This is a genomic window from Oryzicola mucosus (assembly GCF_014534685.1).
GTDB classification, from domain to species: Bacteria; Pseudomonadota; Alphaproteobacteria; order Rhizobiales; family Rhizobiaceae; genus Oryzicola; species Oryzicola mucosus.
Window position 1 is genome coordinate 281,151 of sequence record NZ_JACVVX010000004.1, and the last position, 55,418, is coordinate 336,568.

The 55,418-nt window shown below is 63.1% G+C and carries 57 protein-coding genes and 1 tRNA gene (2 of these 58 cut by a window edge); 20 read left to right on the forward strand and 38 right to left on the reverse strand.

The window, feature by feature from the left end:
- The 8 genes from ICI42_RS14685 to ICI42_RS14720 all read right to left on the reverse strand — a co-directional run.
- On the reverse strand, window positions 1-123 hold the 5' end (the start) of the coding sequence (locus tag ICI42_RS14685; protein WP_188165331.1) for a phage head closure protein. Its footprint begins 213 nt before the window's first position; the window shows 123 of its 336 coding nt (coding positions 1-123); the start codon lies at window positions 121-123; the stop codon falls past the left edge of the window.
- On the reverse strand, window positions 123-692 hold the full coding sequence (locus ICI42_RS14690; RefSeq protein WP_188165332.1) for a head-tail connector protein: 570 nt from the start codon (window positions 690-692) through the stop codon (window positions 123-125). Before ICI42_RS14690 ends, ICI42_RS14685 begins: the two co-directional genes overlap by 1 nt.
- Window positions 693-888: 196 nt before the next feature.
- Window positions 889-2,145, reverse strand: coding sequence for a phage major capsid protein (locus tag ICI42_RS14695; RefSeq protein WP_188165333.1), 1,257 nt, complete (start codon window positions 2,143-2,145; stop codon window positions 889-891).
- A complete protein-coding gene (locus tag ICI42_RS14700) occupies window positions 2,129-2,809 on the reverse strand; it encodes an HK97 family phage prohead protease (protein ID WP_188165552.1) in 681 nt (226 codons plus the stop codon). The genes ICI42_RS14695 and ICI42_RS14700 overlap by 17 nt, the downstream gene beginning before the upstream one ends.
- A 4-nt stretch (window positions 2,810-2,813) precedes the next feature.
- The gene (locus tag ICI42_RS14705) at window positions 2,814-3,158 is read right to left on the reverse strand and encodes a DUF6107 family protein (RefSeq protein WP_188165334.1); all 345 of its coding nucleotides are present in this window, start codon (window positions 3,156-3,158) and stop codon (window positions 2,814-2,816) included.
- Complete coding sequence (locus ICI42_RS14710; protein WP_188165335.1) at window positions 3,155-4,363, reverse strand: phage portal protein; 1,209 nt, start codon at window positions 4,361-4,363, stop codon at window positions 3,155-3,157. The genes ICI42_RS14705 and ICI42_RS14710 overlap by 4 nt, the downstream gene beginning before the upstream one ends.
- A gap of 180 nt (window positions 4,364-4,543) precedes the next feature.
- Window positions 4,544-5,818, reverse strand: a complete 1,275-nt coding sequence (locus tag ICI42_RS14715; protein ID WP_188165336.1) for a DNA-packaging protein — start codon at window positions 5,816-5,818, stop codon at window positions 4,544-4,546.
- Complete coding sequence (locus ICI42_RS14720) at window positions 5,760-6,230, reverse strand: hypothetical protein (RefSeq protein WP_188165337.1); 471 nt, start codon at window positions 6,228-6,230, stop codon at window positions 5,760-5,762. Before ICI42_RS14720 ends, ICI42_RS14715 begins: the two co-directional genes overlap by 59 nt.
- A gap of 586 nt (window positions 6,231-6,816) precedes the next feature.
- Between ICI42_RS14720 and ICI42_RS14725 the strand changes: the two genes are divergently transcribed.
- The 4 genes from ICI42_RS14725 to ICI42_RS14740 all read left to right on the forward strand — a co-directional run bounded on the left by ICI42_RS14725 (window position 6,817) and on the right by ICI42_RS14740 (window position 10,758).
- Entirely contained in the window at window positions 6,817-8,964 is a 2,148-nt protein-coding gene (locus tag ICI42_RS14725; RefSeq protein WP_188165338.1) for a transglycosylase domain-containing protein, read from the forward strand.
- Between the two features lie 232 nt (window positions 8,965-9,196).
- Window positions 9,197-9,781: a DUF1214 domain-containing protein gene (locus ICI42_RS14730; RefSeq protein WP_188165339.1), complete on the forward strand. Its 585-nt coding sequence runs from the start codon at window positions 9,197-9,199 to the stop codon at window positions 9,779-9,781.
- Entirely contained in the window at window positions 9,774-10,316 is a 543-nt protein-coding gene (locus tag ICI42_RS14735; protein WP_188165340.1) for a DUF1254 domain-containing protein, read from the forward strand. Before ICI42_RS14730 ends, ICI42_RS14735 begins: the two co-directional genes overlap by 8 nt.
- 106 nt (window positions 10,317-10,422) lie before the next feature.
- Window positions 10,423-10,758: a hypothetical protein gene (locus ICI42_RS14740; protein ID WP_188165341.1), complete on the forward strand. Its 336-nt coding sequence runs from the start codon at window positions 10,423-10,425 to the stop codon at window positions 10,756-10,758.
- Between the two features lie 10 nt (window positions 10,759-10,768).
- On the opposite strand, the gene ICI42_RS14745 is transcribed toward ICI42_RS14740, so the two are convergent.
- Window positions 10,769-10,954: a hypothetical protein gene (locus ICI42_RS14745; RefSeq protein WP_188165342.1), complete on the reverse strand. Its 186-nt coding sequence runs from the start codon at window positions 10,952-10,954 to the stop codon at window positions 10,769-10,771.
- 160 nt (window positions 10,955-11,114) lie between these two features.
- On the opposite strand from ICI42_RS14745, the gene ICI42_RS14750 reads away from it, so the two are divergent.
- Complete coding sequence (locus ICI42_RS14750) at window positions 11,115-12,038, forward strand: DUF2336 domain-containing protein (protein WP_188165343.1); 924 nt, start codon at window positions 11,115-11,117, stop codon at window positions 12,036-12,038.
- Here the strand turns inward: ICI42_RS14750 and ICI42_RS14755 are convergent.
- The 3 genes from ICI42_RS14755 to ICI42_RS14765 form a co-directional block, all read right to left on the reverse strand.
- Window positions 12,025-12,372, reverse strand: coding sequence for a DUF1491 family protein (locus tag ICI42_RS14755; protein ID WP_188165344.1), 348 nt, complete (start codon window positions 12,370-12,372; stop codon window positions 12,025-12,027). The genes ICI42_RS14750 and ICI42_RS14755 overlap by 14 nt on opposite strands.
- A gap of 151 nt (window positions 12,373-12,523) precedes the next feature.
- Entirely contained in the window at window positions 12,524-13,351 is an 828-nt protein-coding gene (locus tag ICI42_RS14760; protein ID WP_188165345.1) for a peptidoglycan-binding domain-containing protein, read from the reverse strand.
- The gene (locus ICI42_RS14765) at window positions 13,326-15,122 is read right to left on the reverse strand and encodes a PAS domain-containing sensor histidine kinase (protein WP_230980366.1); all 1,797 of its coding nucleotides are present in this window, start codon (window positions 15,120-15,122) and stop codon (window positions 13,326-13,328) included. The genes ICI42_RS14760 and ICI42_RS14765 overlap by 26 nt, the downstream gene beginning before the upstream one ends.
- A gap of 445 nt (window positions 15,123-15,567) precedes the next feature.
- Here ICI42_RS14765 and ICI42_RS14770 point away from each other — a divergent pair, with 445 nt between their 5' ends.
- Together ICI42_RS14770 and ICI42_RS14775 are read left to right on the forward strand one after the other, a co-directional pair.
- Window positions 15,568-15,960, forward strand: a complete 393-nt coding sequence (locus ICI42_RS14770) for a DUF5330 domain-containing protein (RefSeq protein ID WP_188165554.1) — start codon at window positions 15,568-15,570, stop codon at window positions 15,958-15,960.
- 48 nt (window positions 15,961-16,008) lie between these two features.
- Window positions 16,009-16,434: a SufE family protein gene (locus tag ICI42_RS14775; RefSeq protein WP_188165346.1), complete on the forward strand. Its 426-nt coding sequence runs from the start codon at window positions 16,009-16,011 to the stop codon at window positions 16,432-16,434.
- 2 nt (window positions 16,435-16,436) lie between these two features.
- Here ICI42_RS14775 and ICI42_RS14780 read toward each other — a convergent pair whose 3' ends face one another.
- Together ICI42_RS14780 and ICI42_RS14785 are read right to left on the reverse strand one after the other, a co-directional pair.
- Entirely contained in the window at window positions 16,437-17,195 is a 759-nt protein-coding gene (locus ICI42_RS14780; RefSeq protein WP_230980367.1) for a DUF6456 domain-containing protein, read from the reverse strand.
- A gap of 8 nt (window positions 17,196-17,203) precedes the next feature.
- Entirely contained in the window at window positions 17,204-17,647 is a 444-nt protein-coding gene (locus ICI42_RS14785; RefSeq protein ID WP_330999181.1) for a helix-turn-helix domain-containing protein, read from the reverse strand.
- A gap of 209 nt (window positions 17,648-17,856) precedes the next feature.
- Here ICI42_RS14785 and ICI42_RS14790 point away from each other — a divergent pair, with 209 nt between their 5' ends.
- Entirely contained in the window at window positions 17,857-18,213 is a 357-nt protein-coding gene (locus tag ICI42_RS14790) for a cytoplasmic protein (protein WP_230980368.1), read from the forward strand.
- Between the two features lie 16 nt (window positions 18,214-18,229).
- Here ICI42_RS14790 and ICI42_RS14795 read toward each other — a convergent pair whose 3' ends face one another.
- From ICI42_RS14795 to ICI42_RS14830, 8 genes are all read right to left on the reverse strand, one after another.
- Window positions 18,230-18,664, reverse strand: a complete 435-nt coding sequence (locus ICI42_RS14795; protein WP_188165347.1) for a MucR family transcriptional regulator — start codon at window positions 18,662-18,664, stop codon at window positions 18,230-18,232.
- Window positions 18,665-18,905: 241 nt separating this feature from the next.
- The gene (mnhG, locus tag ICI42_RS14800) at window positions 18,906-19,259 is read right to left on the reverse strand and encodes a monovalent cation/H(+) antiporter subunit G (protein WP_188165348.1); all 354 of its coding nucleotides are present in this window, start codon (window positions 19,257-19,259) and stop codon (window positions 18,906-18,908) included.
- Entirely contained in the window at window positions 19,256-19,579 is a 324-nt protein-coding gene (locus ICI42_RS14805; RefSeq protein WP_188165349.1) for a cation:proton antiporter, read from the reverse strand. Before ICI42_RS14805 ends, mnhG begins: the two co-directional genes overlap by 4 nt.
- Window positions 19,576-20,046 carry a Na+/H+ antiporter subunit E gene (locus tag ICI42_RS14810; protein WP_188165350.1) on the reverse strand — a complete coding sequence of 157 codons (471 nt, stop codon included), beginning with the start codon at window positions 20,044-20,046 and terminating at the stop codon, window positions 19,576-19,578. Before ICI42_RS14810 ends, ICI42_RS14805 begins: the two co-directional genes overlap by 4 nt.
- Window positions 20,043-21,596 carry a Na+/H+ antiporter subunit D gene (locus ICI42_RS14815; protein ID WP_188165351.1) on the reverse strand — a complete coding sequence of 518 codons (1,554 nt, stop codon included), beginning with the start codon at window positions 21,594-21,596 and terminating at the stop codon, window positions 20,043-20,045. Before ICI42_RS14815 ends, ICI42_RS14810 begins: the two co-directional genes overlap by 4 nt.
- A gap of 2 nt (window positions 21,597-21,598) precedes the next feature.
- The gene (locus ICI42_RS14820; RefSeq protein ID WP_188165352.1) at window positions 21,599-21,976 is read right to left on the reverse strand and encodes a Na+/H+ antiporter subunit C; all 378 of its coding nucleotides are present in this window, start codon (window positions 21,974-21,976) and stop codon (window positions 21,599-21,601) included.
- 1 nt (window position 21,977) lies between these two features.
- Window positions 21,978-22,397, reverse strand: a complete 420-nt coding sequence (locus ICI42_RS14825) for a Na(+)/H(+) antiporter subunit B (protein ID WP_188165353.1) — start codon at window positions 22,395-22,397, stop codon at window positions 21,978-21,980.
- Window positions 22,394-24,739, reverse strand: coding sequence for a putative monovalent cation/H+ antiporter subunit A (locus ICI42_RS14830; RefSeq protein ID WP_188165354.1), 2,346 nt, complete (start codon window positions 24,737-24,739; stop codon window positions 22,394-22,396). Before ICI42_RS14830 ends, ICI42_RS14825 begins: the two co-directional genes overlap by 4 nt.
- Before the next feature lie 163 nt (window positions 24,740-24,902).
- On the opposite strand from ICI42_RS14830, the gene msrB reads away from it, so the two are divergent.
- Window positions 24,903-25,307 (forward strand): peptide-methionine (R)-S-oxide reductase MsrB, encoded by a 405-nt coding sequence (gene msrB / locus ICI42_RS14835; RefSeq protein WP_188165355.1) that lies wholly within the window; start codon window positions 24,903-24,905, stop codon window positions 25,305-25,307.
- Between the two features lie 41 nt (window positions 25,308-25,348).
- On the opposite strand, the gene ICI42_RS14840 is transcribed toward msrB, so the two are convergent.
- Window positions 25,349-25,717, reverse strand: coding sequence for an SH3 domain-containing protein (locus tag ICI42_RS14840; protein ID WP_188165356.1), 369 nt, complete (start codon window positions 25,715-25,717; stop codon window positions 25,349-25,351).
- A 109-nt stretch (window positions 25,718-25,826) separates the two neighbouring features.
- Between ICI42_RS14840 and ICI42_RS14845 the strand changes: the two genes are divergently transcribed.
- Entirely contained in the window at window positions 25,827-27,929 is a 2,103-nt protein-coding gene (locus ICI42_RS14845) for a S9 family peptidase (RefSeq protein WP_188165357.1), read from the forward strand.
- Window positions 27,930-28,037: 108 nt separating this feature from the next.
- Window positions 28,038-28,760, forward strand: a complete 723-nt coding sequence (locus ICI42_RS14850) for a polysaccharide deacetylase family protein (protein ID WP_188165358.1) — start codon at window positions 28,038-28,040, stop codon at window positions 28,758-28,760.
- A gap of 21 nt (window positions 28,761-28,781) precedes the next feature.
- On the opposite strand, the gene ICI42_RS14855 is transcribed toward ICI42_RS14850, so the two are convergent.
- The 4 genes from ICI42_RS14855 to ICI42_RS14870 form a co-directional block, all read right to left on the reverse strand.
- Window positions 28,782-29,711 carry a cytochrome c gene (locus ICI42_RS14855; protein ID WP_188165359.1) on the reverse strand — a complete coding sequence of 310 codons (930 nt, stop codon included), beginning with the start codon at window positions 29,709-29,711 and terminating at the stop codon, window positions 28,782-28,784.
- A gap of 9 nt (window positions 29,712-29,720) precedes the next feature.
- Window positions 29,721-30,152 carry a c-type cytochrome gene (locus ICI42_RS14860; protein ID WP_188165360.1) on the reverse strand — a complete coding sequence of 144 codons (432 nt, stop codon included), beginning with the start codon at window positions 30,150-30,152 and terminating at the stop codon, window positions 29,721-29,723.
- 181 nt (window positions 30,153-30,333) lie between these two features.
- The gene (locus ICI42_RS14865; protein ID WP_188165361.1) at window positions 30,334-30,930 is read right to left on the reverse strand and encodes a superoxide dismutase; all 597 of its coding nucleotides are present in this window, start codon (window positions 30,928-30,930) and stop codon (window positions 30,334-30,336) included.
- A 109-nt stretch (window positions 30,931-31,039) separates the two neighbouring features.
- The gene (locus ICI42_RS14870; RefSeq protein ID WP_188165362.1) at window positions 31,040-31,918 is read right to left on the reverse strand and encodes a branched-chain amino acid aminotransferase; all 879 of its coding nucleotides are present in this window, start codon (window positions 31,916-31,918) and stop codon (window positions 31,040-31,042) included.
- Between the two features lie 109 nt (window positions 31,919-32,027).
- Here ICI42_RS14870 and ICI42_RS14875 point away from each other — a divergent pair, with 109 nt between their 5' ends.
- Together ICI42_RS14875 and ICI42_RS14880 are read left to right on the forward strand one after the other, a co-directional pair.
- A complete protein-coding gene (locus ICI42_RS14875) occupies window positions 32,028-32,687 on the forward strand; it encodes a haloacid dehalogenase type II (RefSeq protein ID WP_188165363.1) in 660 nt (219 codons plus the stop codon).
- A 187-nt stretch (window positions 32,688-32,874) separates the two neighbouring features.
- Window positions 32,875-33,612 carry a L,D-transpeptidase gene (locus tag ICI42_RS14880; RefSeq protein WP_188165364.1) on the forward strand — a complete coding sequence of 246 codons (738 nt, stop codon included), beginning with the start codon at window positions 32,875-32,877 and terminating at the stop codon, window positions 33,610-33,612.
- 64 nt (window positions 33,613-33,676) lie between these two features.
- Here the strand turns inward: ICI42_RS14880 and ICI42_RS14885 are convergent, their stop codons facing one another.
- Entirely contained in the window at window positions 33,677-35,239 is a 1,563-nt protein-coding gene (locus ICI42_RS14885) for a helicase HerA-like C-terminal domain-containing protein (RefSeq protein ID WP_188165365.1), read from the reverse strand.
- 150 nt (window positions 35,240-35,389) lie between these two features.
- Between ICI42_RS14885 and ICI42_RS14890 the strand changes: the two genes are divergently transcribed.
- Together ICI42_RS14890 and ICI42_RS14895 are read left to right on the forward strand one after the other, a co-directional pair.
- On the forward strand, window positions 35,390-35,611 hold the full coding sequence (locus tag ICI42_RS14890) for an AbrB/MazE/SpoVT family DNA-binding domain-containing protein (RefSeq protein ID WP_188165366.1): 222 nt from the start codon (window positions 35,390-35,392) through the stop codon (window positions 35,609-35,611).
- Entirely contained in the window at window positions 35,608-35,997 is a 390-nt protein-coding gene (locus ICI42_RS14895) for a type II toxin-antitoxin system death-on-curing family toxin (protein ID WP_188165367.1), read from the forward strand. The genes ICI42_RS14890 and ICI42_RS14895 overlap by 4 nt, the downstream gene beginning before the upstream one ends.
- On the opposite strand, the gene ICI42_RS14900 is transcribed toward ICI42_RS14895, so the two are convergent.
- Together ICI42_RS14900 and ICI42_RS14905 are read right to left on the reverse strand one after the other, a co-directional pair.
- Window positions 35,994-36,467, reverse strand: a complete 474-nt coding sequence (locus ICI42_RS14900; RefSeq protein WP_188165368.1) for a GreA/GreB family elongation factor — start codon at window positions 36,465-36,467, stop codon at window positions 35,994-35,996. The genes ICI42_RS14895 and ICI42_RS14900 overlap by 4 nt on opposite strands.
- A gap of 36 nt (window positions 36,468-36,503) precedes the next feature.
- Entirely contained in the window at window positions 36,504-37,508 is a 1,005-nt protein-coding gene (locus ICI42_RS14905) for an asparaginase (RefSeq protein WP_188165369.1), read from the reverse strand.
- A 130-nt stretch (window positions 37,509-37,638) separates the two neighbouring features.
- On the opposite strand from ICI42_RS14905, the gene betI reads away from it, so the two are divergent.
- The 3 genes from betI to betB are packed head-to-tail and all read left to right on the forward strand — an operon-like array spanning window position 37,639 to window position 41,387.
- Window positions 37,639-38,232 carry a choline-binding transcriptional repressor BetI gene (betI, locus tag ICI42_RS14910; protein ID WP_188165370.1) on the forward strand — a complete coding sequence of 198 codons (594 nt, stop codon included), beginning with the start codon at window positions 37,639-37,641 and terminating at the stop codon, window positions 38,230-38,232.
- Window positions 38,232-39,881, forward strand: coding sequence for a choline dehydrogenase (gene betA / locus ICI42_RS14915; protein ID WP_188165557.1), 1,650 nt, complete (start codon window positions 38,232-38,234; stop codon window positions 39,879-39,881). Before betI ends, betA begins: the two co-directional genes overlap by 1 nt.
- Window positions 39,882-39,923: 42 nt before the next feature.
- Window positions 39,924-41,387, forward strand: coding sequence for a betaine-aldehyde dehydrogenase (gene betB / locus ICI42_RS14920; RefSeq protein ID WP_188165371.1), 1,464 nt, complete (start codon window positions 39,924-39,926; stop codon window positions 41,385-41,387).
- On the opposite strand, the gene ICI42_RS14925 is transcribed toward betB, so the two are convergent.
- Entirely contained in the window at window positions 41,381-43,618 is a 2,238-nt protein-coding gene (locus ICI42_RS14925; RefSeq protein ID WP_188165372.1) for an AGE family epimerase/isomerase, read from the reverse strand. The genes betB and ICI42_RS14925 overlap by 7 nt on opposite strands.
- A gap of 11 nt (window positions 43,619-43,629) precedes the next feature.
- Window positions 43,630-45,150: a phosphomannomutase/phosphoglucomutase gene (locus ICI42_RS14930; RefSeq protein ID WP_188165373.1), complete on the reverse strand. Its 1,521-nt coding sequence runs from the start codon at window positions 45,148-45,150 to the stop codon at window positions 43,630-43,632.
- Window positions 45,151-45,344: 194 nt separating this feature from the next.
- Here ICI42_RS14930 and ICI42_RS14935 point away from each other — a divergent pair.
- Window positions 45,345-45,421: transfer RNA gene (locus ICI42_RS14935), tRNA-Pro, on the forward strand.
- 57 nt (window positions 45,422-45,478) lie between these two features.
- Window positions 45,479-46,492 (forward strand): glycosyltransferase family 8 protein, encoded by a 1,014-nt coding sequence (locus ICI42_RS14940; RefSeq protein ID WP_188165374.1) that lies wholly within the window; start codon window positions 45,479-45,481, stop codon window positions 46,490-46,492.
- A gap of 5 nt (window positions 46,493-46,497) precedes the next feature.
- Here the strand turns inward: ICI42_RS14940 and ICI42_RS14945 are convergent, their stop codons facing one another.
- The 6 genes from ICI42_RS14945 to glgX form a co-directional block, all read right to left on the reverse strand.
- On the reverse strand, window positions 46,498-48,120 hold the full coding sequence (locus ICI42_RS14945; RefSeq protein ID WP_188165375.1) for an ABC transporter ATP-binding protein: 1,623 nt from the start codon (window positions 48,118-48,120) through the stop codon (window positions 46,498-46,500).
- Window position 48,121: 1 nt separating this feature from the next.
- On the reverse strand, window positions 48,122-49,216 hold the full coding sequence (locus tag ICI42_RS14950; protein ID WP_407945172.1) for an ABC transporter permease: 1,095 nt from the start codon (window positions 49,214-49,216) through the stop codon (window positions 48,122-48,124).
- Window positions 49,217-49,268: 52 nt separating this feature from the next.
- Window positions 49,269-50,186 (reverse strand): ABC transporter permease subunit, encoded by a 918-nt coding sequence (locus tag ICI42_RS14955; RefSeq protein WP_188165377.1) that lies wholly within the window; start codon window positions 50,184-50,186, stop codon window positions 49,269-49,271.
- Between the two features lie 291 nt (window positions 50,187-50,477).
- Complete coding sequence (locus ICI42_RS14960; RefSeq protein WP_407945173.1) at window positions 50,478-52,061, reverse strand: peptide ABC transporter substrate-binding protein; 1,584 nt, start codon at window positions 52,059-52,061, stop codon at window positions 50,478-50,480.
- Window positions 52,062-52,263: 202 nt separating this feature from the next.
- The gene (gene bglA / locus ICI42_RS14965) at window positions 52,264-53,889 is read right to left on the reverse strand and encodes a beta-galactosidase BglA (RefSeq protein ID WP_188165379.1); all 1,626 of its coding nucleotides are present in this window, start codon (window positions 53,887-53,889) and stop codon (window positions 52,264-52,266) included.
- Window positions 53,890-54,096: 207 nt separating this feature from the next.
- Window positions 54,097-55,418: the 3' portion of a glycogen debranching protein GlgX gene (gene glgX, locus ICI42_RS14970; protein ID WP_188165380.1), read on the reverse strand. It continues 670 nt past the right edge of the window; only the last 1,322 of its 1,992 coding nucleotides appear in the window; its start codon lies beyond the right edge, outside the window; it ends in the stop codon at window positions 54,097-54,099.

Sequence of the window (55,418 nt, forward strand, 5' to 3'; positions counted from 1 at the left end):
GTAGGTCACCGCGGTCTCCTCCCAGCTCTCGGTCCGCCCGCCCATGCCGTCGGCAGCGCTGTGCGCCGCCTCGATCGTCAGCCATGCCTTAAAATTGCCGGGCTCGATGAACATCGCCTGCATTACAGCCTCCGCGTGCGATAGTGGGAAATCAGCCGGTCGTAGCCGCCGGGATAGGACACCGGCTGGTCGCCGGGACCATAGGCGCCGCGAAATTCGTACCAATGGCCGGCCAGCAGCTTGATCGCCAGCCGCAACGGATCGGGCACATCGGTGCCCGCCTCGCCGAAACCGGCGGTGAAATCGACCTCGATGCCGTTCATCGCCTTCAGCCGCTCCGGCTTGGGGTCGAAGTAGAGCCGCGCCGGGCGCGACACGAGGTCGGCCTGGTAGCTCCCGGCGTCGACCAACGAGGCCTCGCCCTCCGAGCCGTAGACGGTGATCGACAAGATCTCCCGCACCGGATGCAGCGGTATCGAAAGGCAACCCTCGCGGGACACCCCATCCGCCACCAGCCGCCAGCCCTGGTCGATCAGCGCCAGGCCGGTCGCGCGCTCGACATCCTGCCGCGCGGCGCGGATCAGCCCTTCCAGCAGCGCGTCCTCGCTGGAATGCTGCACCCGCAGATGCGCCTTCATCTCGGCCAGCGTCACCGGCTCCGCCGAGGGTTCGACGGTTCTCACAAGCGTCATGGTTGTTTGCTCCCGGCTTGAAAAGAAAGGCCCCGGACTGTTCATCCGGGGCCGTTACGGATCGCGGAACTGCTTCAGAACTCGCTTCCGTGAGTCAGATGGCGCGGTTTTCGAGAACCGGAGCGGAGCGTACGTTCAGGTACGTGAGCACCGGAAGCGCAGAAAGCCGCATCAGATGGCCTCCGGAGTAGAGTTCTCAAGCCGTTCCGAATTTCAGCAGCTTGATCGCGTCAAAGTCCTGCACCCCGCCGCCGACGCGCTTGGTGGTGTAGAACAGCACATAGGGCTTGGCCGAATACGGGTCGCGCAAGACGCGCACGCCCGTGCGGTCGACCACCAGATAGCCGCGCGAGAAGTCGCCGAAGGCGATGGGCGTGGCGTCGGTCGCCGCGTTCGGCATGTCCTCCGCCTCGACCAGCGGGAAGCCCATCAGCATCGCCTTCTGGCCCACCGTGGCCGGCGGCTGCCAGAGATAGTTGCCGTCGGCATCCTTGAGCTTGCGGATCGCCCCTTGCGTTTTTCGGTTCATCACCCAGTTGGCATTCTGGCGATAACCCGCCTTCAGCGCATAGACGGTGTCGATCAGCACGTCCGAAGGGTTGGACGCCGGCAGCTGCCCGGCAACGCCCGTTGCGATATAGCCGATCTGCCCCCACACCCAGCTTGCCTCCGCCACCTTGGTGTAGTCGAGGAAGCCGCGCGGCTTGTTGACGCCGTTGCCGCTGACGAAGGCCGCGCCCTCCTGCTCGGCAAAGGCGGCTTCCACCTCGGCCGATATCCACTGGTCGAGGTCGACGATGCTGTCTTCCAGAAGCGAGGCGGTCGCCGCCGGCATGGCGTAGAGCTCCATGGTCGGGAACTGCAGCTCGGCCAGCGTCGGCGTGGCGGTCTGCGGCCGGGCCGCCGTTTCGGCCACCCAGCCGACGGCCGGTCCGCCCAGCGCGAACGGCTTCTTCAGCACCGCGGCGGACACCTTGCGCACCGAGGCGATGGAGCGGATCGGCGACAGGGTCGAAAGCCGCTTGCCGATCTCGGCCTCGGTCTCGTCCGGCACCAGATAGCCGCCATCCTGGCCGGAGCCATAGGACATCGCCTTGCTGTCGAGTGCGCGCAGCGCCCGGTCGTCGCCGCTGCGCATATAGGCGTCGAAGGCCTGCTTGCGCTCGGGCGTCGAGCGGCGCTCGCCATCGCCAAGCCCCGGCCGCAGCCGGTTCAGCGACATGCCGTCGATAGCCCGTTTCTGCTCGTCGAGCGCCTGCGAAATGCGCTCCACCTTCTGCACCGTCACGGTGTCGGCGCCCAGCCGCCCCTCCATCTGCTGAAGCTTCTGGTCGTTGGCCTCCTTGAAGGCCTCGAAGGTGGTCATGAACTCGCCGAAGGCGTCCTTCAGGTCGAGATAGTCGCCCGCGCCGGATTTGGTTTCCGGGGCGCGGCTGTCAGCGATGTCTGTCATGGATCGTATCCTTGTCCTTCATGGTTCGTGTCGCCCGGCGGATGCGTTCCGCCAGATCGTGTTCGGTCCCGCGCGCCGCGTCCCGCTTGCGCACCAGTTGTGCGAAACCCTCCGCCACCACGGCGCGGGCATCGCTTCTCGTCAGCCCCGCATCCCGCGTGAGCCAGCGTTCGAATTCGCGGACGCTCGGCAGCGTCCCCTTGACGGCTGCGACGCGGGCGTCGGGCAGCATCGGAAAGGTCACCACCGAAATTTCCCAGAGATCGGCCTCCAGGATGCGGCGCACGCCGCTGCCTGCATCCTTGCGCGCCTTGACGGTGCGAAAACCGATGGACAGTCCGTCCAGCGCGCCGCCGCGCATCAGGCTCAGCACCTCGCGCGCCCGCGTCACGCCGGCGGCCAGCCTGCCGCGCACGAACAGGCCGCGCTCATCCTCGCGCAGCTCGGTCCATGTGCCGATCGGCTCGCCGGGATCGTGCTGGAACAGCATGCGGATGCCGCCCGCCCCTCGCGTCCGCAACGATTTGGCGAAGGCGCCGCGCTCGACGATGTCGTTGCCGAGATCGACCTTGTCGAACAGGCTGGCATAGCCGTGGAAGCTGCCGTCCTGCTCCACCGCATCGAGCGCCACGTCGAGAAACTTGGATTCGCCGGGCATCGTCATGGCCTCACGCGCCTTCGGGATGAACGTCATGTCGCTTGTCTCCGTGGGTTCTGCGTTCCAGCCGCTTGAGGATGAAGCCAATGGCCCACCAGCCAAACAGGCTGGCGATGGCGGAGCCGATCAGCACGCGTTCGGCCGGACCGACGCTGCCGGCGATGCCGAGTTCGGTCACCACCTTCACGCCCACCGTCGAGCCGAACACCACGCCGCAGATCACGCCGACGGCGAAGCGGATCGCCGCGTCGCGCCGTCCCTGCGGCAGCACATAGGCCAGCGAAACAGCCGATCCGGCCACCGCGCCTCCCGCCTTGGCCAGCCACAGCCAATGCTCGTCCGTCCAGTCCGTCATGATCTGTCTCCTCGTCCGCCGAGCGGCTGGTATCCCACCGCCTCGCGTTTCTCGTCCTCGGTCAGGAAATCCGCGGCCCCCAGCCGCTTCCACAGCGCCTCGCGCTCCACCGCCAGACCCTCGATCCGGTCGGCGTCGAACCACAGCCGCAGCCCCGGCTGGAACACCGGCCCAAGCCAGGCGGAAAACTCCTTCGCCGTCCGCGCCACCAGAGGCAGCACGGTCAGGCGGTAGAAGGCGCGGTTGGCCTCCTGGTAGTTCGAATAGGTGCTGTCGCCGGGGATGCCGAGCAGCATGGGCGGCACGCCCAGAGCGAGCGCGATGTCGCGGCTCGCCGAATGCTTCGCCTCGATGAAATCCATGTCCTTGGGCGACAGGCTCATCGCCTTCCAGTCCAGCCCGCCTTCCAAAAGAAGCGGTCGTCCCGCACCATGCGCGCCGGTATAGCCTTGCTCCAGTTCCGTCTTCAGCCGGTCGTACTGGTCCTCGCTGAGATTGCCGCCTTCCTTCGGCGCATAGACCAGCGCGCCCGAGGGCCTGGCCGAATTGTCGAGCAGCGCCTTGTTCCAGCGCCCTGCGGCGTTGTGCGTGTCGAGCGCCACGAGTGCCGCCTCCACCGGCGCAAAGCCGTAATGGTCGTCGAGCGGATGGAACAGGCTCAGATGCGCCGCCCCACCCGGCGCCAGCGGCACGCGCCGCTTGTCGCCCCCTTGGCCGGTCCCCTGCCGATACTCCAGCGCGGTCGGCCAGCCATTGTCGTCGGCCACCACCGAGACCCGGTCGGGCCGCAGCAGATGCAATTCGCGCGCGGCTCCCGCATCGATCGTCTCCGGATAGGCGTTTCCGGACAAGAGCAGATGCCCGTACAGCGTCTCCATGAAGCCGGCGCCCGCCTGCCGCGCATTCGGCCGGTCGAGCAGGTCGAGCAGCGGATGCTCGGTCAGTTCGGTGGTGCCTTCATAAAGCAGCCAGGGAATCGCAGCGGCGGTCTCGGCCACCAGCCGCACCGCCCGATGCACGATCGGGTTGCGCATGAAGCCCTCGCGCGACAGCGCGGCATAGTCGCGGCGCGTCCAGTTGGCTTCGCCCTGCGCATGCAGCGCGATGAAGCCGGTCTGTCCCGCGTGTTTGTGTTCGGCGTGTTTGCGTTCGACGCGCGCGGCGGCGATCCCCGCTTTGCGAGGCCAAGGCCATGTCCAAGCCATGTCGGCTCCTCTGTTGAAATTTTGTTCGCGGGCGGCTCAGAGCCTGCGCGAAAACCCGTCGAAGCGTGGCGAAAATGGTGCTTTCGGGGTCGCTCCTGCGACGCGCGCAGCGTACTTTTTGGGTACGTGAGCACCGGAAGCGCAAAAAGTGCCAGTTGCAGACCGCTTTCACGGGTTTTCTCAGGAAAAGTCGCGGATGCGCGGTTGCGCCTGCCACTCCGGCATCAGTTCGCCCACCGCCCAGACCAGCGCGTCCAGCCTGTCGGGCGAGCGACCGTTGGACAGACCGCTCGGCCCGAAGTCGCACATCTCGTCCTCGAGTTCGGGAAAGTGCCTGGGATGCAGCACCTTGCCCTGCTGGTACAGTGCGGCGATCGGCTCGGCGCGCAACCATTTCGCCCGCTTTGCCCGCACCGTGTTGACCGGCACGTCGGCATCCACGGTGCGGATCACCGCCGTCACCATGTCGCCGCCCTGGTTGATCTCGGCGACCAGGCAATCCGCCTTCAGCCGATGAAACAGCGACACCGCCTTCATCGCCCATTGCTGCGGCCCCGCCGCACGCACCGTGGCGTCTTCCAGAACGACCGCGCGTCCGTCCGCCGCCAGCCCCGCCGCCACGATGCCGCAAGCATCCGAAGCCGCCGTCGAACTTGCCGGCGGATCGATGGCCACGACGATGCGTCTGATCTCCGGCATCTCCTTGCAGATCGACTGTTCCAGAAGCCCGCGCGACCACAGCGCGTCGCGGCGATCCTCGATCAACTCACCGTCCAGTTCCTGCCGTTCCAGGACGCTGCCGGAATAACGTCGCCGCAGCGTCTCGGTAAACCCGTCCGCCAGGTTGCGGACATTGTGCTCGGTGCGCAGCCGCGTCACCCCCACTGAGGCATCGGCGATCAGCCGCTTCATCAGCGGCACCGGCCTCGGCGTCGTCGTCAGCAACTGGCGTGGTTGCTGCCCCAGCCGCAGGCCGAACTGCAGCATGTCGAAGCAGTCCTCGGCATTCTTCCATTTGGCTATCTCGTCGCCCCACGCCGCCTCGAATTGCGGGCCGCGCAGGCTTTCGGGGTCTTCGGAGGAAAACATGTGCGCCACGGCCCCGCTCGACCAGAGGATGCGGCGGCGCGTCACCTCGAAACGCGGCCGCTCATACCGAGACGTGGTCAGAATGCCCGACGGCCCCTCGATCATCACGTCGCGCACATCGGCCAGCGTCTCGCCAACCAAAGCGATGCGAAGATGCTTGTGCTGCGCGAAGGGCGGGAATGCGCGGACCAGACCGTTGATCCACTCCGCGCCCAGCCGGGTCTTGCCCGATCCGCGCCCGCCCATCACCAGCCATGTCTGCGGCGTCTCGAACGGATATTGCCCGGGATTGGAATGTGCATACCATTCATCCGCGATCAGCGGCGTCTTGAACCCCAGCTCCCTCGCGGACCAGCCTTTCTGCATATTCGCGAGCGAGTTCGACAATGCGTCGGTCCACCTTATCGAGCAGTTCTCCAATGTCGGCGTCCCTTTTTGCATGGATGTCTTTCAGCGCGTCGTCGCTGCGCAGCACGTCGCCGACCTTCTCGATGGCGCGGACGAGGCTCATCAGCGCGTCGATGCGGGTCTTGTTGAAGCCGGTCTTTGGATGCGCCTGGATCGCTTCCAGCTCTTGCACGCAGCGTTGGGCCAGCATCCGCACCTTTGCCAGAGCGTCTTCGACGACTGTCGGCGGCTGCCAGCCCTCGCGCTTGGCGCGCTGGGCGATGCCGCGTTCGGTCATGCCGCTGATGGCGACCAGCATCCCGACATCGGCCGGCGAGCCTTCATAAAGCGCGCGCAAGGCGCGCCACTTCGCAGTGGTGCTGACAAGCAAGACCCGGTCTCCTTGGGAATATAAGGTTCGAACCACCCCCTCACCGGCCCTTCGGGCCACCTCTCCCCTGCCCGGGCGAGAGGAACCGCTGTCTTCGAAGGACGCATCCTTCGCAGAACTTGGGTTCCTCGCCCCCATGAAATGGGGGAGAGGTGGCGAGCGCAGCAAGCCGGTGAGGGGTCTATGGACAGAGGCTTCCGGATAAACCGGGGAAGACCAGTACGATGCGGCCGTTCAGCCGCCAGTCACACTTTTCTGACGATAACTGAACACTACCAAACCACCGTTACGGTGTCAAGAATAAATTCCTATGTCAATCTCTCGGTCGCGCTTTTTTAAGCCTTCGCCCCTAAGCTCCGTCAAAACCAGGCCAGGCAGGCGGCGCAGATTGGCTCGACTGATGTAAGCGGGCATCGGGTGCATAGAAAACCGACAGCTGTGCTGCGCCCTGCCGTGAATAACGGCACAGGCACGCTTGTTGTGGGGTCTGAATTCGTGGAAGTGTGGCGCTCTGCCACGGACCCTGCCGCCTTCAATTTGCCGGCATCGGGTCTGCAGGCTGGGGTGTGGTTGCGGAAGTGGGCGTATGAACGAACCTGTCAAATCGGTGAGGAAGAGAGGCCGTGTCGCTGCCTTTCTGCTGGCCGTTGACGCCTGGCTCGATTCCTCGCTCTACGAGCTTCGTTTCAAGCTCTCGCAGTTCTGGGAAAGTGCCACGATCCTGTCGCGCCGCTTTCGCGTCAAGGGTTGGCGGCGCGGTCTGGTCGAGCTGGCCAGCGAAGGCTTCACCATGGGCGCTGCCGGCTCCGTCGTCATGCTGGCGCTTGCCATCCCCTCCTTCCACGCCACCGAAGGCGACTGGCGCGCTCAGGACGATTTCGCCGTCACCTTCCTCGACCGCTCCGGCAACGAGATCGGCCAGCGCGGCATCATCCAGCGCGATTCAGTCCCCATCGACGATATGCCCGACCATGTCATCAAGGCCGTGCTCGCCACCGAGGACCGCCGCTTTTTCGAGCATTACGGCATCGACCTGATTGGCCTGTCGCGCGCCATGAGCGAGAACATGCGGGCCAATTCCGTCGTCCAGGGCGGCTCCAGTCTCACCCAGCAGCTCGCCAAGAACCTGTTCCTGTCCAACGAACGCACCATCGACCGCAAGATCAAGGAAGCCTTCCTAGCGATATGGCTGGAAGCCAACCTGTCCAAGAAGGAAATCCTGCAGCTCTATCTCGACCGCGCCTATATGGGCGGCGGCACCTTCGGCATCGCGGCGGCTGCCGATTTCTATTTCGGCAAGCCGGTCAAGGACCTCAATCTCCCCGAAGCCGCCATGCTCGCCGGCCTGTTCAAGGCGCCCGCCAAATATGCGCCGCACATCAACCTGCCCGCAGCCCGCGCCCGCGCCAATGTCGTCCTGTCCAACCTCGTCCAGTCCGGCTTCATGACCGAGGGCCAGGTCCTGTCGGCCCGGCTGCATCCGGCCACGCCGGTGGATCGCGGCGACCGCAAGAGCCCCGACTATTTCCTCGACTGGGCCTTCGAGCAGGTCAAGAAGATCGCGGTCGACATGCCGAACCACTCACTGGTCGCCCGCACCACCATCGACATGAACCTCCAGCGCGCCGCCGAAGAATCGATGGAGTTTCATCTGCGCCAGTACGGCAAGGAATACCGCGTCGGCGAAGGCGCCCTGGTGGTCCTGGAAAACAACGGTGCGGTGCGCGCCATTGTCGGCGGCCGCGATTACGGCGCCAGCCAGTTCAACCGCGCCACCAAGGCGCTGCGCCAGGCCGGTTCCTCCTTCAAGCCTTATGTCTATGCCACAGCCATGGAAAAGGGGTTCACGCCGCAATCGGTCATCTCCGACGCGCCGATCACCTGGAATGGATGGTCTCCCAAAAACTACACCCGTGGTTATTCCGGCCGCATGACGCTCTCCACCGCGCTGATCAAGTCGATCAACACCGTGCCGGTGCGGCTGGCCAAGGACCATCTCTCGATTCCGCCGATCAAGGCCATGGCCGAGGCGATGGGGGTCGAGTCCGAGGTCAGTTCGCACAAGACCATGGTGCTCGGCACCTCCGGCATGACGGTGATGGACCAGGCCACCGGCTACGAAGTGCTCGCCAATGGCGGCTTTGCCGGCACCCGCCACGGCATCACCCAGCTTCTCAGCCATTCCGGCGATATCGTCTACGATTGGGGCCGCGATGCGCCCGAACCCCGCCGCGTTTTGTCCGAACAGGCGATCCGCTCGATGAACTCGATCATGGTGCAGATTCCCGAAACCGGCACCGCCCGCCGCGCCGCCCTCCCCAACATCCGCTCCGCCGGCAAGACCGGCACCACGCAGGCCTATCGCGATGCCTGGTATGTCGGCTTCACCGGCAACTACACGGCCGCCGTCTGGCTTGGCAATGACGATTTCACCACCACCCGCAACATGACCGGCGGCTCCCTGCCCGCGATGGTCTGGCAGCGGCTGATGGCCTATGCCCACCAAAATGTCGACCTCAAGCCCATTCCCGGCATCGACAACCCCTTCGTCAAGGAAACCGTCGTCGCAAAGGGCGAGGACAACAAAATGGGCGAAGGCGAAACTGTCGCGCCTGAGCGTCCCTCCATGCTGTCGGGCGCCACCACCCGCGCCCTGCAGGATCTGTCCAACCGCTTCGCCAAGGCGCCCCGCCTGCAGCCTGCTCCGCAATCCGAAACCTTGTCGGCGCTGTGAACGGTTCGGAAATGCATATCCAGCCCGCAGCTTCCGGTTCCGCGCGTTTGCGCTTGGGCAAAGCTGACCTTTACCCCCTCACCGCCTCGCTGCGCTCGGCACCTCTCCCCCGGGCAGGGGGGGCCGAAGGACGGGCGAGACCCGTGGCTCGCCCCGGACTGGTGGCCCGAAGGGCCGGCGAGGGGGTGCTTAAACCGATGGCCTTTCACAGCCCCTCACCCAAGACCATCCCATGCTGAGGAACGCTATCCTCACCCTGCTTGCGCTGGTCATCGCCGTTGGCGGCGGTGCCTATCTGGCGTGGTACACGCTGGAGCAGCAGGAAGGCGTCGGCGCGGTCGCCATGGGCCAGTGGGTCACCTTCCCCGATCTCGGCACCGCGGAGGCCGATCCCTACACCAAAGCCAGGGCGGCGCGGCGTGGCGCTTTGGCTCTGGGCCGCACCGAAGGCACCGTCTTCATCGCCCAGCATGACGACAGCGGCGCGCCCCTGCGCCGCCAATGCACCTATACGATTGTCGGCGCCACCCCGGCGGCGCGTTTCTGGACCCTGTTTGCCGCCGACGGGGCATTCAACCCGCTGCGGTCCGAAAACGACCGTCTCTCCGCGCTGCATTCGCTCGAACTGCTCAGGCAGCCCGACAACACGGTGGCGATCAGCCTCGGCGCCCAGGCCATGCCCGGCAACTGGCTGCCGATTTCCGGCCAGGGTCCGCTCAATCTCGTGCTGACGCTCTATGACAGCCCTGGCGCCGGCACCATCGAGGAGAACAGCCTGCCCATGCCCATCATCCGCAAGGCGGGCTGCAATGCGTAAGCTGCTGTTTGCTCTGCTCGTCGGTCTGGTCGGCGCCGGCATCGTCCACATCGTCGTTATCCTGCTGGTGCCGGGTTTCTCCGAACGCGACGCCTGGACGCGGCTGTCGGACGAAGGCGACATCCACCGCATGGTTCGTCTGGATGGCGAGCTTGCCGACGATCTGAGCTTCGATGGCGCCGACCCGCTGTTCGAGGCGGCGGCCTGCCGCTTCGATCTCACCGAAGGCGTGGTTCAGGTTAAATCGTCGGGCCGTCCGCCCTTCTGGTCGGCTTCGATCTACGACCGCGGCGGACAGAACATCTACAGCCTCAACGACCGCAGTTCGCCTGATCGCGTCACCGACTTCGTCCTCCTGACGCCGGCGCAGATGTTGGAAATCCGCAAGGCCTTGCCGGAAGACTTCGAAAAATCGGTCTTCATCGAAATTCCCGCCGAGGAAGGCATCGTCGTCATCCGCGCCTTCCGGCCCGACCCGAGCTGGTCGACCATCGTCTCGGACTTCCTCGAAAACCTGACCTGCCAGCCGGGCTGAAGCTCGGCGGAATGCCTTAATCCTCTCTACACCACGCCGACAATCACGGGATTGTGTAAGCGCTGCGATGAATCGATAGTGCCATCGATCAGCCAGTGGAGAGACCATGATCCCGTTCATCGCAGTCGTACACGCCGTAATTTCCATCGTCGGCGGCGCCCTGGGCGCAAAATTCACCAATGCATCCATGGGGTCCGGCATCGTGGCCGTTGCGATCGGCTACCTCGCACTCTGGCTGTCGCAATATTTCGGCGCCAACCTGATGCTCTCGTCGCTGGTCTATCTGGTCGTGATGATCGCCGTCGGATTCGCACTCAAGCTTACGCCCAGGCAGATCGCCGGCGTGGTCATCGGCGCCTTCGTTGCATCCTTCATCGGCGGCTTCGTCCTCGGCTTCGTCACCGGCTTCGAGAACGCTTTCTACCACCGCACTGCGGCTTGAGGCACGACCGTCAGGAGTTGAGCGGCGGCGTGGAGACAGTCTTCCCGCCGCCGGCTTCCTGGCTCTTGTCTGCCGGCAAAGCCTTGATCTCATACCGCACGCCGGGAAAAATGATGATCGAGGCCGGGTCCGCTTTGTAGACGGGCTTTCCCCGGCTCCCCGCGCGCTGCGGCAAGAATGGCACTATGTTGCCCATGGCTGGCTGTTCCTTCTCGGTTGAACCGAAGTAAGCACGCTCATGAAAAGATAACGCCACCAGACGGTAAACAGAGGATTAACCAATATGGTCTAATTCTATGGTTTGCCGTGTGGCTTCGGTCGATGCGGCGCCGTGTTGAGTAAGCGTCAGGCGTAACGTGTCATCTTCCGATTTCAGGCAAATCGCTCTGTCCGGCGAGCCCAAGAAGGCCGAAAGGCTGTTTCGGGCGGCGGTTTCGGCATTTTGCTCGCTACCGCGTCCCTCGCGGCGCGAGATAGCCCAGCTCGAAGACCTGACACTGCCCCTCTTCGACGACGTCTCCTCCGAATCCAAGCGCTATGTCGCCGCCGCCCTCTCCGAATGCGAATACGCGCCCACCGGCCTCATCCGGCAGCTCGCCAATGAGAGCATCGACATCGCCGCCCCGCTCCTGATCCGCTCCAAGGCGTTGAGCGATATCGACCTGATTGCGCTCATCGGCCGGCATGGCATGCCGCATGCCCGCGCCATCGCCCGCCGGCCGGGGCTCAACAGCGCCATCGCCGATCTGTTGAAAGCGCTGGACCGTCCAAAGCTGGTGCATGGCTCAAATCAGCCGGGCGAACCGGCGGCAGCGGCCCAGCTTCAGCCCGAGACCGGCTGGTCGGCCGAGCGTGTGCGCCAGCGGTTGCGCTCGATGATGGATGGCAGCGCCCGCCAGGACTTTGCCGATCCCGTCGCGAATGCCTGCGAGCACTACCCTCAGTTGCTGCGGACTGCCCTCGACGGCAGGCTTGCCGTGTTCCAGACCGCTCTTGCAAAGGCGCTGGAGGCGGATTTGAGCGTAGCGCGCGCGCTCACCGAAACCGCCTCGCGCCTGCCGCTTCTCACGGCTTTCAAGGCGCTGAACCTGAGCGAGGAAAGAGCGTTCCTGTTGATGGCGACGCTTTACCCGCAGCATTTCGACACCACGGAATCGGTCAGGCAGTTCCTGCGCCAATACCGCGGTCAAACCCGCGACGCCGCCTTGGAGACGCTGCGAGGCTGGAAATCGGGCACGCCGACCCGGTTCTTCGGCGACACGCGCTCTAAGTCAGGATGAGCCGCACCAGTTCCTGAAGCGGCAAGCGGCCGGGTTCGATCTCGACCACCCAGATATCGGAATCGAAACGCTTTTCCTTTTCCAGCCGCGCGGCCACCGCCTCCTCGTCCGGCTTCACCGCGAGGCGGTTGAAGAAACGCTCGTCGGGAAAAGCCATGTCGTAGCTTGCCTGCGGCGCCGGCCCATACAGCGCTATCTCGCCCATCCGGTCGCGGCACAGGATGAATATCGCCCCGGCCTCCGTCGCCCCCCGCTTGATCACGGCTGCGAACCCGCCATCGGAAAAGACCCGGCGGATCAGGGCCGAAACCCACAGATCGGTGGTAACACGCATGGAACGGATCCTGACTTTTCCGGTTCGGCAACGCCTTGTGACACCTCCCCCTCTGTCCTGCCGGACAGAGGGTGCAACGTAGAACACCGCCGCCTGCGATTGAATCCCGACCAGTCTACCTCAACCCCTACAACCCAAACATGACAGCCCGTCAGTTGGTCAGGCCGATTTCCTTCATCTTGGCATAGACGGCTTCGTCGGGCTCGCCGGTTTCCGGCAGACCGAACAGCGCCTGGAACTCACGGATACCCGAGCGGGTGCGCCCGCCCATCTTGCCATCGATGTCGATGCCCTGATTGCCGAAAGCCTTCAACCCGGCCTGGATGCGGCGCAGGCGTGCCTCATGGTCGACGGAAACCTTGGCCGGTTCCGCCTTGGGCGCAGGCACGGGCGCCGCCGCTGGCGCCGGGGCGGGACGTGGCGCGATGCCGGCCGTTCTGTCCGCCGCGCCGAGCTGATGCAGCAGCGCCGCGTCGATCTCGCCGGTCGCGGCCATGCCGATCTTCTTCTGATAGGCCTCGACGGCGCTGCGCGTCGCCGGACCGTTTCGCCCGTCCACCGTTCCGCTGTAGAAATTCAGGTCCTTGAGCACGCTCTGAACGCGTTCGACAGTCGGGTCGCCCGTCGATACCGGCGGTTGAGCCGGAGCCTCGCTGACCGCCGGTTCCAGAGCCGAGGTCTCGACAGGACGCTCGATCTTGATCGTCGTCTCGGCCACTTCGAGCGCGGGCTGCGGAAATGGCTGGACGTTTCTGGTGGCAAACAGCGCGCCGGAATGCGCATGCGGCTGGTACCAGAGCGCATTGGCCGAAACATAGGACAGCGCCACAAGAAACGCCGTCGACCCGCCGACCAGCACCGGGTTGCGCGCGATGAAGCTGCCCAGGCCCGCCGCACCTTCCTGCAGAAGGTTGCGCTGTTCCTCGACCACGACGGGCTTCTTCTTCCTGCCCTTAGCTGGCTTTGCGGAGCGAGCCATTGCCTACCTCTTGCACCTTGCGCATCGGCACCGCCACCGGCGCGTCGTCTCCTGAGTCCGGGCTGATCTTGGGTCCTCCGACCGGCAGGCTGATCGTCACCTTGGTGCCTTCGCCCGGCGCGCTTTCGATCGACATGGTGCCCTCGTGCAGCGCAACGAGGCCCTTCACCAGCGACAGCCCCAGGCCGGTGCCTTCGAAGCGGCGCGTATAGTCGTTCTGGATCTGGCTGAATGGCTTGCCGAGCGTGGCGATGTCCTGCTCGGCAATGCCGATGCCGTTGTCGTTGACCCAGAAATGCAGCCGCGACCCGACACGCTTCGCGCCGATGGCGACCTTGCCGCCTTCGGGCGTGAACTTGATCGCGTTGGAGACGAGATTGATAAGCATCTGCTGCACGGCGCGGCGGTCGGCATTGATCTCGCCCGTGCCGGCCGACACGTCGGCCGCCAGGTCGATATTCTTGATCTTGGCCTGCAGATGCATCATCGACGCGCACATCTCCACAGCTTCATGGAAGCGGAACGGTTCGGGATGGGCGACATAGCAGCCGGCTTCGATCTTGGCCACATCCAGGATCGCATTGACCACAGACAGGAGATGCTGTCCTGAATCGTGGACGAGCTGGACATATTCCTTCTGCCGGGGGTCACGGAACGAGCCGAGCATATCGTGCAGCAGCATGTCGGAGAAGCCGATGATGGCGTTGAGCGGCGTGCGCAGCTCGTGGCTCACCGTCGCCAGGAAATAGGTCTGGGCTGCTTCCCCTGCCGCAACCGCTTCATGCGCCTTGGCAAGTGCGGACCGCAATTCGGCAAGCTCCTCGTTGCGGCGGAGCAGCATCACCAGCCCATCGCTGCGCTTGTCGTCGGCGATATCCATCATAAAGGGCGTGAAGCTGTGGCGTCCGCCGTCCAGCACATCGGATGGAAGGCGCAGCCTGACCTCGAGGCTGCGGTGCTCCGCCCCCTCGCGCAGTTCCGACAGGGCGCAGAGATAGGCGATGCGATCCGCGATATGGATGCGGTCGAACAGGGCCGAACCGGTCAGCATCTCCGGATCGATGCCGAGCATCGTTTCGGCCCGTGACGACACCGAGATCACCTCGCCCGAGCGGACGAGCCGGACGACGACCGCGTCGAGCGCTGATTCCGGTATCGACGGTTCTTCGACCCCGGCGTCCCTGAAATGCTGAGATACGCCGCCGCGCATGCGGGCAGCCACGCTCCCGGCCCAGACGGCAGGCACCAGCCAATGCCAGGCGGCGGGCACTCCGGGCACGGCCGCGGCCAGCAACGGGACGGCCAGTTGCGCGGCAAACACCAGAAGGGCGGCCGCCCCGCCGGCAAGCAAAGCGTCGCGTCTGCGGAAAACCCACCAGGCTTCGAAAGGCAGCGCAAGCACCAGCAAGGCGAGCGGCGACGCGGCGGCGCCGGCAAAGAAGGTGACGGCTGTCAGCCACACGGCAGCCAGCGCCAGACCGACCGCGCCGAACGCCTTCACCCGCCCCGTGGCGGCCACCAGCAAGGCATTGAGCCAGCACAGGCCGAAGGCGGAAAAGATCACGGCTAAGATGGCAACCGTGCCGACCTGGCCCGACAGCAGCAGCACCGCCGGACCTGCCAGCAGGAAGGGCATGGCCAATAGCACGCCGATCAGGCGTGCATGGGTGGCGCGTTCCTCGGAATCGACGATGGAGGGATGGACCAGATGGTCGCATCCGCCGGCCAACGCGCCGGAAAACTCCCCATATCTGGTTACTGCAACACTCAACGCAACGCTCTCTCGGGGTCCCGCGAAAGAGGACCGTTTCACATCCGCCAACCTCGCACCGAGCCTTTAAGGAAGGGATAAAACGCAGGCTCTTTTACGCTGCACCGCGCCAGACCCCGTCTTCTCCGCGCAACCGATCCCCGTGAACTTTTCGGTATGGTTAATGGCTGGTTTCCGTATTCGTGAAGATTGTCTTATTCGCCAGGACACGCCCCCTGGCCCAGGAAACAACGAAAAATACAAAACTTTCAATCGCTTGCTATTGATGAAGACGCGGAATTTCGCTGTTTCGCGGGCCTTTGTCAGGGCTTCGTTAACGAATGGCTTCGGCAGCGGCTAAAATACGCGCTTCATTTTCAATAAGGTCTTGGCGTATCCCTGCCATGATGCGCCCAACGACAAGACCGGCAGACGCATGGCCGGCCTCATATCGAAAGGCATTGCAATGGGCTTCCTGCTCCGCACGGGTTTCTGGTTTGCGCTGGTGCTGCTGATTCTGCCGTTCGATTTCGGTTCCAGCGAGACCGAAGGCGAGAAGGTCAGCCCGATCCAGACGTTTTTTGCCGCCCGCGACGCGGTCAGCGACATATCCGGTATCTGCGAACGCCAGCCCGATGTCTGCGAAACCGGCCGTACCGCCTTGCAGACCATCGGCGTCAGGGCGCGCGAGACCGCGCGCATCGCCTATGAGCTGCTTGACCAGCAGTTCGGCGAGAAGGACAAGGAGATCAGCACCGGCAGCGTGGCCGTCCAGCCCGAAACACAGCCGGCCGATACCGATGTCACAGCCCGCACCGAAGCCGTTCTGCCCGAGACTGCGCCGCTTCCGCCGCGCTGAGCCGCTTTTTCTCGTGACCTTGCGGCCAGCCACCACTATATCGCGGCTATGAGCACGACGATCGACGGCATCAAGGACGATTTCTCCTTCCTCACCGACTGGGAAGACCGCTACCGCTATGTCATCGAACTGGGCGAGGCGCTGCCGCCCTTTCCCGAGGCGGAGCGTGTTGCGGCCAACAAGGTGCCCGGCTGCGTCAGCCAGGTCTGGCTGGTGACCGAGCCCGGCGACGGGCCGGACCCGGTGATGTCCTTCCAGGGCGATTCGGACGCGCATATCGTGCGTGGGCTGGTCGCCATCATGCTCGCTCTGTTTTCCGGGCAGCGCGCCAGCGACATTCTCGCCATCGACGCCGAAGCCCTGCTGCGCTCGCTCGGCCTCGATGAGCATCTGACGCCGCAGCGCGCCAACGGCCTCCGCTCCATGGTCAAGCGCATCCGCCGGGATGCCGAGGCGGCCCTTCAGCACGCCTGACCTCAGGTCAGCGTCGGCCGATAATCGTCGCTGCCCCAATGTAGTGTACGCGGCCTCGCAGTGCCGGCTGCCGGCTCGTAGTGCCGCGCCAGGACGCCAAGCGCCGATTTGAGCACAACCTTGGCCGAACGTACCGGCCAGCCGCGCTCGACCTCGACGCGCTCGAGGCCTTTCAGAAAACAGCAGATATCGATCAGCACGCCGGACAGCTCCGGACCGACCGCCTCGATGGCGTGGTCGACGCGCTGCCGGGCGGCGAGCGCCGCATCGGTCAGTTCGACCATCCCGCCCGCGCCGCGCCGGCCCGAGGACACGCTGGCGATCCAGTTCATGCCCAGCCTCGGCATGAATTGTCCGCGTGTGTAGTCCGAGCGCAGGCGCTCCCCGGCATTGAACTCCCGAAGATTGAGAAACGGCCGGCCATCGCGGGTTTTGCGGCGAAAAAGCTGGGCCAGCGGCGATTCCGCAGTGTTGGAAAGCGCCTGCGCCGCCACCCCGTCGACAACGGTCTCGACCATCTCGATCTCACGCCGGGCAGGCTCAAACGCCTCGGTCGTTGTCTCGGCAAGCGAAACCGTGCCGTCATCGTTCTTGCGCACGATGTCCCGCCGCAAAAGTCCGTCCAACGTCTGCTGGGATACGCGGATCGCACCGCCCCGTTCCAGCTTTAGCAAGACCTGTCCGGCCTCCGCAGCGGCCGCGACAGCCGCCCGCCCCTTGGACAGCGCGCGCACGATCTTCAATTCCGTCTGATCCATCATTGCAAACCTCATATCTGCCGGTTCTGGCAAAACGCCGCCTTCATCACCCGCTCCACCGTCGCCACTACGCGGTCGAACTCGATGTCGTCGCGCAGATCCTCGATGATGTGGCAGGCATAGATCACCGTCGTGCGATCCCGCCCGAATCCCTTGCCGATGTCGTTCATCTTCAGGCCCAGAACGACATGGGCGACATACATGGCGATCTGGCGCACGCGGCTGACATCGAGGCTGGTGCGGCCGGTCCGGCGCAGTTCCTTGCTCGACACCGAAAACATCGCGGCGGTCACGTCGATCACCCCGTCGCAGAGCGCAATGATCTCGGCCTCCCGCTCTCGCGCCACGGTATCTCCGTATTGCTGGCGACGCGCGATCAGGCTGGCCCGCAACTGCGGCGAAGAGCCCGTCTCCTGGCTTTGCGGCGGCTCGGGCAGGGCTGGTAATGCGGACACGACGGGCCTCCTCGTTTATAGGAATATCTTCTTATATTCGAGGCTGGGCCAGCTGTGAACAAAACGGGATCATATTTTTCCCGCCAGATCGACAACCCGCTGAATCGATTGACCTTTATCTACCGGCGTGAAGTTTTCCGGGAATCTTTCTCCACACCTCTCCAGCCGCACCGATAGTCGACGCACCACAGCAGCAGCGGAGTTTCGACATGTTGGATATTCAGGAGGAAACCCTCGCTTTCCGGTCGCGGAAAGAGAGGGAAACGATGGAGGCCCGGCAGATCGCCGCGCTGCAGCTGGCCTGCGGGCTGGACCTCGACGAGGCGCTGTCATCGGATGGGAATGCGCGCAGGACCCTGTTGGCCAGGCTCGACAGGACGCTGGAAAGGGAGAGGCTGAAGGGTCTGCGCCGCCACTGGAGCTACGACCTCAACCGCCATATTGCGCTCAAGCAGATCAGGGACCGGCTTTCACCGCCGACATCAGATGCGAAGTCCGTCAGCAAAATGCCGAAACAGCGACACCGGCGTAAAATGCAAACGGCGCCCGAAGGCGCCGTTCGATGACATCAGATCGGCTGGATCAGCGCGTCGTCGCGGTCTTGCGCTTGCGGCCCAGGCCCATCTTCTTGGCGAGTTGCGAACGTGCCTCGGCATACATCGGCGCAACCATCGGATAGTTGGCATCGAGGCCCCACTTCTCACGATACTGTTCCGGCGTCATGTCGTAGTGGGTCATCAGGTGGCGCTTGAGCGACTTGAACTTTTTGCCGTCTTCAAGGCAGATGATGTAATCGTCATGCACCGAGCGCTTAGGGTTGACCGCAGGCTTCTGGCGATCGACCACAGGCGCCTCTGGAGCGCCGCCGATGCGGCCGAGTGCGGCATGCACATCGGCAATCAGGGATGCAAGATCGCCGACCGGAACAGGGTTGTTGCTGACATAAGCTGCGACGACATCGGCCGTCAGTTCAATCAAAGCTTCGGCGTTCTTTGCAGGGGGGTCGAAGTTGTCCATAAATTTTTGGCCCTATTATTATTGTTTCAATGAACTTGGCTGGCACTTTCAACAATAGGCAACCTAAGGGAAACCCAGCCTGCCTACAGATTCATTGCGCCGGATGTTTGCGGCGGAACAACACAACAGTCAATAGCTCTTCTCTTGATTGTTCTGCAAATAACGCAAAAGCGAGTAATATAATCTGACAACTCACCAATAAAAAACTCTTATATTGGCCGCATTCCAGTGAGAGCCGCCTCTACTTCGCCTCATCTCGCGCGTAAGTTGTCTTCAAATGGTCGGCAACCGAAGAACTCGATAAACGGGTTCCTGATATATATGCCGCCTTTGCTAGCAAATGCGCCGAAACCGGCGCCGTCAGAAGAAAGAACAGCACACCGGCAGCAACCCTGCCTGCAACGCCGTCTGCACCTGGAACAAACACCAAGGCTATCAGCATGACGCATGAGCCGACGGTGCCGGCCTTCGATGCCGCATGCATGCGCGTGTAGAGATCCGGCAACCGTACAAGTCCCAGCGTTGCAGTCAGGATAAAAGCGGATCCGGCAAGAAGAAGTAGCCCGGCTGTTATGTTCTGCAAGGTTTCGATCATTTCCGAACGTGCTCCTCGTTGCCGGTGTCATCGTCGCCGTTCTGGCGCGACGCGATGATGAAGCGGGCAAAGGCGACCGTGGCAAGAAACCCGACCAAGCCGAGCGCGATCGCGATGTCGGCATAGACGACGAGGCCGGTTATCGCGGCTGCAACCGCGATAAAGCCTATGGCGACCACCGTCATGGTGTCGAGCGCCAGCACCCGATCCGGCAAGCTCGGTCCGACGATGACGCGAAAAGCCACGATCATGAAAGACAACGACAAAATCACCAGCGCGATTGCGCCGCATATCTGCAGAAACAGCGCATCGAAGCTCATCGGAACGCCTCCAGGATCTTGCGCTCGAAACCGGTCTCGATATCCCTGCGCGCAGCTTCGATGTCCGAGCAATTGATTGCATGGACGAACAAAGTACGGCGGTCGTCGGAAACGTCGACGGAGAGCGTCCCGGGCGTCAGTGTGATGAGGTTGGCGAGCAGCGTTATCTCGAAGTCGGTGCTGACTTTGAGCGGATAGGAGAAAATGCCGGGCTGCAGGTTCATCCTCGGTGAGAGGACAAGCTTTGCCACCTTCCAGGCCGACAGCAGCAGTTCCTTGACGAAGAGGATGACCAGCAAGGCCACCGCGAGCGGCCGCACCTTTGGAGCCTCTCCGCTTTGCTCTCGTACCAGAAAGGTTACCAGCGCCCCGACGATCAGCCCGAGCACCAGGTTTGGAATGGTGTAGGAGGCGCTGACGGCCAGCCACACGATAGCGAGAATGAGGACGATCCCGTAGCGCATCATCCGCCCCCCGCCTGCGGAAACACGGCCTGGATATAGGCCGATGGATCAAGCAGCCCTTTCGCCGCCGAGCCGCTCATGGCGATGACCGGCTCGGGATAGAGCCCGACCAGCAGTACCGGCACCAGGAGAAGAAGCAGGACAGCCAGCGACAGCGAGGGCACCCTCGCGATTGGCAGAGACGCGCTTGCCGGACGCCAGAAGGCCAATAGAAAAACCCGACCCAGCGCCAATGTGGTGAGGAAGCCGCTGACGAGGATGGCGCCTGCGAGCCACCCTGCCCCTTCGGCAAGGGACGCCTGGACCAGAACGATTTTCGGCCACAGGCCGGACGCCGGAGGCAGGGCGGCGGCTGCCAAAATGAGCAGGAAGGCGATGGCCGCCAGAAGCGGCCGGGCACGATAAAGCCCGCCCAGATCGTGCAGCGAAAAGCCCGCCCCCGCGGCCCCCATCGTTCCAGCAAGGATGTAAAGCGCCGTCATCACCACCATGGAGTTCAGCGCGTAGAAGGCCATGCCTGCGAGCCCGCCTTCACTGCCGAGCGCCAGCCCCGAAAGCATCACGCCGACGCCTGAAATCACCAGGAAGCCGGCCATGCGCCTGAGGTCGGATTGCGCAAGCGCGCCAAGCGCGCCGAGGATCATCGTTGCACCGGCGACGATGGCAATCGGCATCGAATAGGCGGCGCGCTCGACTGCGAAGATCAGGATCATCGAACGCATCAGCGCGTAGATGCCGATCTTGGTCAGCAGTCCGCCGAACAGGGCCGCGGTGACGATGCGCGGCGTATGATAAGAGGCCGGCAGCCAGAAATTCACCGGAAATGCCGCTGCCTTCATGCAGAAGGCCAGAAGGTAGAGCGCCGACAGCGTCATCAAAGGGGCGGTGTCGCTGAGACCATCGACCTTGCGAGCCAGGTCGGCCATGTTGAGCGTCCCGAAGGTGCCGTAGACGTAGCCGGTCGCGATCAGGAACAGGGTCGTCGCGACAAGATTGAGAATTGCATATTTCACCGCGCCGTCGATCTGCGCCTTATCGGACCCGAGAATGAGCAGGCCGAAGGACGAGATCAGGAACACCTCGAACCAGACATAGAGGTTGAACATGTCGCCGGTCAGGAAGGCCCCGTTCACCCCCGCCATCATCAGCATCAGGAAGGCGTAGAAACCATAGCGCCTGCCGGTGCGGTCGATATCGCCCAGCGAATAGAGGCAGCAGATAAACGCCACCGCCGATCCCACCAGCGCAAAGGATACGCCCAGCACATCGGCGGTGAATGAAATGCCGAAGGGCGGCAGCCAGCCGCCCATGGTCATGGAAAACGGCCCATCGGCAAGCACGCGCCGCAGCATCGAAGCGTTCGCAGCTGTCACCAGCGCCAACGCGGCCAGCGCCATGAAGGCATGGATGCGCATGCGGTGGCGGAACATCAGAAGCAGCGCGCCGCAGACGATGGGCAGCACGACCGGCACGACGATGAGCCAGTCCGCCGAGGCGACGGGGCCTGCGATCATCGCCTGGGCGCGATCGACCTGATAGGATTCGCCGGCCATCGCTAATATCCCATGGGAGGCGGCGCCTCATTGGCCGGTTCGGCTACCCGCATCTCTTCGGTGTCGTCCGTCCCGAGGTCCTGATAGGCGCGATAGGCAACCACCAGCAGGAAGGAGAAGAAGGAGAAGGAGATCACGATCGCCGTCAGGATCAGGGCCTGCGGCAGCGGGTTCGCCACCGGACCGGCCGGCGTCATCAGGTCGGGCGAAATGATCGGCGGCACGGCGTGCGTCAGCCGGCCATTGGTGAAGATCAAAAGGTTCACCGCGTTGCTGAACAGGACGACGCCCAGGAGAATGCGGATCAGGTGGCGCGACAGCATCAGGTAGATGCCACCGGTGAAAAACAGCGCTACCAAAAGCGAGAAGATCGTCTCCATATCAGCCGTCCTCCCTTTCTTCGAGCGACAGCGCAATCGAGGTGATCCCTCCGACGACAACCAGATAGACGCCGATATCGAAGAACAGGACTGTCGAGACATCGACCGTCACGCCGAACAGGCTCGGCGCGGACCAGAGGCCCGAGAGGTACGGCACGGCAAACGCATAGGACAACACACCCGACAGCGCCGCGAGCAGCAGGCCGGAGCCGGCGATCGCCATTGGATGAAAATAGATCGCCCGGCGCACGACCGGAACGCCGAAGGCAATACCCTGGACCGCGAAGGCTGCGACCGCGATCAACCCGCCGATGAAGCCGCCGCCCGGATCGTTGTGGCCGCGCAACAGGACAAACACCGACAAAAGCAGCATCAGCGCGGTGATGAAGGGAGCCGCGGTGCGGAAGATCAGCGTCCTCATCGCCCGATCTCCTTGGCCTTGCCGGCATCGGGTTTCGCGCGGATACGGATCAGCGCGAGGATCGCCAGACCGGTGATCATGACGACGGCGATCTCGCCCAGCGTATCGAAGCCGCGGAAGTCGACGATGATCACGTTCACCACGTTGCGGCCATGCGCGATCGTGCGGGAATAGGCGTTGAAGAACTGCGACAACGCATCGTTGAACGGCTGCTGCGTCACTTTCAGCAACAGCAGTCCGAAGCCGGCGCCGCACAGGCCGGCAACGCTCATGTCGAACAATTTCTGTCCGAGCGGACGATGATCCGAGAGCGCCAGGCGCAATCGCGTCATGACCAGCGCCAGGATGACCACGGACAGCGTCTCGATCATGAACTGGGTGAAGGACAGGTCGGGCGCGCCGAACAGCATGAACAAAAGCGCCACGGCCAGCCCCTGGATGCCGAGCGAGACGATGGCGACGAGGCGGCTTTTCGCATAAACGACTGCGCCGATGCCGATCACCGCCATCAAGATGATAGCCCATTCATGCAACTGCAGGTCAGGGAACACCGGAACTGCCGGGAATTCGCCGAACAGGATCATCGGCACCAGAAGCACCGCGGCGACACAAACGAAGGTGACGGTCATATAGGTGTCCATGCGCCCGTTCTGGACGATGCGGGTAACGCCGACCGAGGCATGCAGCATTCCGCGCACGAACTGGTCGAAGCCGCGATCCGGCCCCCAGCCGATGGTCGTAAGCAGCGCCGCCATCCCGCCTCTCAGCGTGCCGAGGCTCAAATAGGCAGCGATGCCAAGCCCCACTGTCACGGCAGACAAAAGCAGAGCCATGCCGATATGGGGAACCGTCGAGATCGTCACCTCGACCGCCCTGCCCGCAACCGCGCTGGCCATGGGACTGGAAAAGCCGGCATGCACCCAGCCCGAGGCGAGCCCTGCCAGCAATCCCGCCAGCGCCAGGACCAGCGGACCGAGCCAAAGGGAGACAGGCCCCTCATGCGCCTGCTTAGGCGTCTTGCGCTCGGCTCCGATGAACGGCTTCAGCGCAACCGCGAAGGCCACCGCGAACATCAGGCTGTTGCCCGCCACGGCGACCAGCGTCGCCAGCGCAGCCCAACCGTTGCCGAAACCCAGCGCGGCATAAATTTCTTCCTTGGCGAGAAAGCCGAAGAACAGCGGCAACCCGCCCATCGACAGCGCCGCCAGAAGCGCGGCCGCGAAGGTGATGGGCATCGCCTTGCGCAGGCCGCCAAGCGCTGTGACGTCGCGCGTGCCGGTCTCGTGGTCGAGCAGGCCCGCCACCATGAACAGGGCGCCCTTGAACAGCGAATGCGCGATCAGATACAGCACCGCCGCCTCGACCGCGAGCTCGGACCCGAAGCCGGTCAGCATGACCAGCAAGCCGAGCGAAGCGACGGTGGTGTAGGCCAGCATCAGCTTCAAGTCGGTCTGGCGCACCGCCAGCAGCGTTCCGACCAAAAGCGTCGTACCGCCGAACAGCGGCAGCACGGTCTCCCAGGCAGCGGTGTCGCCCATGACAGGATTGAGCCGCATCAGGAGATAAACACCCGCCTTCACCATGGTCGCGGAGTGGAGATAGGCCGACACCGGCGTCGGCGCCTCCATGGCGTTGGGCAGCCAGAAGTGAAACGGAAACTGCGCCGATTTGGTGAACGCGCCGCCAAGCACGAGCACGAACGCAGCCATATAAAGCGGGCTTGAGCGCAGCGCATCGCCGGAACCGAGCAGCGTGGACAAATCGTTGAAGCCGGTGGCCTGCGTGACGACCAGAAGCCCCGCCAGCAGGGAAAGGCCGCCGAGCCCTGTTACCAGAAGCGCCTGCAGCGCGGCGCGGCGCGAGGCTTCGCGTTCGTGATCGAAGCCGATCAGAAGGAAGGAGGTGATCGAGGTCAGTTCCCAGAACACGAACAGCATCAGGAACGAATCCGACACCACCAGCCCCAGCATAGCGCCCATGAACAGCAGGATGAAGGAGAAGAACCGACCCTGCTGCGGGTGCCCGTCGAGATAGCCGCCGGCATAGATGAGGATCAGCGTGCCGATGCCCGAAATCAGCAATGCGAAGGTCAGCGACAGCCCGTCGAGCAGCCAGGAAAAGCGCACGCCGAGGCTCGGGATCCAGTCGAACCCGCCGGTGATCGGCTGTCCCTCCGACACCATGCCAAGCATGCCGAGAAAATGGAGGAAGACCAGCGATGGCACGATCGCCAGCAGCCAACCAGCCTTGCCCCCGGCCCAGCGCGTGAGCAAGGGAGCCAGCGCAGCACCCAGCAATGGCAGTAAAAGCACGATAAAGGTCAGGAATGTCCCCCTCTGCACGGTTCTCAGCCTTGCAACGGGGAATAGACGCCTCATCCCTGACGGGCAACCCCGCGAGACCAGGTTTCGGCAAGCAATACACAAAAGACCGTGATGTCTTTGCCTATTTCAGAGCGCGGTGCGGCGCACTATATCTTGGACAAATCTCACAGGGAGTTTCGCCATGAGCGACAAAGAGCTCAAAGTTCAGAAGACCGATGCCGAATGGCGCGAGCAGCTGACGCCACAGCAATATGCCGTTACACGCGGCCACGGAACCGAACGCCCTTTCACCGGCCCTTATCTCGATAACAAGGACAAGGGCGTCTACCATTGCGTCGCCTGCGGCAAGCCGCTGTTCAGTTCAGAGACCAAATACGAATCCGGTTCGGGCTGGCCGAGCTTCTATGCCCCGATCGAAGACGGCGCAGTGGCCGAGCATGTCGACCGTTCGCATCTGATGACCCGCACCGAAATCCGCTGCGCGGATTGCGATGCGCATCTCGGCCATGTCTTCGAAGACGGCCCGCAGCCGACCGGCCTGCGCTACTGCATGAACGGGGTGGCGCTGGATTTCGAGAAGAAATAGCCTGACTGCGGGCGGTCTTCCGGTGGAAAGCCGCCCGTCGATCATCTCGGCGCGATGTATTTGCCATAGACCCAGCCGGTCACGAAGTCGCCGTTCCGCGCCGGATCGTGCCAGACCTGGCACCAGCTGTAGCGAACCTTCTGACGCTGTTTCCAGGCCGGCATTCCGGAGATGTCAAAGAGATTTATCCCGCCGGTGCATGTTCCGGTCATCTGCAAGACGGTCCCGTTGGGGTAAGCCGCCTGCTTCTGCGATGTGCTGGCCGGGAACTTGCGAATGTTCAGCGTATCGCCGAAAGCCACGTCCTTGACTGTCCACGCCACAAACGCACTGGCATCAGCCTGCGCTGCGAAGAAGCCCATCGTCGATGCCAGCACAACCGCGACACCCGTCTTGATCAATCCGTTCATTGTTTCCTCCCTCAACCATCAACACCCAGCCATACTGGCCTGTTCCTCTTGAACGCATGCTGATCGGCGTGTTCATTCTCTATTCACTGATTTGCCAAAGCGAGATCCTATGACCCGTTCACCGTATTTTCCCGAAACCGCCGCCCCCCGGACGCGGCAGGAGCCCGTCAGCGACACACGGCATGGGATCACGCGCGTCGACGAATATGCCTGGCTGCGCGCCGAGAACTGGCAGGAGGTTTTCCGCGATCCGACCACGCTCGATCCGGCGATTCGCTCGCATCTGGAAGAGGAGAATCGCTACCAGTCGGCGATGATGGCCGACACGGAAGCACTGCAGAAGGCGCTGTTCGACGAGATGAAGGGCCGCATCAAGGAAGACGATTCGTCGGTTCCGATGAAGGACGGACCGTTTGCCTATGGCTCTTCCTATGTCATCGGCGGGCAGCATCCTCGCTATTTCCGTATCCCGCGCGACGGCGGCGCGGAGGAAGTGGTGTTCGACGGCGACAAGGAATCGCAAGGCAAGCCCTATTTCCAACTCGGCGGCGTCGACCATTCGTCGGACCACACCCGCCTGCTCTGGGCATATGACGACAGGGGCTCGGAATTCTATACGCTGAAAATCCGCGACATAGCATCCGGCGCCGATGCCGAGGACGTCATCGCCGATACCGGCGGTTCGGGCATCTGGAACGCCGACGACAGCGGCTTCTTCTACACAAGGCTCGACGCCAACCATCGCCCTTCGAAGATATTCTACCATCGGCTCGGCAGCAGCCCCGCCGATGACAGGCTGGTCTATGAGGAAAGCGACGCCGGCTTCTTCACCAATGTCGGCGGCACGCGCGACAACAGATGGATCATGATCGGCATCAACGACCATGAGACCTCGGAATATCGCATCCTGCCGTCGGACGATCCGGAGGCAGAGCCCAAGCTCGTCGCAGCACGCGAAAACGGGCTGCAATACGATCTTGAGGAAGGCGGCGACGTCTTCTTCATCCTGACCAATGCCGACGGCGCCAAGGACTTCAAGATTGTTACGGCACCCACCGATTCGCCCGAACGCGCCAACTGGAAGGAACTGGTGCCGCATGAACCGGGGCGGCTCATCCTGTCGGTTCTCGGCTTCAAGGACTTCATGGTCCGGCTGGAGCGCAAGGAAGGATTGCCGCGCATCGTCATCCATGAACGCGCTACCGGGACCGAGCATCACATCGACTTCGATGAAGAGGCCTATTCGCTCGGCCTGGGCGGCTCCTACGAATATGACACGGACGTCATCCGCTTCTCCTACTCGTCGATGACCACCCCGGCGCAACTGTTCGACTACAATATGCGCAGCCGCGAACGCACCCTGTTGAAGACGCAGGAAGTGCCCTCCGGCCACGATCCCGAGCATTACGTCACCCGCCGCCTGATGGCGCCCGCTCCCGATGGCGAACTGGTGCCGCTGTCGCTGGTGCATCACCGCGACACGCCTCTCGACGGTTCGGCTCCGTGCCTGCTCTACGGCTATGGCTCCTATGGCAGCGCCATCCCTGCGTCTTTCAACACCAACTGCCTGTCGCTGGTCGATCGCGGCTTCGTCTACGCCATTGCCCATATTCGCGGCGGCAAGGACAAGGGTTACGCCTGGTACGAAAACGGCAAGCGCGCCGCAAAGACCAACACCTTCACCGATTTCATCGCCTGCGCCCACCATCTGGTGGGCGAGCGCTACACCAGCCATGACCGCATCGTGGCGCAGGGCGGCTCGGCCGGCGGCATGCTGATGGGCGCGGTGGCCAATATGGCGCCGGAAGCCTTTGGCGGCATCATCGCCGAGGTGCCCTTCGTCGACGTGCTGACCACGATGCTCGACGACACCTTGCCGCTGACCCCGCCGGAATGGCCGGAATGGGGCAACCCGATCATCTCCGAGGCCGACTACAAGACGATCGCCGCCTATTCGCCCTATGACAATGTCCGGGCTGTCGACTACCCGCCAATCCTGGCGGTGGCCGGCCTGACCGATCCGCGCGTCACCTATTGGGAACCGGCGAAATGGGCCGCGCGCCTGCGCGAACGGACAGCCGGCAGCAATCCGGTGCTGTTCAAGATCAACATGGAGTCTGGGCATGCCGGCGCTTCCGGCCGCTTCTCGCGGCTTGAGGAGATCGCGCTGAACTACGCCTTCGCGCTGAAGGTGACGGGCAAAAGCGCGTGATGCGCCGGAGCCAACCAACAGGCGGCAAACTTCCGGGCTGAGATCCACGATGACGCCATAAAGCCTTCTCAACGTTGCGGGACCGTAACGTTGAGAAGGCTCTGGCTGTTGAAATATCGGCGACTGGTTGTTCCCGCTGTGGTCATTGCCACAGCGGTTGTTGGTTTCTACGGGCTTTTTCAACTCAGCAAGGCCCGCAGTTTCCAGCTTTTCGGCAGACTCGTGGACCGGGTGGACACCCAATCCCCCGTAATCGCCCTTACCTTCGACGACGGTCCGACGCCCAAATATACGGAGCCTGTGCTTGAGCTCCTCCGCGAGAAAAACGTCAAGGCGACCTTCTTTCTCACCGGCAAGGAGACGGAGGAAAATCCAATCCAGGCGCGCGCTATTCTTACCGCCGGGCATCAGATCGGCAATCACACCTATTCTCATCCCAACCTGACCTTGGCTCTGCCGGCCACGATAAGCGATGAGATCGAACGGACGGATGCCGCGATCCGGGCAACGGGCTATGAGGGGGAGATCGTCTTTCGTCCGCCTTACGGGAAAAAGCTGTTCACCCTCCCCTGGTACCTGTCGCAGCATGACCGGACCACCGTGATGTGGGATGTGGAGCCCGAATCCTATCCCGACATTGCCAACGATCCGGAGGCCATGACGCAGCACGTCCTGAGCAAGGCGCGCAACGGCTCGATCGTCATCATGCACGTCATGTACAAGAGCCGTGAGGCAACCCGCCAGGCCTTGCCGAACATCATCGACGGTCTGCGCGAGCGCGGCTTTCGCTTCGTCACGGTTTCCGAACTGATGAGTTCGACAGGCCAGTGAAATAGCTCGGCGTGAAGGCGGCTACCGCGCAGGATAGCCATTCTTGTGCGCCGGGATGGCCTTCAGATAGGCCGCGATGGCTTGGCGGTCTTCCGGCGTCAGCTTGGCGATGTTCTGCTGAACCTCGACCATCGTGCCGCCCACCGTATCGAAGTCCGGGGTAAATCCGGTCTCGAGATAGTTGGCGATATCGCTCTCCGACCAGGAGCCGATGCCGGCCTCATCGGATGTGATGTTCGGCACGTTGCCGCCGCCTTCGGCCGCTGCCGCGCCCGCGAGCCATTGGCCCTTGTCGGTACCGCCTGCGACATTGCGCGGCGTGTGGCATTCGCCGCAATGGCCGGGCCCTTCGACGAGGTAACGCCCGGCCAGCGCATTGGCGGGTGCGCCCTCCGCAAGGGCGATGACGGGCCGGTCGCTCAGATAAAGCTGCTTCCACAACCCAATGCCGCGCCGGATGTTGAAGGGAAAGGCGATATCGCTGTCCGCCGCCTTGCCCTCGACGGGGGGCAGCGTTTTCATGAAGGCGTAGAGATCGGCGACATCGGACGGCTGCATGCGGGCGTAGGATGTGTAGGGGAAGGCCGGGTAGAAATGCCTGCCGTCAGGCGATACGCCCGACATCACCGCATCGGCGAATTGCGGCAGGGTCCAGCTTCCGATGCCGTCCGTCGGGTGCTGGGAAATGTTGGGCGGCACGAAGGTGCCGAACTCGGTCTTCAGTCCCGCCCCACCGGAAAGCCGCAGCAAGGCGTCGCCTTCCGCGCCCGCCGGCGTGTGGCAGGAGGCGCAGCCTCCGGCCCAGAAGATGCGTTCGCCGCGTGCCGCATCGCCGGGCTGGAGAGCTGCGATAGCCTCAGCATGGAGAAGCCGCGGCTCGGTGAGCCACCAGAACGCACCGGCGGCCGCAACCGCCAGGACCGCGACACCGAGAGCGAGCTTCTTCAGCATGGTCGCTGATCAGCGCAGGCGGTAGGCTTGATGGCAGGCGCCGCAGTTGCCGCCGATGGCAGCGAACTGGGTCTGGAAGGTCGCCAGGTCAGCCGGCGGTGCGGAAACGGCCGCTGCGACATCCGCTTTGAATTTATCGTCCTTCGCCTGGAAATCGGCCAGGTCTTCCCAGATTTTCGGCGAGGCCTTGGTATCGCCGGTGTTGCTGCCTTCCGGGAACAGGGTCGGCACGTCGAATTTCTGAGCCTGCTCGTTGAGCTTGGTCAGCGCCGCCAGAACTTCCGCCGCATCGAAGGGTTTCTCCCCTTTGGCGACAGGCGCCAGGCTGCCCATGATCGGACCGAAGGACTTCATCAGCGCCTGCCGGTCGGCAATGGGATCGGCATAGGCCGCGGTGGCGGCGGCGACGAGAAGAGATGCGGCGAGGACGATTTTCTTCATGGAAACTCCGGTTGCTATCTGGCTGCCTTTGAGTTCGTAGAAAGTGGCTGAGATCGACGTGAATTTCTTCTCACGCTTTCGTGATTCCCCATCAATTTCAGAGCGGTAGACGAAATCTTTCGCGAAACGAAAACCCCGGGACGAAGCCCGGGGTTTCCAATCGATCGAAAATGGCGGCGAATCATGCCTTTTCGTAGAGTTCCAGCACATAATCCCAGTTGATCAGGCTGTCGACGAAGGCTTCGAGATACTTCGGACGCGCGTTGCGATAGTCGATGTAATAGGAGTGTTCCCACACGTCGACGCCGAGGATCGGGGTCGCGCCGTGGACCAGCGGGTTCTCGCCATTCGGGGTCTTGGAGATGGCCAGCTTGCCGTCCTTGACGGAGAGCCATGCCCAGCCGGAGCCGAACTGCGTGGTGCCGGCGGCGATGAAATCCGCCTTGAACTTGTCATAGCCGCCGAGATCGGAATCGACCGCCTTCTGCAGAGCGCCCGGCAGCTTGTTGCCGCCGCCGTCCTTCTTCATCCATTTCCAGAAATGGACGTGGTTGTAATGCTGCGCGGCGTTGTTGAACAGGCCGGCATTCTTGCCGAACGATTGCTTGACGACTTCTTCGAGCGAGAGGTTTTCCATGCCGGCTTCGGCAGCGAGCTTGTTGCCGTTGTCGACATAGGCCTTGTGGTGCTTATCGTGGTGATACTCCAGCGTCTCCTTGGACATGAAGGGCTGAAGCGCCTCGTAATCGTAAGGCAGTGCGGGCAATTCAAAGGCCATGGTTATAACTCCCTTTCTGGCAATTCGCGGGGATGTGTATCCCGCTTAGACATAGGTCGCAATCATATACAGACAACGTGAAGCGGCCATGAAATATAATTTGGAAGATTCAGTCCGCCGGCGTCGAATGCGCCCACTCCCAATAAAGATCGCGGCATTTCTTTGCTATCGGTCCCGGCTGCAGGTCGCGGTTCTCGATGCGCGTCACCGGAACGACCTTGGAATGATTGCCGGTGGAAAATATCTCGTCGGCTTCGAGGAATTCGCGCACCGTCAGCGTTTTCTCGACGACCGTGACGCCGGCATGGCCAAGCAGAGTTATGGCGCGCGACCGGGTGATGCCCGACAGGAAGGTGCCGTTCGCGCCGGGCGTGAAAACCTGCCCGTCCTTGACCATGAAGATGTTGGAGGATGCGGTTTCGGCGACATTGCCAAGCATGTCGAGAACGAGAGCATTGTCGAAACCGCGCATCCTCGCCTCCATGATAGCGCGGCCGTTGTTGGGGTAAAGACACCCGGCCTTGGCATTGGTCGGCATGGTTTCCAGGGACGGGCGGCGGAAGGGCGAAACGGTCACCGAAAATCCGCTCGCCGGGATCATCGGCGATTCGTACAAGCAGAGACAAAAGCGCGTCGAGGCCGGATCGGCCGACACGCCCATATAGCCGCCATGCTCCGCCCAATACATCGGGCGGATATAGACCGCGGTCTTGCCGTCGAATTTCTTCAGGCCGTCCCAGGTCAGGCCGATGATTTCGTCCGGCGACATCGTCGGCTTGAGGCCGAGCGCTATGGCCGAGTTATTGACCCGCTTGGCGTGCCGATCCAGATCGGGCGAGACGCCTTCGAACCAGCGTCCGCCATCGAACACCGATGAGGCCAGCCACATGGCGTGGCTTCTCGGTCCGAGTACCGGGACGTTTCCCTCGTACCAGTCGCCGTCAACATAGGTCCAGGTCGTGGACTGCGCCGCTTCAGTCAAAGACATGATTGCGTTCCAATCTTTCAATGTTATCCAGCTATTGGAGATGCCCTGCCGCCTCACGTCAACATCCTGTTGCCGGAATGTGGCAGGCCAGTGAACGGAAGCCGCCACGATGCGCTACGCCGCCTATGTTTTCGATGCCTACGGAACGCTGTTCGACGTCCACTCCGCCGTTCGGCGCCATGCCGCGCAGATCGGGCCGGACGGCCAGGTGCTGTCGGAGATCTGGCGCGCCAAGCAACTCGAATATTCATGGGTGCGCAGCCTGATGGGCTCCTATGCCGATTTCTGGCAACTCACCGAGCAAGCTCTGGATTTCGCTTTCAGCAAGGTGCCTTCAGCCGACCGCAGCCTGCGCGCCACGCTTCTCGACGCCTATTGGCGGCTCGATTGCTACCCTGAGGTGCCCGCCGTGCTGCGGGCCTTGAAAGACAGCGGCGCGCGCCTGGCCATTCTCTCCAACGGCTCGCCGGCGATGCTGGAGGCCGCCGTCGCCTCGGCGGCGCTCGATCAGAGCCTCGATGCGATCTTCTCCGTCGACAGCATCAGGAAATTCAAGACCGATCCGGCCGTCTACGATCTCGTCACCAGCGAATGGCGGCTTTATCCCGACGCCGTATCGTTCCAGTCCTCCAACCGCTGGGACATTGCCGGAGCCACCCGATTCGGCTTCAGGACGGTGTGGGTCAATCGTGCCGGCCAGCCCGACGAGTATCTCGACCTGCCGCCCCAACTGATCCTTCCCTCCCTCGACGCTTTGCCGAAGGGCTGAGGCGGCCAAGGCGCACTCACAGAATGTTGCATTGACGCAACAGTGTCGGGACTGTCACAGCTTCGCCGTTCTTTGTCCACCGTCGGGCCTGAATTGGAACGGCTTATCGGGCTCGAACTTATACGGAAGAAGGCACTTTTTAATCTTCTTGCGGCCTATCTTTCTGGTTTGGAGACCAAAAATTAAAATGAACAAGAATAATGACATGCCGCGATCGACGAGCCGTCGCGGCTTTCTGAATCTGGCGGCGGCCGGCGCTGCCGGCTTGGCGTTGTCCGCATGCACCTCCTTCGGTTCACGCTATTCCTTCAACCAGCCACCCCCGCCGCCGATCCAACCTGCGATCGATCCGCAACTTGCCAGCTACGCTTCAATGTATGGCCCGGTATTCGATGGCGGTTTCGAAGTGCCCGGCATTCCCATCGAGAAAATTCCGCCGCAGTTCCTGCGCCAGATGGTCCAGGACCCGACGGGCGAGCGCCCCGGCACCATCGTGGTCGACGTCTCCCAGCATTATCTCTATCTCGTGCGCGAAGGCGGACAGGCGATGCGCTATGGCGTTGGTCTCGGCCGCGCCGGCTTCGAATGGTCAGGCCGCGCCGTCATCCAGTGGAAGCGCGCATGGCCGACCTGGACGCCGCCGGATGAGATGATCGCCCGCCAGCCGGAACTTGAGAAATACAGCGTCCGCAATGGCGGCATGGCGCCCGGCCTGCAGAACCCGCTCGGCGCGCGTGCGCTCTACATCTTCCAGAACAATGAAGACACGCTCTATCGCCTGCATGGCTCGCCGGAATGGTGGTCCATCGGCAAGTCGGTGTCGTCGGGCTGCGTGCGCCTGATGAACCAGGACATCATGGATCTCTACGACCGCGTTCCGAACAAGACGCCGATCGTCGTGACCAACGGCGTCGGCATGGCTTGAGCGAAGCGCTCTTATCGACCGCGAAAGGCTGTGGCTGATGCCGCAGCCTTTTTGCATTTGAGGCTTAGCGTTTTCGCCTCAGGCTTCCCAGTATACCCCGCACCAGTTCACGGCCGAGCGTCGTTCCCACCGAGCGCACCACGGATTTGATCGCGGCTTCGGTTGCAGTCTGACGGGTCGATGTCCTCGGCGCGGGCGCCTGGCGGCGCTGCGTGGTCGGCTGCTGGGAGCCTCCGCCACCGTTGCCGAAGTCCGGCAAGGTCCAGCCACCGCCACCGCTTTGCGTCGTGGTCTGCTGCGGCTGGGCTTGTGCCTGCTGGGCATCCTGCGCCCGCTTCTGCAGCATCTCGAAGGCCGATTCGCGGTCGACCGTCTGGTCGTACTGACCCGCTACCGGGCTCAGGCTCATGATCGTCTTGCGCTCTTCCGGGCTGATCGCGCCGAGGCGGCCGGCCGGTGGGCGGATCAGCGTGCGCTGGACCATTGCCGGAACGCCCTTGTTTTCGAGCATCGACACCAGCGCCTCGCCGGTGCCCAGTTGGGTGATGGCTGTAGCGCAATCGAAGTCCGGATTCGGACGAAACGTATCCGCCGCCGTCTTAACGGCCTTTTGCTCGCGCGGCGTGTATGCGCGCAGCGCGTGCTGCACCCGGTTGCCGAGCTGGGCCAGGACGGTTTCGGGGATATCGAGCGGATTCTGCGTGACGAAGAACACGCCGACGCCTTTGGAGCGGATGAGGCGGACAACTTGCTCGACCCGGTCGACCAGCGCCTTGGGCGCTTCGTCGAACAGCAAATGCGCTTCGTCGAAGAAGAACACCAGCTTGGGCCGGTCGATATCGCCGACCTCCGGCAGCACCTCGAACAGTTCGGACAAAAGCCAGAGCAGGAAGGTGGCGTAAAGCCTCGGATTCATCATCAGCTTGTCGGCGGCCAGAATGTTGATGGCGCCGCGGCCGTCGCGCGTGGTGCGCATGATGTCGGGGATTCTCAGCGCCGGCTCGCCGAAGAAATGGTTGCCGCCCTGCTGTTCGAGCACCAGCAGAGACCGCTGGATCGCGCCGACCGACGGCTTGGTGATGTTGCCATAGCGGCCGCTGATCTCGTCGGCGCGGCTGGCGATGTTGGCCAGAAGCGACTGCAGGTCCTTCATGTCGAGCAGCAGCAGGCCTTCCTCGTCGGCGATGCGGAAGGCGATGTTCATGATGCCTTCCTGCGCATCAGTGAGGTTCATCAGGCGCGACAAAAGCAGCGGCCCCATTTCGGAGACGGTGGCGCGGATCGGATGGCCCTGCTCGCCGAACAGATCCCAGAAGATGACCGGGAATTCGGCGAAGTCGTACGGGTCGAGCTTGATCGCCTCGGCGCGGGCAAGCAGGAAATCCTTGGGCTGTCCCATCATCGAGACGCCGGACAGATCGCCCTTGATGTCGGCGCAGAACACCGGCACGCCGGCCTGCGAAAAACCTTCCGCCAGGATCTGCAGGGTTACGGTCTTGCCTGTGCCGGTCGCACCGGTGACGAGCCCGTGGCGGTTGCCATATTTCAGCAGGAGTTCCTCGGCCTTCTGGTAGCTGTCATCCGGCCTGCGGCTGGCGCCGATGAAGATGGTCTCGTCCTGCGCCATGGTGGGTGCCTCCAGCAGTCGGTATCTTTATGCGGATCGTCCGCCCGGAAGGTATAAATTGGCTGGGTCTGCCCCACAACGGCAATTGACGGTTTCTTGCGCCACCCCCATCTTTCTGTTAAACTCAAGTTATAACATCGAGGTGAAGCCATGAACGTCACACTGCGCAAGATCGGAAATTCGGAAGGCGTCATCATCCCCAAGGAGGTTCTGGATCGCCAGAACCTGCGCGCCGGCGACACGCTGGAACTGACGGAGGATGTTAACGGCCTCAGCTTGAAGCCCACGGACGACGTGTTCGAGCGGCAGATGCAGGCTGCTCAGCAGTTCATGGACAAATACAAGGTTGCTCTTCAGAAACTTGCCGAATGAGCTGGGAGTTTCTGAGCCGGCGAACGGTTGAAGCCATGCATGCGGAGCAGCTTCGCAGGCATGGCGGCGCACAAGGGTTGCGTGACGAGAACGCCCTTGAGTCGGCGCTGGCGCGCGCCGAAAATAAGGCCGTGTATGGCGAGCCGACCGTCACCGATCTCGCCGCCGCGTATCTGTACGGATTGGCGAAAAACCATGCGTTTGTCGACGGAAACAAGAGAACGGCAATCGTTGCGGCCGGTACGTTTCTCATCGTCAACGGCTACTATCTGACTGTAGATGACGGCACATTGTACTTGTTCGTCATGAGTGTCGCAGCCGGCGAAATCGACGAGGCGGGCGCGGCGACATTCCTGCGCGACCATACGGTCAGGATCGAGACCTAAACGGTTTCTATCCCAACGATTTCCCATTCCTTGCCGTTGACGGTGGCGACATCGCCCACCGCCTTGCCGAACAGGGCGCGTGCCATGGGCGAGACGTGGGAGATGAGGCCCTTGGCGGCGTCGGCCTCATCCTCGCCGACAAGGGTCCAGCGCTTCCTCGCACCGTCCTCGTCTTCGATCGTGACCGCCATGCCGAAGCGGACAACGGCGCTGCCCTGCTCCGGAACCGATACTTCAGCCGTCTCCCGTCGCGACGACCAGTAGCGAAGGTCGCGCGAAATCCGCGCAATGCGTTCGCGGTCCGCCGAAGCTTCCGCCTTGGCCAGTTCCGCGCGCAACGCCGCAAGCTGTCCCTCGATCTGCTTGAGGCCAGAGCGGGTGACCAGATTGCGCTCGCTGCTGACCGGGCGCTCCCCGACATCGGAGATCGCGTTGTCGCTGTCTTCTTCGCGGGTGAAGGCTCTGCTCATGGCCTATAGTTAAGCTCGCCGCCCGGCTTGGCAAGCTCAGGCGAGCGCAGCACTTGGGCGTAGCGATCCCACATGGATGCCGTTCCAGTTCGTCATCTGGGGGTTCGAAACATCCGAGAGCTTGGATACCAACTCCCCATCTTTCGAAAACAGCTTTTGCAGGATCGCCGAAATGGCGACTTCGGCCGCCCTTCCCGCGCCGTCGTCGCATTTCAGCGCAATGCCCAGTCCCAGTTCGGGGAGTGCCGCGCAGTAGACGCCTTCCGCCCCGACCTTCACGAAAATGCGGCCCGGCGCCATGTCCATCAGCCGGGTATCGGCCCGGTCCGTTCCTGCGACCAGAAAGGGCTCGGCCATGCAGGCCTCGAGCAGGCGTCTTGCAGCCTTGGCGCGCTCCGGCCCGAAGCCTTGCCCCGTGACCATGCGGGCAAAGCCCAGCGCGAGACTGTCCAGCGGTACGGCATAGGTCGGGATCGAGCAGCCGTCGGTGCCGCGATTGGCTTCGCTGTGCTCGGCGCCGGTAACCTCCTGCATGGCCTGCCGCACCATGTCCTGAAACGGATGCGCCGCACCGACATAGCCATGCCGGTCGAGCCCTTCGTGGCAACAGGTGCAGAGGAAACCGGAATGCTTGCCCGAGCAATTGTTGTGCAGGGCGCTCGGTTCCGCACCGGTACGGGCCAGCGCCACCGTTGCCGACTGGCTCGTCGGCCAATGCGCGCCGCATTCCAGCGCGGTTTCGTCAAGGCCGGCCTTGGCCAGCATTGCGGCGGCAAGCTCGGCATGGCGCGGCTCGCCCGAATGCGAGGCGCAGGCAAGAGCCAGTTCGGCGTGTCCAAAGCCGTAGGCGTCCGCCGCGCCGGTCTCGACCAGCGGCAGCGCCTGGATCGCCTTGACGGCGGAGCGCGGAAAGACCGGACGGGCCGTGTCGCCGAGCGCCAAAACCACCTTGCCGGATGCATCCATCACCACGGCTGCGCCGCGATGGACGCTTTCGACCACATTGCCGCGCAGCATTTCGACAAGAACGGGATCGGTCATGGGGCCTCCTGAAAAAGTCCCGCATGGCGGGTCGGCTGTCTCATAGCCCTGGCAAGCCCGGACATAAAGTCTTCAGTTTTTGTTGATTGATCAGTCAATAAAAAATAAGCTGTCGTCTGGAGACCGGACAATGCCCAAAGTCGGAATGCAGCCATTGCGCCGCAAGGCGCTCATCGATGCGACGATCCTGGCGATCGGCGAACGCGGTTCGCTGGATGTGACCATGTCGGAAATCGCCGGCCGCGCCGGCGTGTCGTCGGCGCTGGCGCATCATTATTTCGGCGCCAAAGACGATCTGCTCGAGGCGACGATGCGCTATCTGCTGACGGAATTGAACGCGGATGCGCGGCTGGCGTTGCGCGCGGCACAAACACCGCTGCAGCGCGTCAGCGCTGTTGTGGCCGTCAACTTTTCTGAAAAGCAGTTCCGCTCCGAGACCATCGCCGCATGGCTGGCCTTCTATGTCGAGGCGCAGAAATCGCAGGCCCTGCGGCGCCTGCTGCGCGTCTATGCGCGGCGGCTGCATTCGAACCTCATGAGCGGCCTTGCGCCTTTGTTGCCGCCTGCCCAGGCCGAACGCGCCGCCGAAACCATCGCAGCTCTTATCGACGGACTCTATATCCGCCGCGCCCTGCGCGACGGGTTGCCCGATGCCGCAACCGCCGCGGCCCTCGTGGAGGCCTATCTGGCCAACCTGCCGCTCGGCACGAAAGGACGCGCATGATCGAAGCGGATTTCGTCATCGTCGGCTCGGGCTCGGCCGGCTCAGCCGCCGCCTATCGCCTTTCGGAAGACGGCAAACACTCCGTCGTCGTGATCGAATATGGCGGCACGGATTTCGGCCCCTTGATCCAGATGCCGTCGGCTCTGTCGATCCCGCTCAACATGCGGCGCTACGATTGGGGTTTTTCCAGCGAGCCCGAACCGCATCTCGGCGGCCGCGTGCTCGCCACCCCGCGCGGCAAGGTGCTGGGCGGGTCGTCGTCCATCAACGGCATGGTCTATGTGCGCGGCCATGCCCACGACTTCGACCATTGGGCCGAACAGGGCGCCACCGGCTGGAGCTATGCCGATGTGCTGCCCTACTTCAAGCGCATGGAGAACTCGGCCGGCGGCGAGCCGGGCTGGCGGGGCACGAACGGCCCGCTGCATGTCCAGCGCGGACCGCTGGTCAATCCGCTCTACACGGCTTTCCGGGAAGCCGGCCGGCAAGCCGGCTTCGAGCTGACCGACGACTATAACGGCTCCAAGCAGGAAGGTTTTGGGCCGATGGAGCAGACCATCCATCGCGGCCGCCGTTGGTCGGTGGCCAATGCCTATCTGCGTCCTGCCCTCAAGCGGCGGAATATGAGTCTCGTCAAAGGCTTCGCGCGACGGGTGATCATCGAGAATCAACGCGCCACCGGCGTCGAGATCGACGTTAACGGATCGATTCAAGTGGTTAAGGCAAGACGTGAGGTCGTGCTTGCCGCATCCTCCATCAACTCGCCGAAAATCCTGATGCTGTCGGGCATCGGCCCCGCGGCGCATCTTCATGAACATGGCATCGAAGTGATCGCAGACCGGCCCGGCGTCGGCGCCAATCTGCAGGACCATCTCGAGCTCTACATCCAGCAGGAATCGCTGCAGCCGATCACGCTGCATTCGGTGCTCAACCCATTCTCCAAGGCCCTGATCGGCCTGCGCTGGCTTTTGTTCAAGAACGGCCTCGGCGCCACCAACCATTTCGAGGCAGCCGCCTTCCTGCGTTCCGCGGCCGGCGTCAAATACCCCGACATACAGTATCATTTCCTCCCGGCGGCGATCCGCTATGACGGCAAGGCAGCGGCCAAGACGCATGGCTTCCAGGCGCATGTCGGGCCGATGCGGTCGAAGTCGCGCGGCTCAGTCACGCTGCGCTCGTCCAGCCCGCGCGATACGCCGGTGATCCGCTTCAACTACATGGCGCATGAGGACGACTGGCGCGATTTCCGCCACTGCATCCGGCTCACGCGCGAGATCTTCGGCCAGGCGGCCTTCGATCCCTATCGCGGCAAGGAAATCTCGCCCGGCTCAAATGTGCAATCCGACGCCGAACTCGACGCCTTCATCCGCGAGCATGCCGAGAGCGCCTATCACCCTTGCGGCACCTGCCGCATGGGCCGGGCCGACGATCCCAACGCAGTGGTCGATCCCGAACTGCGGGTGATCGGCGTCGAGGGCCTGCGGGTCGCGGATTCCTCGATCTTCCCGCGTGTTACAAACGGCAATCTCAACGGTCCGTCGATCATGACCGGGGAGAAGGCAGCAGACCATATTCTCGGGCGGACGCCGCTTGCGCCGTCCAATCAGGAACCGTGGATCAATCCGCGCTGGCGCCTGTCCGACCGATAGAGCATCATCGCCGCAACAGCATTTCAAAGACGGAGCGCCGCCATGCGTGCCCAACCCAAGGCATCCCATTACATCAACGGTCGCTATGTCGAAGACCAGGGCGGCCCGGCGCTGTCCGTCACCTATCCCGCCACGGGCGAGCAGATCGCCGCGCTGCATGGCGCGACGCCGAACATCCTCGAACTTGCCGTGGCGTCCGCGCGCGAGGCGCAGCCCGCCTGGGCGCGGCTCAAACCGGTCGAGCGCGGCCGCATCCTGCGCCGGGCCTCCGACATCCTGCGCGCGCGCAACGAGGAGCTTTCCCGGCTGGAAACGCTCGACACCGGCAAGCCGATCCAGGAAACGCTGGTCGCCGACGCCGCCTCCGCGGCCGATGCGCTGGAATTCTTCGCCGGCGCCATCGGCGCCTATAATGGCGAATATATCGATCTCGGCGGTCCCTTCGCCTACACCCGCCGCGAACCGCTCGGCATCTGCGTCGGCATCGGTGCGTGGAACTATCCGATCCAGATCGCCGGCTGGAAGTCCGCGCCCGCGCTTGCCATGGGCAATGCGATGATCTTCAAGCCCTCGGAAAACACACCGCTTTCGGCCCTGGCGCTGGCCGAAATCTACACCGAGGCCGGATTGCCGGACGGGCTGTTCAATGTCGTGCAGGGCTTTGGCGATGTCGGCGCCGCTCTTGCGAGCCATGAAGCCGTCGACAAGGTTTCCGTAACCGGCTCGGTCGCCACCGGCAAGAAGGTGCTCGCGCTCGCCGGCGGACATATGAAGCACGCGACGATGGAACTGGGCGGCAAGTCGCCGATCGTCATCTTCGACGATGCCGACCTGGAAAACGCGATTGGCGGTGCGATGCTCGGCAATTTCTATTCGAGCGGACAGGTCTGCTCGAACGGCACGCGGGTCTTCGTGCAGAAGGTCCTGCATGACCGCTTTGTCGAACGCCTCGTCGAGCGTGCCAAAACCATCAGGCTGGGCGATCCGCTCGATCCGGAAACCCAGATGGGACCGCTGGTCAACAAGGCACAGCATGAGAAGGTGCTGGGCTATATCGAGATCGGCAAGTCGGAAGGCGCGACACTGGCCCTGGGTGGCAGCGTACCCTCGATGCAGGGCTTCGATGGCGGGCTGTTTATCGAACCGACGATCTTCACCGGCGTCACCGACACCATGCGCATCGCGCGCGAGGAAATCTTCGGACCGGTGATGAGCGTTCTGTCCTTCGACGACGAGGACGAGGTGATCGAGCGCGCCAACGATACGCCCTTCGGCCTGGCAGCCGGCGTCTTCACAAAAGACCTGCCGCGCGCCCATCGCGTGATCGGGCAGATCAAGGCCGGCACTTGCTGGATCAACGCCTACAATCTGACGCCGGTGGAAATGCCGTTCGGCGGCATGAAGCAGTCCGGCATCGGCCGCGAAAACGCGCTCGCCGCGCTCTGCCACTACTCCCAGGTCAAGACCGTCTATGTCGAGACCGGCAATGTCGAGAGCCCTTACTGAGCGGGTTCTGTCCGGTCCAGATACTGGGTCAGCGCATAGACGAGATGGTAAAGGATGCTGGCCGGCACATCGGTCGCCAGCGAGCGGCCGCGCTCATCGATGCGGTCGATCCATAAACCTGTCGGCGCGGGGTCGATGTGCCAGCGGAACAGCCGGCCGACGCGCTCCTCGACCTCCGGTTTGAGATCAGGACCGCCCGAGCCGTCGAGCGCAATCGCCGCCTTCACCGCTTCGGCCTGCGGCCAGCTGCGCGAGACGCGATCCAGGGGCAGTCCCTGACGAGAAACGGCGCCATAGGCCAGACCGGTTGCGCGGTTCAGGCCGTTGGCGATGGCAGACGCATAGAGCTTTCGGGCGAAGGGAACGAGTTCCCGCTGCCCGCTCTTGCCGGCGAAATCGACCAGCAACGAGGCCCATTCGAAATGATGGCCGGGTTCGGTCCAGCTGCCCTTTTCGCCGGTGGCCGGCTTCCAGTCGGCATCGAAGAATTCGCCCAAGGTCCAGCTGTCGGTGTCGAAGAAATGGGTACGGAACAGATCGATGATCCGTGCCGCGCGGCGCAGATGCGTGCGGTCGCCCGTCGCGGCGTTCCAGGCCAGGAAGGCCTCGAGAAGATGCATATGCGGATTCGAGCGGCGTTCGCCCTTCCCTTCGGAGGTCTCCAGAAATCCGGTCATCCGCTGGTCTTCGAGGTGGCTGTCGAGAAAGGCGAAGGTCTCTTCGGCCAGGCCCAGCGCGTCGGGATTGCCGCACATATGCGCATGCGCCAGCGCCAGCAGCACGCAGGAATGGTCGTAGGCGTCCTCGGTGGCATCGGCGACGCTGCCATCGACATTGAAGGTTCTGGCCCAGCCGCCGTCGGGCGTGCGCCCGCCCTTCATGAAATCCAGGCCATGGGCGATCAGTTCATCGGCAGGACCGTCCCAGCCACGCACTTTGGCGACCGCGAAGGCGTAGACCTGGCGCGCCATGGTCCGCATGCGCTTCTGCCGCACCATCGGCGTGGCATCCAAGGCGAGCGCCTCGTGGAATCCACCATAAACACGGTCGACACCAACCGTCGACCACAGCGGCAGCGTCTCATTGATCAGCCAATGCTGGACGCGGTTGCGCCATGCCCCGCTGACCAGCACGCGGTCGTGCGCGGGCGTATATTTGGTCTCGATGCGGCCGCTGCGCTCAAGCTGCTCGACCACCTTCTTGACGTTCTGGCTGTGGCTGACGGGGGCTACGAAGGTCGCATCCGCCGTGGCCACCACGGCCATGTCCTTGAGCCCGACCGCCGAAAGCAACCGGCCATCGCTGCGCAAATAGGAGTTCTCGCAATCGATGGCGACCACGTCACCCAGAATGACGTTTCCCGCACCGTCGGAGCGGCTGACCGAAAGCAGCGACTGCCACGAGCCGAGATCGTTCCAGCGGAAGCTCGCCGGCACCATGGCGATGCCGCTTGCCCTTTCCATGATGGCATAGTCGATCGAGATCGAGGGGATAGCCGCGTAAAGCTCCGCCGGCATGTAGAGCCCCGACAGGTCGTTGGTGGACGCCCTGAATGCCGCTTCGGTGGTTGACCAGATTTCCGGCTGGAATTTCAGGAAGGCGTCGCGCATCGCGCCTGCACGGAACAGGAAGATACCGGTATTCCAGAAGAACGTGCCCGCCTGCAGATAAGCCTCGGCGGTCTGCAGATCGGGCTTTTCAACGAAGCGCGCGACCTCCGCCACCCCGTTGGGATCGGTGCTGCCGACCTCGATATAACCATAGCCGGTTTCCGGCACGGTGGGCCGGATGCCGAACACGACGAGGCGCCCATCGACCGCTGCCGGCACGCCGCGTTCGATAGTGTCCCAGAATTGCCGGTCGGTCGAAATCTCATGATCGGAGGGCACGACCAGCACAACCTCGTCGCCGAATTTTTCCAATGTCTGAAGTGTAGCAAGCGCGACCGCGGCGGCCGTGTTGCGACCGGAAGGCTCAAACAGCGCTCCGCCACCCGACAGGTTGAAGCCGGCGAGGTCGGCGCTGACGCGCAGCGCGTGCCGCTCCGACGCAATCAGGTAGACCGGCGTCTCGCCTTCCGCCCGCGCCACCAGACGCCGCAGCGTCTTGGTCAGCATCGAGCCGTCGCCAGCCAGATCGTGGAACTGCTTGGGGTTGTCCTCGCGCGAAAGCGGCCAGAGACGGGACCCGATCCCGCCGCTCATGACGAAACTGACGATGCGCGCAGCCATGCCGGATGCCCTCAGAAGGTCTGGTTGTAAGGGCCGATGCCTGGATGGCGCCGGATCATGGCGTCGACCGCTTCGAACATCTCGCGCCGTCGTTCGGACGAGACCGGGCTTTCCACCACCACGACCAATTCCGGTTTGTTGGACGATGCACGGACCAGCCCCCAGGTTCCGTCCTCGGCCACCACGCGCACGCCATTGACGGTGATCAGCTTGGCGATGCCCTGCCCCGCGAAGCTTTCGCCGGCTGCCTTCATCGCCTGGAACTCGGCGATGATCTTATCGACCACGCCATATTTGGTCTCGTCGGAGCAATGCGGCGACATGGTCGGCGTGCCATAGGTCAGCGGCAGGGCGCGATAAAGATCGGCCATGGACTTGCCGGGGCTGCGGTCGAGCATGCGGCAGATCGCGACCGCCGTGACGAGGCCGTCGTCATAGCCGCGGCCGATGGGCGGGTTGAAGAAATAATGGCCGGATTTCTCGAAGCCGGCTATGGCGCCCAGCTCATGCACCCGGCGCTTCATATAGGAGTGGCCGGTCTTCCAGTAGTCGGTGCGCGCACCCGTCGCCAAAAGCTCCGCATCGGTATCGTACAGGCCGGTCGACTTCACATCGACCACGAAGGTGGAGTTGGGATGCGCCTTGCCGATGTCGCGGGCGAGCATGACGCCGACCTTGTCGGCGAATATCTCGTTGCCCTCGTTGTCGACCACGCCGCAGCGATCGCCGTCACCGTCGAAACCGAGACCGACATCCGCCCCGGTTTCCAGAACCTTGTCGCGGATGGCATGCAGCATCGCCATGTCTTCGGGGTTGGGATTGTAACGCGGGAAGCTGTGGTCGAGCTCGGCGTCAAGCGGAATGACCTCGCAACCGATGCGCCGCAACGCCTCAGGCGCGAAGGCGCCGGCCGTGCCGTTGCCGCAGGCGGCTACAACCTTGAGCCTGCGCCCAATGGAAATGCCCGCCGTCACATCGGCGAGATAGGTCTCGCGGAAGCCTTCGACCGACGTATAGGTGCCGCCGCCGATGAGTTCGAAATCGCCGTCGAGCACGATTGTCTTCAGTGCCGACATCTCGTCCGGCCCGAAGGTCAGCGGGCGCGCCGCGCCCATCTTGACGCCGGTCCAACCGTTCTCGTTGTGCGAGGCGGTGACCATGGCCACCGATTGTGTGTCGAGCGCGAACTGCGCGAAATAGGCCATGGGCGACAGCGCCAGGCCGATATCCCTGACCCTGGCGCCCGCAGCCAGCAGTCCGGACACGAGCGCCAGCTTGATCGACAGCGAGTAGGAGCGGAAATCGTGGCCAGTGACGATTTCGGGGCCTGCACCCAGCCTGCGGATCAGCGTGCCGATGCCCATGCCCAGCGCCTGCACGCCCAGAAGGTTGAGTTCCGGCGTCTTATCGGAGCCGGGATAGCCGAACCACCAGCGCGCATCGTATTCGCGAAAGCCCGTCGGCTTGACCAGCGCGCGGGTTTCGAACTCGAAACTGTTCGGCTTGGCTTCGTGCAGGGGTTTTGCGCTCAAGGCAGGCAGGCTCCAAAAAAACAGTCGTCCCCGCGATGTACGGAGATCAATGGCTTATATGCAGTCGAGGCCGATCTTGGAACTCAAAAATGTGGGTCCAGCCCTTGCGAAGCCATGCGGAAATTTACCCTCGAACTTGCACAGTTGCCGCTTGCGGGAAACCACCCTGCCGGTTATAAGCCCGCCACTGGTCACGGAGTGTAGCGCAGCCTGGTAGCGCACCTCGTTCGGGACGAGGGGGTCGCAGGTTCAAATCCTGCCACTCCGACCAGTTAAAAGGTCTTGCGCCTAGCATCGAGCGAAGCCGACTGTTCGGGAAAGCTTGTAAGTGTCGACAGGCGTGCCAGCCAAGACCTGTTTTTATCTGGCGGCGGACAAGAACTACTTTCCCTTTGCCTGCCTGGCTGCGCGCCGAATCCTCGACATCTCGCGCGATCCTCTTCCGGGCTTCATCCTGCATACAGCGATTTCCGATGCCGACAGAACGGCGGCGGTCTCGCTTCTCGGCGACCGGGTGTGTCTCTTGGATGTCTCGAATTTTTTGGACGGGCTTGCGCTCAATTATGACGGGCGGATCACTAAGGCCGCCTACCTGCGGCTCTTCGTCGATCTGGTGCCCGATTTCGTGCCCTATGAACGCATCGTCTATCTCGACTGCGACATCCTCATGAACCGCGACCCCTTGGCGCTTGCGACTGCCGAGATGAACCTGCCGCTCCTGGCAGCGCACGATCTGCCGTCCTATTACGATCTGCGCTACCGTGATCGGCTGTCGTTGAACCCCGGCGCTCCGTATTTCAATTCAGGTCTTCTGGTCATGGACCTCGTTGCGGTGCGCGAGATGGGTCTTCTGGAAAAGGCCCGCAACTTCGCCGAAGAATACCCCGAACGCTGCCTCCAGCACGATCAGGACGCGCTCAATGTCGCTTTCGAAGGGAAATGGCAGACGCTGCATCCGCAGTGGAACGTGATGACGAACCTGCACTGGATGCCGCCTTTCGCCACCGCCTACGCCCGGCATTTCAGCGGGCAGAAACCGTGGCGCTCAAGGCCGACCGGTGTGGAGAAGCCGGCGTTTGAAATCTATCGGGCGCTGTCGGAACCGACGCCGTGGCGCGACCGGTTCGACCGCAGCTACAATCCGCGCAGCATCAATCTTTTTCTCAAGGCGCTGGAGCGTCGGCTGAATGCCGCCACAGCCCGTATCACGGGCAATCAGCGCAGCCTGCGGAAAGCCCGGCTCGACCGGCGGTTGCCCGAGATCATGAAGACTTTCGCGGACCACGCCGACAACAATCTTCCTGCCGTCGAATGGCCGGAAAAACTCATCGGCGTCGCCTGAGCCGCCTATCCTGCCAGGCGGAACTTCGTCGTGTCGACAGCGGCTGCCATCAGCGTCTGGGTGTAGGAATGGCGCGGGTTGTCGAAGATGTCGGCGGTCTGGCCTTCCTCGACGATCTTGCCCTGCTTCATGACGATGATGTAGTCGGCCATGGCGCGCACCACGGTCAGGTCGTGGCTGATGAACAGATAGGACAGGTCGTGGTCGGCCTGCAGCTTGCGCAGCAGTTCCACGATCTGCTTCTGCACGGAGCGGTCGAGCGCGGAGGTCGGCTCGTCCAGCACCACGACTTTCGGCTTGAGGATCATGGCGCGTGCGATAGCGACACGCTGCCGCTGCCCGCCGGAAAACTCGTGCGGATAGCGGTTGCGGCTTGCCGCATCCAGGCCGACTTCCTTCAGCGCCTCGATGGCGCGTCGGTCGCGTTCCTTGGTCGACAGCGAGGGCTCGTGCACCAAAAGCCCCTCGGTGATGACCTGCCCCACCGTCATGCGGGGCGATAGCGAGCCGAACGGATCCTGGAAAACGAGCTGCAATTCCTTCCGCAGCGGCCGCATCTCCTCCCTGTCGGCTTTGGAAAGGTCGCGATTTTCGAAGCGGATGCGCCCTTCGCTCGGCAACAGGCGCAGCAGGGCCCGCCCAAGGGTCGATTTCCCGGAGCCCGATTCGCCGACAATGCCGATGGTCTGGCCCTTCCTGAGCGCCACCGAAATCCTGTCGACCGCTTGCAGCAGCACGGGCGGGCCGGACAAGAAGCCGCCGCCGATCTTGAACGACACCTGCACGTCGGTGCCCTGCAACAGCACCGGCGCCGATGGCGGCGGCGGCAGCTTGGTGCCGGTCGGCTCGGCCGCCAGCAGCATCTTGGTATAATCGTGCTGAGGATCGACGAAGAGTTCCTCGGTTGCGCCGTCTTCCACCACCTCGCCCCGCCGCATGACATAGATGCGGTCGGCGAAGCGGCGAACGATGGTCAGGTCATGGGTGATGAAGACGATCGCCATGCCGAGCTTCTGCTGCAGTTCGGCGAGCAGCGCCAGGATCTGCGCCTGAATGGTGACGTCGAGCGCTGTCGTCGGCTCGTCGGCGATGAGGATATCGGGATCGTTGGCCAGCGCCATGGCAATCATGACGCGCTGCCGTTGGCCGCCCGAAAGCTCGTGCGGATATGAGTTGATGCGTCGTTCCGGGTCGGGAATACCGACCAGCTTGAGCAATTCCATCACGCGCGGGCGCGCTTCCCTGGCGCTCATGCCTTTGTGATACATCAGCGGCTCGGCCATCTGCCGGCCGATCTTGTAAAGCGGGTCGAGCGATGTCATCGGCTCCTGGAAGATCATCGTGATCTTGGCGCCGCGAATGGTGTTGAGCCGCCGCTCCGGCATGCCGATCAGCTCGGTGTCGCGGTAGCGCGCCGTTCCGGACACGCGTCCGTTGGAGGCGAGCAGGCCCATAATCGCCATCATGGTCTGGCTTTTGCCCGATCCGGATTCGCCGACGATGGCGACCGTCTCTCCGGCGCGCACATCGAGGTCGATGCCCTTCACCGCATGCACCTGGCCGTCATCTGTGTGGAACTTCACGTCGAGCTTGCGGACGGCGAGGATGGAGTTGTCGATATCGGCCATGTCAGCGGTCCTTCGGATCGAGGGCGTCGCGCAATCCATCGCCCAGGAAATTGAGGGCAAACAGGATCATGGTCAGCGTCACGGCGGGGAAGATCAGCAGCCAGGTGGCGCCGCGGATATTTTCGGCCCCTTCGGAAATCAGCAGGCCGAGGCTGGTCAGCGGCTCCTGCACGCCCAGGCCCAGGAAGGACAGCAGGCTTTCCAAAAGAATGGCCTTGGGAATGAGAAGCGTCGCATACACCACCACGGGGCCGAGCGTGTTGGGGATGATGTGGCGTTTGAGGATACCGCTCGTGGTCGCCCCTAGGGCTTCTGCGGCCTGCACGAACTCCTGCCGTTTCAGCGTCAGCGTCTGGCCGCGCACGATGCGCGACATGTCGAGCCACTCGGTCGCGCCGATGGCGATGAAGATGAGGATGAAACTTCGCCCGAAGAACACGACCAGAAGGATGACGAAGAAGATGAACGGCAGCGAGTAGAAGATATCGACGATGCGCATCATCACGCTGTCGATCTTGCCGCCATAATAGCCTGCGATGGCGCCATAGGTGACGCCCAGCACCAGCGCCATGGCGGATGCGAGCACGCCGATGGCGAGCGAAATGCGGATGCCGATCAGGATGCGCGCGAGCAGGTCGCGGCCGTTGTTGTCTGTGCCGAAGATGAACTGCAGGCGGCTGACGTCGGCCAGCATGACGCCCGACCGGCCGTCCGCGCTGAGCTGGTCGATACGGACATTGCTGAACAGGTCGCTGCGGTCGAGATAGCGCGTGATGCGCGGATCGAGCGGTTCGTCGTCGGAAATCGGCGCCGAGACGGTGTTGCCGTTCACTTCGGTGGCGCCGATGGTGATGCGGGCGCGCGCCAGCGCACTCTCGAACGCGGGCACGATGTCGTCTTCCTTCGGATAGGCCTCGAAGCTTGCCGGCACCCGTACATATTGCGGGTAGATCCGGTCATAGGAATGCGGCGCGACCATCGGGCCGATCAGGCCTGCCAGAGCGAGCACGACCAGCACAACCGCGCTGGCCACGGCCGCCCTGTTGCGGCGCAGGCGGCGCCAGGCATCCTGGAACAGCGAACGTCCAAGGGCCATTTCGCCGTCCGCGGGTGCGATGCCGGCCGCGGCCGGTACGATGTTTGGGGCTTCAGTCATAGCGAACCCTCGGATCGAGATAGGCATAGAGGATGTCGACGATCAGGTTGAACACCACGACGAAGACGGCGATGACGACCACCGTGCCCATCACCAGTGTGTAATCGCGTCCCAGTGCCCCTTGCACGAAGTAGCGGCCGATGCCGGGGATGCCGAAGATGGTTTCCACCACGACCGAACCGGTCATCAAGGCCGCCGCCGTCGGCCCGAGATAGGACACGACAGGCAGAATGCTCGCCCGCAGCGTGTGGACGTAAAGCACCACCCAGGACGGCAGACCGTAGGCGCGCGCGGTGCGGATGTGGTTGGACCGCAGCACCTCGATGGTGGCGCCCCGCGTCAGCCGCGCGACGATGGCCATTTGCGGCAGGGCCAGGGTCGCCACCGGCAGCACCATGCTTCCCGGCGCGCCCCAGCCACCTGCGGGCAACCAGCCGAAATAGACGCCGAAGATCAGGCTGAGGATCGGAGCGACGACGAAAGGCGGGATGGTGATGCCGAAGGTGGCGACGCCGACGACGCTGTAATCAACCCAGCTGTTCTGGCGCAGCGCGGCCAGCGAGCCGAGGACGGTTCCGAACACCAGCGCAATCGCGATGGCCGTCCCGCCGATCTGGACCGAGACGGGCAGACCGAAGCGGAACAGGTCGTTGACGGTGAAATCGCGCCGGGTGAAGCTCGGTCCGAGATCGCCATGCAGCAGGTTCCACAGATAAAGCATGTACTGCTGCGGCAGCGGCTTATCCATGTTGAAGGCGCGCTTCAGGTTCTCGATGATCAGCGGATCGATCGGCCGCTCCAGATCGAACGGGCCGCCAGGCGCGAGCCGCAGCATGAAGAATGCAATCGTGACGATGACGAAGAGTGTCGGGACGGCGCTGGCAAAGCGCCTGAGGACATAGAGCAGCATCGGCTACCTCGGTGCGCTACGGCATCGGCCCGAAAATCGAAATCGAATTTCGGAAAGCCCGATGCGTCGATTCAACAACTTAGAGCGTCCTGTGTGCGTCCGAGCGGACGCATGGCGCTCTAAGGCGCGACGGCACGAGACATCAGCCTCGCAACCCATCATGAGATGGGCGCGAGCGAAGGATCGGGGCGCGGTGTGCGGCCCCGGTCTCGAGCAGAAAGAGCGGTTTGGGTCCACTGAAAAGCTGCGCCCGGAGCGCGCGAGGCGTTCCGGGCGACCTCCATCTGGAGATCAGTTTTCGATGGACAGGTAGCGCGACCCGTGGACGTCCATGATGTTGTCTTCCCAGCCCTTGAGCTTGGCCGACACCAGATTGCCCGATGCGTAGTACATCACCGGGATGGCGGGCATTTCCTTGAGGAAGATTTCCTCAGCCTGGCGCAGAATGGCTGCGCGTTCGTTCAGGTCTACGGTCTCGCCGGCCTTCTTCATCGCCGCGTCGTAGTCGGCATTCGACCAGCGCGGATAGTTGAAGCCGAGATTCTGGCTTTCGAACAGGAAGAGGAAGTTCTGCGGATCGGAGTAGTCGCCGATCCAGCCGGCGCGGGTCATGTCGAAGTCGCCATCCTGCTTCATATAGTCGAAGTAGCCGGTGCCTTCCATTTCCACGAGCGTGGAGTTGATGCCGACGCTTTTGAGCATGTCGGCGACGGCCGTCATGGTGTTCTTGTGGTTGACGCTGGTGTTGTAGCGCAGCTCTACGGAGAGCTGACCCTCCTTGACGCCTGCCTCTTCCAGAAGCTTCTTGGCCTCGTCTTCGCGGTCGAGGATGTCCTTGTCCTTGTAGTCCAGGAAAACGGGATTGTCGTAGTTTGAGATGCCGGGCGGCACGAGCGAATAGGCGGGCTGCATGGCGCCCTTCCAGATTTCGTTGGCCAGGAAGTCGCGGTCGATGACCATGGAAATCGCCTGGCGCACGCGCGGGTCGGCGAGCTTTTCCTTCTTGACCTTCACCGGCAGATAATAGGTGCCGAGCTTGGGGACGATATGGACCTGATCGGCCATCTTTTCCTTCATGTAGGACAGCTGCTCATAGGCCAGGTCGGAGCAGGACTGCACTTCGCCGGCTTCGAAGCGGCGCAGGCAGTTGGCGCGGTCTTCAAAGGGAATGAAGTTGACGGTGTCGATCTTGACGTTGGCAGCGTCATGGAAGTTCGGGTTCTTCTTCATGACGATCTTGTCGTTCGGCGTGAACGCTTCGAGCATGAAGGCGCCGTTCGTCACCAGGTTTCCCGGCTTGGTGTATTCTTCGCCGAACTTCTCCACCGAAGCCTTGTGCAGCGGATAGGAGATCTGATGCGTCAGCAGTTCGAGCAGATAGGGCGTGGGCGAGCTGAGGCTGATTTCCAGGGTCTTGTCGTCGACCGCCTTGACACCGAGTTCCTCGGGCTTCTTCTCGCCCTTGTTGATCGCCTCAGCGTTCACCATCGGATAGAGCATGTTGGCGTAGGGGGCAGCGACCTTCGGGTCCTGTACGCGCTGATAGGCGAAGACGAAATCCTCGGCTGTCACCGGATCGCCGTTCGACCATTTCGCATCGGGCCGCAGATGGAAGGTGTATTTCAGGCCGTCGTCGGAAATCTCCCACTTCTCGGCCACGCCCGGCACGACGTTCGCCTTGTTGTCCTGCACCACGAGACCCTCATAGAGGTCGCGCATGATGTGGCCCTCGGCAACGGTCGAGGTCTTGTGATGGTCCAGTGTCGTGGGGTCGGTGTCGTTGCCGCGATTATAGACAACCTCGGCCAGGGCCGCACTGGCCATGTAACCGCCGCCCATGGCGAAGGTGGTGGCGAACACGGTCGCCTTCAGCATGTTCTTTAGCATGGTTTCACACTCCCGATCTGGGGCGCGTCGTCGTCGACGCCGCCTCTCCTAACTGAGGGGCCCGGCGCCGATATTCCGGCTTGACCGGGCATATGCAGGGGGTTCCTTTCCTCCTGCCGATAGCTGACACTAGTCAGGGAAATTTCCGAACACAACACGCCTTTTGATGACGTTGAGGAACCTCCCCAAGTCAACTGAGCCTGGAAAGGAAGATTCCGAGCGGTGGAAGGGCGACTTTCCCGAGTTCCGCGCTTCCCGCGGCACCGGGAAACGCGATCGGCTCGCCTGTGGAAAGTCCCGAAGGGACGATCCAGTTGACAGGCTGGTCGGAGAAATTGAACAGGCAAAGCAGCTTTTCGTCGCCTGTCTGGCGAATGAAGGCGAGGATTTCGTCCTCGACCTCGAACAGATCGATGGAACCGGTAACCAGCGCGGGATGCTGCTTTCGGGCGGCAAGCACAGCCCGATAATGGTTGAGCACGGAATCGGGATCGGTCTGCTGCACATTGACCGATTGCCGGCTCTGCGCCGGCAGCACCGGGAGCCACGGCTTGCCGGTTGAGAAACCGGCATTGGGCGCATTCGCTTCCCAGACCATCGGCGTACGGCACCCGTCGCGCCCTTTGAAGCCGGGCCAGAAACGGATGCCATAGGGATCGCGCAGGTCCTCGAAGGCAAGCTCCGCTTCCTGCAGCCCCAACTCCTCGCCCTGGTACAGACAGACCGAACCGCGCAGGCACGCCATGAGCCCGATGGCAAAACGCGCAACCGCTTTCGGGTCCTCGCCCGGCCTCGTCCAGCGGGTGACATGGCGCATGACGTCGTGGTTGGAGAACGCCCAGCAATACCAGCCGTCGATCACCATCGCCTCGAAGGCGGAGACGCATTTGTGGACGTAGCCGGCGGAAAAATCCGGGCCCAGCATGTCGAATGTGTAGCACATCTGCAGCTTGTCGCCGCCGGAGGTGTAGGCCGCGACCGTCTGCAGCGACCGCCACTCGTCGCCGACCTCGCCGACCGCGGCGCGACCTTCATATTCGTTGAGCAAGCGCCGGAAACGCTGGAGAAAAACCAGGTTCTCGGGCTGCGTCTTGTTGAACAGATGAAGCTGGTAGCCATACGGATTGGTGGTGTCGATGGTGCCTGCGAGGGCTTCGGCGGATGGCGGGTTGTCGCGCAGCCACCGGTCGTGGATGTAGTGGTTGACGGTGTCGAGGCGGAAGCCGTCGACACCCCTGTCCAGCCAGAACCGCACCGTCTCCAGAAGGGCAGCCTGCACTTCCGGATTGTGGAAATTAAGATCCGGCTGGGAGATCAGGAAGTTGTGCAGGTAATATTGCTTGCGAACCGAATCCCATTCCCAAGCGGAGCCGCCGAAATTGGACAGCCAGTTGTTGGGCGGCCCGCCATCGGGCTTGGGCGCCGCCCAGACATACCAATCGGCCTTGGGATTGTCGCGGTCGGCGCGGCTTTCGATGAACCAAGGGTGCTGGTCTGACGTATGCGACAGGACCTGGTCGATGATAATCTTCAGCCCCAGGCGATGCGCCTCTGCGATCAGCCGGTCGAAATCATCGAGCGTGCCGAACATCGGATCGACGTCGCAGTAATCCGACACGTCGTAGCCCATGTCGGCCATGGGTGACTTGAAGAAGGGCGACAGCCAGACCGCATCGACGCCGAGCGAGGCGATGTAAGGCAGCCGTTCGGTGATGCCGACGAGATCGCCGCTGCCATCGCCGGTCGTGTCCTGAAACGAGCGCGGATAGACCTGATAGATGACGCAGCCCCGCCACCAGTCATGTGGATCGGTCATTCGCGTCTCCATGATGCAAACCGAGCAAACAGCTGAGTGCCGAAATCACCCCCTCACCGGTTTGCTGCGCAAACCACCTCTCCCCCTGCCCGGAGGAGAGGAACCGCTGCCTCCGAGGGTGCAGAACCTGGGTTCCTCGCCCCCACAAAGTGGGGGAGAGGTGGCGAGCGCAGCGAGCCGGTGAGGGGGTATGTTGCAGTCCAACACTCATGATGGGTCGCCTGCGACCTCAACCGCAAACGCCACCTTCCGGCCCGGAAGCGAAAAGGACAGACCGGTGTTGCGGACCGTTGCCGGCTCCACCGCTTCCCGCCAGGTAAAGCCGTCGCGTTTTGGCGGCACGAACTGCGTCGCCCTGCGGTCGCCATTGACCAGCACAGCGACGCGTCCCCGGCCCGCCTCGACACCCAGCACCATCATCAGGCGGCGGCGTTGCGGGTCGTTCCAATCACCTTCCGACAAGGGTTTGCCGTTCTCCGCGAGCCATTCGACATCGGGTACATCGCCTTCGACGGAAGCAGTGCCCGTCAGGAAGGCCGTGTCTTCCAGCGCGGCGACCTGCTTTCTGACCAGAGCAAGCGCGGCGACATAATCCTCCAGCTCGCGGTCCCTGCCCTGCCAGTCCAGCCAGGTGATCTCATTGTCCTGGGCATAGGCATTGTTGTTGCCGGACTGGCTGCGCCCGAACTCGTCGCCCGCCGTCAGCATGATCGTGCCGCGCGAGGCAAACAGGGTCGCCAGCATGGCGCGGGCATCGCGGCGGCGCTGTTCCTTCACATCAGCATTGCCGGAAGCTCCCTCGACGCCGTTGTTCCACGAGAGATTCTCGTTGTGGCCGTCGCGGTTCTGCTCGCCATTCGCCTCGTTGTGCTTGCGTTCGTAGGCGGCGATATCGGCCAGCGCCATGCCGTCATGCGCGGCGATGAAATTCACCGTGCGGGTCGACGCGGCATTGTGCTGGAAAATGTCGGACGAGCCGGACAGCCTTGTGGCCAGGGTGCCCAAGGTGCCGGAATCGCCGCGCCAGAAGCGTCTGACATCGTCGCGATAGCGGTCGTTCCATTCGAGAAAATCCGGCGGAAACCCGCCCAGCCTGTAGCCACCCGGGCCGATGTCCCACGGCTCGGCGATCAGCACCCGGTCCTTGAGGATCGGATCGGCGGCGATCTCCTTCAGAAGCGGCGCTTCGGCATCGAAGACGCCGTTCACCCGGCCGAGAATCGGCGCAAGGTCGAAGCGGAAGCCGTCGACGCCGGCGGCCGTCACGAAATGGCGAAGGCTATCGAGAATGAGCTCGCGCACCCATGGGTGGTTGCAGTCGACCGTATTGCCGCAACCGGTGTCGTTGACCAGCCGGCCCGGCTCGCCCTCGACATGGCGGTAGTAGGTCGGGTTGTCGAGGCCGCGCAGCGAGACGGTCGGCCCGAACTCATCGCTTTCGGCCGTGTGGTTGAAGACGAGATCGAGGATAACGGCGATGCCAACAGCGTGCAGTGCTGCCACCGTCGCGCTGAGTTCGGCTATGCCGC

Excerpts from the sequence above, each read along its gene's own strand:
- ICI42_RS14825 (WP_188165353.1), bottom strand. The coding sequence starts at position 22,397 with ATGAGGACGCTGATCTTCCGCACCGCGGCTCCCTTCATCACCGCGCTG.
- ICI42_RS14880 (WP_188165364.1), top strand. The coding sequence starts at position 32,875 with ATGAACAAGAATAATGACATGCCGCGATCGACGAGCCGTCGCGGCTTT.
- ICI42_RS14960 (WP_407945173.1), bottom strand. The coding sequence starts at position 52,061 with ATGCTGAAGGCGACCGTGTTCGCCACCACCTTCGCCATGGGCGGCGGT.
- ICI42_RS14805 (WP_188165349.1), bottom strand. The coding sequence starts at position 19,579 with ATGAGCTTCGATGCGCTGTTTCTGCAGATATGCGGCGCAATCGCGCTG.
- ICI42_RS14860 (WP_188165360.1), bottom strand. The coding sequence starts at position 30,152 with ATGAAGAAAATCGTCCTCGCCGCATCTCTTCTCGTCGCCGCCGCCACC.
- ICI42_RS14855 (WP_188165359.1), bottom strand. The coding sequence starts at position 29,711 with ATGCTGAAGAAGCTCGCTCTCGGTGTCGCGGTCCTGGCGGTTGCGGCC.
- ICI42_RS14875 (WP_188165363.1), top strand. The coding sequence starts at position 32,028 with ATGCGCTACGCCGCCTATGTTTTCGATGCCTACGGAACGCTGTTCGAC.
- ICI42_RS14735 (WP_188165340.1), top strand. The coding sequence starts at position 9,774 with ATGCGTAAGCTGCTGTTTGCTCTGCTCGTCGGTCTGGTCGGCGCCGGC.
- ICI42_RS14715 (WP_188165336.1), bottom strand. The coding sequence starts at position 5,818 with ATGCAGAAAGGCTGGTCCGCGAGGGAGCTGGGGTTCAAGACGCCGCTG.
- ICI42_RS14950 (WP_407945172.1), bottom strand. The coding sequence starts at position 49,216 with ATGGCCCTTGGACGTTCGCTGTTCCAGGATGCCTGGCGCCGCCTGCGC.
- ICI42_RS14795 (WP_188165347.1), bottom strand. The coding sequence starts at position 18,664 with ATGGACAACTTCGACCCCCCTGCAAAGAACGCCGAAGCTTTGATTGAA.
- ICI42_RS14770 (WP_188165554.1), top strand. The coding sequence starts at position 15,568 with ATGGGCTTCCTGCTCCGCACGGGTTTCTGGTTTGCGCTGGTGCTGCTG.
- ICI42_RS14775 (WP_188165346.1), top strand. The coding sequence starts at position 16,009 with ATGAGCACGACGATCGACGGCATCAAGGACGATTTCTCCTTCCTCACC.
- bglA (WP_188165379.1), bottom strand. The coding sequence starts at position 53,889 with ATGACCGATCCACATGACTGGTGGCGGGGCTGCGTCATCTATCAGGTC.
- ICI42_RS14710 (WP_188165335.1), bottom strand. The coding sequence starts at position 4,363 with ATGGCTTGGACATGGCCTTGGCCTCGCAAAGCGGGGATCGCCGCCGCG.
- ICI42_RS14730 (WP_188165339.1), top strand. The coding sequence starts at position 9,197 with ATGCTGAGGAACGCTATCCTCACCCTGCTTGCGCTGGTCATCGCCGTT.
- mnhG (WP_188165348.1), bottom strand. The coding sequence starts at position 19,259 with ATGATCGAAACCTTGCAGAACATAACAGCCGGGCTACTTCTTCTTGCC.
- ICI42_RS14695 (WP_188165333.1), bottom strand. The coding sequence starts at position 2,145 with ATGACAGACATCGCTGACAGCCGCGCCCCGGAAACCAAATCCGGCGCG.
- ICI42_RS14760 (WP_188165345.1), bottom strand. The coding sequence starts at position 13,351 with ATGGCTCGCTCCGCAAAGCCAGCTAAGGGCAGGAAGAAGAAGCCCGTC.
- ICI42_RS14820 (WP_188165352.1), bottom strand. The coding sequence starts at position 21,976 with ATGGAGACGATCTTCTCGCTTTTGGTAGCGCTGTTTTTCACCGGTGGC.
- ICI42_RS14870 (WP_188165362.1), bottom strand. The coding sequence starts at position 31,918 with ATGTCTTTGACTGAAGCGGCGCAGTCCACGACCTGGACCTATGTTGAC.
- ICI42_RS14790 (WP_230980368.1), top strand. The coding sequence starts at position 17,857 with ATGTTGGATATTCAGGAGGAAACCCTCGCTTTCCGGTCGCGGAAAGAG.
- ICI42_RS14745 (WP_188165342.1), bottom strand. The coding sequence starts at position 10,954 with ATGGGCAACATAGTGCCATTCTTGCCGCAGCGCGCGGGGAGCCGGGGA.
- ICI42_RS14780 (WP_230980367.1), bottom strand. The coding sequence starts at position 17,195 with ATGATGGATCAGACGGAATTGAAGATCGTGCGCGCGCTGTCCAAGGGG.
- ICI42_RS14925 (WP_188165372.1), bottom strand. The coding sequence starts at position 43,618 with ATGGCTGCGCGCATCGTCAGTTTCGTCATGAGCGGCGGGATCGGGTCC.
- ICI42_RS14905 (WP_188165369.1), bottom strand. The coding sequence starts at position 37,508 with ATGACCGATCCCGTTCTTGTCGAAATGCTGCGCGGCAATGTGGTCGAA.
- ICI42_RS14690 (WP_188165332.1), bottom strand. The coding sequence starts at position 692 with ATGACGCTTGTGAGAACCGTCGAACCCTCGGCGGAGCCGGTGACGCTG.
- ICI42_RS14895 (WP_188165367.1), top strand. The coding sequence starts at position 35,608 with ATGAGCTGGGAGTTTCTGAGCCGGCGAACGGTTGAAGCCATGCATGCG.
- ICI42_RS14725 (WP_188165338.1), top strand. The coding sequence starts at position 6,817 with ATGAACGAACCTGTCAAATCGGTGAGGAAGAGAGGCCGTGTCGCTGCC.
- ICI42_RS14885 (WP_188165365.1), bottom strand. The coding sequence starts at position 35,239 with ATGGCGCAGGACGAGACCATCTTCATCGGCGCCAGCCGCAGGCCGGAT.
- ICI42_RS14900 (WP_188165368.1), bottom strand. The coding sequence starts at position 36,467 with ATGAGCAGAGCCTTCACCCGCGAAGAAGACAGCGACAACGCGATCTCC.
- ICI42_RS14840 (WP_188165356.1), bottom strand. The coding sequence starts at position 25,717 with ATGAACGGATTGATCAAGACGGGTGTCGCGGTTGTGCTGGCATCGACG.
- ICI42_RS14955 (WP_188165377.1), bottom strand. The coding sequence starts at position 50,186 with ATGCTGCTCTATGTCCTCAGGCGCTTTGCCAGCGCCGTCCCGACACTC.
- ICI42_RS14945 (WP_188165375.1), bottom strand. The coding sequence starts at position 48,120 with ATGGCCGATATCGACAACTCCATCCTCGCCGTCCGCAAGCTCGACGTG.
- ICI42_RS14865 (WP_188165361.1), bottom strand. The coding sequence starts at position 30,930 with ATGGCCTTTGAATTGCCCGCACTGCCTTACGATTACGAGGCGCTTCAG.
- ICI42_RS14815 (WP_188165351.1), bottom strand. The coding sequence starts at position 21,596 with ATGGCCGGCGAATCCTATCAGGTCGATCGCGCCCAGGCGATGATCGCA.
- ICI42_RS14890 (WP_188165366.1), top strand. The coding sequence starts at position 35,390 with ATGAACGTCACACTGCGCAAGATCGGAAATTCGGAAGGCGTCATCATC.
- msrB (WP_188165355.1), top strand. The coding sequence starts at position 24,903 with ATGAGCGACAAAGAGCTCAAAGTTCAGAAGACCGATGCCGAATGGCGC.
- betB (WP_188165371.1), top strand. The coding sequence starts at position 39,924 with ATGCGTGCCCAACCCAAGGCATCCCATTACATCAACGGTCGCTATGTC.
- ICI42_RS14755 (WP_188165344.1), bottom strand. The coding sequence starts at position 12,372 with ATGCGTGTTACCACCGATCTGTGGGTTTCGGCCCTGATCCGCCGGGTC.
- betI (WP_188165370.1), top strand. The coding sequence starts at position 37,639 with ATGCCCAAAGTCGGAATGCAGCCATTGCGCCGCAAGGCGCTCATCGAT.
- ICI42_RS14810 (WP_188165350.1), bottom strand. The coding sequence starts at position 20,046 with ATGATGCGCTACGGGATCGTCCTCATTCTCGCTATCGTGTGGCTGGCC.
- ICI42_RS14845 (WP_188165357.1), top strand. The coding sequence starts at position 25,827 with ATGACCCGTTCACCGTATTTTCCCGAAACCGCCGCCCCCCGGACGCGG.
- ICI42_RS14705 (WP_188165334.1), bottom strand. The coding sequence starts at position 3,158 with ATGACGGACTGGACGGACGAGCATTGGCTGTGGCTGGCCAAGGCGGGA.
- ICI42_RS14740 (WP_188165341.1), top strand. The coding sequence starts at position 10,423 with ATGATCCCGTTCATCGCAGTCGTACACGCCGTAATTTCCATCGTCGGC.
- ICI42_RS14700 (WP_188165552.1), bottom strand. The coding sequence starts at position 2,809 with ATGACGATGCCCGGCGAATCCAAGTTTCTCGACGTGGCGCTCGATGCG.